The sequence below is a fragment of the Pseudobutyrivibrio sp. JW11 genome, from assembly GCF_900115355.1.
Lineage (GTDB): Bacteria > Bacillota > Clostridia > Lachnospirales > Lachnospiraceae > Pseudobutyrivibrio > Pseudobutyrivibrio ruminis.
The window spans coordinates 1-57,671 of record NZ_FOWB01000013.1; the positions used below are offsets into that span (position 1 = coordinate 1).

Annotated in this window: 59 protein-coding genes and 4 tRNA genes (1 of these 63 running past the window's edge); 26 read left to right on the forward strand and 37 right to left on the reverse strand. The window is 36.9% G+C overall.

Annotated elements, in window-relative coordinates; translation table 11 throughout:
- Positions 1-306 precede the first annotated feature (306 nt).
- From BM102_RS10805 to BM102_RS10880, 16 genes are all read right to left on the reverse strand, one after another.
- Positions 307-1,041: an amidohydrolase family protein gene (locus tag BM102_RS10805; protein ID WP_090481929.1), complete on the reverse strand. Its 735-nt coding sequence runs from the start codon at positions 1,039-1,041 to the stop codon at positions 307-309.
- Between the two features lie 160 nt (positions 1,042-1,201).
- A complete protein-coding gene (locus BM102_RS10810; RefSeq protein WP_090481932.1) occupies positions 1,202-2,338 on the reverse strand; it encodes a PDDEXK nuclease domain-containing protein in 1,137 nt (378 codons plus the stop codon).
- A 141-nt stretch (positions 2,339-2,479) separates the two neighbouring features.
- Complete coding sequence (locus BM102_RS10815) at positions 2,480-3,646, reverse strand: relaxase/mobilization nuclease domain-containing protein (protein WP_090481936.1); 1,167 nt, start codon at positions 3,644-3,646, stop codon at positions 2,480-2,482.
- Between the two features lie 17 nt (positions 3,647-3,663).
- On the reverse strand, positions 3,664-4,533 hold the full coding sequence (locus BM102_RS10820) for a DUF6017 domain-containing protein (RefSeq protein WP_090481939.1): 870 nt from the start codon (positions 4,531-4,533) through the stop codon (positions 3,664-3,666).
- A 241-nt stretch (positions 4,534-4,774) separates the two neighbouring features.
- On the reverse strand, positions 4,775-5,029 hold the full coding sequence (rpsR, locus tag BM102_RS10825; protein ID WP_028234190.1) for a 30S ribosomal protein S18: 255 nt from the start codon (positions 5,027-5,029) through the stop codon (positions 4,775-4,777).
- Positions 5,030-5,075: 46 nt separating this feature from the next.
- Entirely contained in the window at positions 5,076-5,516 is a 441-nt protein-coding gene (locus BM102_RS10830; protein ID WP_033152471.1) for a single-stranded DNA-binding protein, read from the reverse strand.
- Positions 5,517-5,540: 24 nt separating this feature from the next.
- Entirely contained in the window at positions 5,541-5,831 is a 291-nt protein-coding gene (gene rpsF, locus BM102_RS10835; protein ID WP_044939204.1) for a 30S ribosomal protein S6, read from the reverse strand.
- 158 nt (positions 5,832-5,989) lie between these two features.
- Positions 5,990-6,748, reverse strand: coding sequence for an NAD-dependent protein deacylase (locus BM102_RS10840; protein ID WP_090481942.1), 759 nt, complete (start codon positions 6,746-6,748; stop codon positions 5,990-5,992).
- 23 nt (positions 6,749-6,771) lie between these two features.
- Positions 6,772-7,230, reverse strand: coding sequence for a divergent PAP2 family protein (locus tag BM102_RS10845; protein WP_044939208.1), 459 nt, complete (start codon positions 7,228-7,230; stop codon positions 6,772-6,774).
- 16 nt (positions 7,231-7,246) lie between these two features.
- Complete coding sequence (rsmI, locus tag BM102_RS10850; RefSeq protein WP_044939209.1) at positions 7,247-8,092, reverse strand: 16S rRNA (cytidine(1402)-2'-O)-methyltransferase; 846 nt, start codon at positions 8,090-8,092, stop codon at positions 7,247-7,249.
- 24 nt (positions 8,093-8,116) lie between these two features.
- Positions 8,117-8,860, reverse strand: coding sequence for a tRNA1(Val) (adenine(37)-N6)-methyltransferase (locus BM102_RS10855; RefSeq protein ID WP_044939211.1), 744 nt, complete (start codon positions 8,858-8,860; stop codon positions 8,117-8,119).
- On the reverse strand, positions 8,860-9,735 hold the full coding sequence (locus BM102_RS10860) for a PSP1 domain-containing protein (RefSeq protein ID WP_044939214.1): 876 nt from the start codon (positions 9,733-9,735) through the stop codon (positions 8,860-8,862). Before BM102_RS10860 ends, BM102_RS10855 begins: the two co-directional genes overlap by 1 nt.
- A 12-nt stretch (positions 9,736-9,747) precedes the next feature.
- Positions 9,748-10,788 carry a DNA polymerase III subunit delta' gene (gene holB, locus BM102_RS10865; protein WP_090481945.1) on the reverse strand — a complete coding sequence of 347 codons (1,041 nt, stop codon included), beginning with the start codon at positions 10,786-10,788 and terminating at the stop codon, positions 9,748-9,750.
- Positions 10,789-10,807: 19 nt separating this feature from the next.
- Positions 10,808-11,248: a YaaR family protein gene (locus BM102_RS10870; RefSeq protein WP_033152486.1), complete on the reverse strand. Its 441-nt coding sequence runs from the start codon at positions 11,246-11,248 to the stop codon at positions 10,808-10,810.
- Between the two features lies 1 nt (position 11,249).
- The gene (locus BM102_RS10875; RefSeq protein ID WP_044939221.1) at positions 11,250-11,843 is read right to left on the reverse strand and encodes a nucleoside/nucleotide kinase family protein; all 594 of its coding nucleotides are present in this window, start codon (positions 11,841-11,843) and stop codon (positions 11,250-11,252) included.
- Positions 11,844-11,889: 46 nt separating this feature from the next.
- Complete coding sequence (locus BM102_RS10880; protein WP_090481948.1) at positions 11,890-13,248, reverse strand: aminotransferase class I/II-fold pyridoxal phosphate-dependent enzyme; 1,359 nt, start codon at positions 13,246-13,248, stop codon at positions 11,890-11,892.
- 64 nt (positions 13,249-13,312) lie between these two features.
- Between BM102_RS10880 and mobA the strand changes: the two genes are divergently transcribed.
- Positions 13,313-13,930, forward strand: a complete 618-nt coding sequence (gene mobA / locus BM102_RS10885; protein ID WP_090481950.1) for a molybdenum cofactor guanylyltransferase — start codon at positions 13,313-13,315, stop codon at positions 13,928-13,930.
- 3 nt (positions 13,931-13,933) lie between these two features.
- Here the strand turns inward: mobA and BM102_RS10890 are convergent, their stop codons facing one another.
- Together BM102_RS10890 and BM102_RS10895 are read right to left on the reverse strand one after the other, a co-directional pair.
- Positions 13,934-14,788, reverse strand: coding sequence for a hypothetical protein (locus BM102_RS10890; RefSeq protein WP_090481953.1), 855 nt, complete (start codon positions 14,786-14,788; stop codon positions 13,934-13,936).
- Complete coding sequence (locus tag BM102_RS10895; protein ID WP_052169752.1) at positions 14,788-15,420, reverse strand: type IV toxin-antitoxin system AbiEi family antitoxin domain-containing protein; 633 nt, start codon at positions 15,418-15,420, stop codon at positions 14,788-14,790. Before BM102_RS10895 ends, BM102_RS10890 begins: the two co-directional genes overlap by 1 nt.
- 171 nt (positions 15,421-15,591) lie before the next feature.
- Here BM102_RS10895 and BM102_RS10900 point away from each other — a divergent pair, with 171 nt between their 5' ends.
- Complete coding sequence (locus tag BM102_RS10900; protein WP_074791094.1) at positions 15,592-16,104, forward strand: hypothetical protein; 513 nt, start codon at positions 15,592-15,594, stop codon at positions 16,102-16,104.
- A gap of 128 nt (positions 16,105-16,232) precedes the next feature.
- Here BM102_RS10900 and BM102_RS10905 read toward each other — a convergent pair whose 3' ends face one another.
- Complete coding sequence (locus tag BM102_RS10905) at positions 16,233-17,627, reverse strand: D-alanyl-D-alanine carboxypeptidase family protein (RefSeq protein WP_090395206.1); 1,395 nt, start codon at positions 17,625-17,627, stop codon at positions 16,233-16,235.
- A 112-nt stretch (positions 17,628-17,739) separates the two neighbouring features.
- Between BM102_RS10905 and trmB the strand changes: the two genes are divergently transcribed.
- Positions 17,740-18,384 (forward strand): tRNA (guanosine(46)-N7)-methyltransferase TrmB, encoded by a 645-nt coding sequence (gene trmB / locus BM102_RS10910; RefSeq protein ID WP_033152503.1) that lies wholly within the window; start codon positions 17,740-17,742, stop codon positions 18,382-18,384.
- Positions 18,385-18,471: 87 nt separating this feature from the next.
- Here the strand turns inward: trmB and BM102_RS10915 are convergent.
- From BM102_RS10915 to rpmH, 17 genes are all read right to left on the reverse strand, one after another.
- Positions 18,472-18,544 (reverse strand) — tRNA-Lys (locus BM102_RS10915).
- Positions 18,545-18,747: 203 nt separating this feature from the next.
- The gene (locus tag BM102_RS10920) at positions 18,748-20,268 is read right to left on the reverse strand and encodes a hypothetical protein (protein ID WP_090481956.1); all 1,521 of its coding nucleotides are present in this window, start codon (positions 20,266-20,268) and stop codon (positions 18,748-18,750) included.
- A 12-nt stretch (positions 20,269-20,280) separates the two neighbouring features.
- Positions 20,281-20,886, reverse strand: coding sequence for a flagellar motor switch phosphatase FliY (gene fliY / locus BM102_RS10925; RefSeq protein WP_090481957.1), 606 nt, complete (start codon positions 20,884-20,886; stop codon positions 20,281-20,283).
- Between the two features lie 184 nt (positions 20,887-21,070).
- Positions 21,071-21,144, reverse strand: a tRNA-Arg gene (locus BM102_RS10930).
- Between the two features lie 29 nt (positions 21,145-21,173).
- Positions 21,174-22,049, reverse strand: a complete 876-nt coding sequence (locus tag BM102_RS10935; RefSeq protein ID WP_177194958.1) for a DUF3881 family protein — start codon at positions 22,047-22,049, stop codon at positions 21,174-21,176.
- A gap of 10 nt (positions 22,050-22,059) precedes the next feature.
- On the reverse strand, positions 22,060-22,551 hold the full coding sequence (locus BM102_RS10940) for a DUF4446 family protein (RefSeq protein WP_033152513.1): 492 nt from the start codon (positions 22,549-22,551) through the stop codon (positions 22,060-22,062).
- A 26-nt stretch (positions 22,552-22,577) separates the two neighbouring features.
- The gene (locus BM102_RS10945; protein ID WP_033152514.1) at positions 22,578-23,468 is read right to left on the reverse strand and encodes a ParB/RepB/Spo0J family partition protein; all 891 of its coding nucleotides are present in this window, start codon (positions 23,466-23,468) and stop codon (positions 22,578-22,580) included.
- Between the two features lie 2 nt (positions 23,469-23,470).
- Entirely contained in the window at positions 23,471-24,241 is a 771-nt protein-coding gene (locus BM102_RS10950) for a ParA family protein (protein ID WP_033152516.1), read from the reverse strand.
- 301 nt (positions 24,242-24,542) lie between these two features.
- Positions 24,543-25,013 (reverse strand): hypothetical protein, encoded by a 471-nt coding sequence (locus BM102_RS10955; protein WP_090481962.1) that lies wholly within the window; start codon positions 25,011-25,013, stop codon positions 24,543-24,545.
- Between the two features lie 36 nt (positions 25,014-25,049).
- Positions 25,050-25,769, reverse strand: coding sequence for a 16S rRNA (guanine(527)-N(7))-methyltransferase RsmG (rsmG, locus tag BM102_RS10960; protein WP_090481965.1), 720 nt, complete (start codon positions 25,767-25,769; stop codon positions 25,050-25,052).
- Positions 25,770-25,835: 66 nt separating this feature from the next.
- Positions 25,836-27,722 carry a tRNA uridine-5-carboxymethylaminomethyl(34) synthesis enzyme MnmG gene (gene mnmG / locus BM102_RS10965; protein ID WP_090481968.1) on the reverse strand — a complete coding sequence of 629 codons (1,887 nt, stop codon included), beginning with the start codon at positions 27,720-27,722 and terminating at the stop codon, positions 25,836-25,838.
- A gap of 79 nt (positions 27,723-27,801) precedes the next feature.
- Positions 27,802-29,172: a tRNA uridine-5-carboxymethylaminomethyl(34) synthesis GTPase MnmE gene (gene mnmE / locus BM102_RS10970; RefSeq protein WP_090481971.1), complete on the reverse strand. Its 1,371-nt coding sequence runs from the start codon at positions 29,170-29,172 to the stop codon at positions 27,802-27,804.
- Between the two features lie 144 nt (positions 29,173-29,316).
- Positions 29,317-29,946, reverse strand: coding sequence for an RNA-binding cell elongation regulator Jag/EloR (jag, locus tag BM102_RS10975; RefSeq protein WP_090481974.1), 630 nt, complete (start codon positions 29,944-29,946; stop codon positions 29,317-29,319).
- A 13-nt stretch (positions 29,947-29,959) separates the two neighbouring features.
- Positions 29,960-31,231: a YidC/Oxa1 family membrane protein insertase gene (locus BM102_RS10980; protein ID WP_242942933.1), complete on the reverse strand. Its 1,272-nt coding sequence runs from the start codon at positions 31,229-31,231 to the stop codon at positions 29,960-29,962.
- 17 nt (positions 31,232-31,248) lie between these two features.
- Positions 31,249-31,461 carry a membrane protein insertion efficiency factor YidD gene (yidD, locus tag BM102_RS10985; protein WP_090395199.1) on the reverse strand — a complete coding sequence of 71 codons (213 nt, stop codon included), beginning with the start codon at positions 31,459-31,461 and terminating at the stop codon, positions 31,249-31,251.
- A gap of 20 nt (positions 31,462-31,481) precedes the next feature.
- Complete coding sequence (gene rnpA / locus BM102_RS10990) at positions 31,482-31,820, reverse strand: ribonuclease P protein component (RefSeq protein ID WP_044939259.1); 339 nt, start codon at positions 31,818-31,820, stop codon at positions 31,482-31,484.
- Positions 31,821-31,868: 48 nt separating this feature from the next.
- Positions 31,869-32,003, reverse strand: coding sequence for a 50S ribosomal protein L34 (gene rpmH, locus BM102_RS10995; protein WP_044939261.1), 135 nt, complete (start codon positions 32,001-32,003; stop codon positions 31,869-31,871).
- A 471-nt stretch (positions 32,004-32,474) separates the two neighbouring features.
- Between rpmH and dnaA the strand changes: the two genes are divergently transcribed.
- From dnaA to BM102_RS11080, 17 genes are all read left to right on the forward strand, one after another.
- A complete protein-coding gene (gene dnaA / locus BM102_RS11000) occupies positions 32,475-33,860 on the forward strand; it encodes a chromosomal replication initiator protein DnaA (protein WP_033152525.1) in 1,386 nt (461 codons plus the stop codon).
- 272 nt (positions 33,861-34,132) lie between these two features.
- Entirely contained in the window at positions 34,133-35,248 is a 1,116-nt protein-coding gene (gene dnaN / locus BM102_RS11005; protein WP_033152526.1) for a DNA polymerase III subunit beta, read from the forward strand.
- The gene (gene yaaA / locus BM102_RS11010; RefSeq protein ID WP_033152527.1) at positions 35,248-35,463 is read left to right on the forward strand and encodes a S4 domain-containing protein YaaA; all 216 of its coding nucleotides are present in this window, start codon (positions 35,248-35,250) and stop codon (positions 35,461-35,463) included. The genes dnaN and yaaA overlap by 1 nt, the downstream gene beginning before the upstream one ends.
- Complete coding sequence (gene recF, locus BM102_RS11015; protein WP_090395198.1) at positions 35,453-36,550, forward strand: DNA replication/repair protein RecF; 1,098 nt, start codon at positions 35,453-35,455, stop codon at positions 36,548-36,550. Before yaaA ends, recF begins: the two co-directional genes overlap by 11 nt.
- Positions 36,547-38,475, forward strand: a complete 1,929-nt coding sequence (gyrB, locus tag BM102_RS11020) for a DNA topoisomerase (ATP-hydrolyzing) subunit B (RefSeq protein ID WP_090481978.1) — start codon at positions 36,547-36,549, stop codon at positions 38,473-38,475. The genes recF and gyrB overlap by 4 nt, the downstream gene beginning before the upstream one ends.
- A gap of 50 nt (positions 38,476-38,525) precedes the next feature.
- Positions 38,526-41,060 (forward strand): DNA gyrase subunit A, encoded by a 2,535-nt coding sequence (gyrA, locus tag BM102_RS11025; RefSeq protein ID WP_044939267.1) that lies wholly within the window; start codon positions 38,526-38,528, stop codon positions 41,058-41,060.
- Between the two features lie 115 nt (positions 41,061-41,175).
- Positions 41,176-42,018, forward strand: coding sequence for a fumarate hydratase (locus BM102_RS11030; RefSeq protein ID WP_090481981.1), 843 nt, complete (start codon positions 41,176-41,178; stop codon positions 42,016-42,018).
- On the forward strand, positions 42,018-42,572 hold the full coding sequence (locus BM102_RS11035; RefSeq protein ID WP_090481984.1) for a Fe-S-containing hydro-lyase: 555 nt from the start codon (positions 42,018-42,020) through the stop codon (positions 42,570-42,572). Before BM102_RS11030 ends, BM102_RS11035 begins: the two co-directional genes overlap by 1 nt.
- 58 nt (positions 42,573-42,630) lie before the next feature.
- Positions 42,631-43,542, forward strand: a complete 912-nt coding sequence (locus tag BM102_RS11040; protein WP_044939277.1) for an ABC transporter permease — start codon at positions 42,631-42,633, stop codon at positions 43,540-43,542.
- Positions 43,543-43,569: 27 nt separating this feature from the next.
- Positions 43,570-44,628 carry an ABC transporter permease gene (locus BM102_RS11045; RefSeq protein ID WP_090481986.1) on the forward strand — a complete coding sequence of 353 codons (1,059 nt, stop codon included), beginning with the start codon at positions 43,570-43,572 and terminating at the stop codon, positions 44,626-44,628.
- 12 nt (positions 44,629-44,640) lie between these two features.
- A complete protein-coding gene (locus tag BM102_RS11050) occupies positions 44,641-45,645 on the forward strand; it encodes an ABC transporter ATP-binding protein (RefSeq protein WP_044939283.1) in 1,005 nt (334 codons plus the stop codon).
- Positions 45,638-46,615: an ABC transporter ATP-binding protein gene (locus BM102_RS11055; protein ID WP_033152540.1), complete on the forward strand. Its 978-nt coding sequence runs from the start codon at positions 45,638-45,640 to the stop codon at positions 46,613-46,615. The genes BM102_RS11050 and BM102_RS11055 overlap by 8 nt, the downstream gene beginning before the upstream one ends.
- Before the next feature lie 69 nt (positions 46,616-46,684).
- Positions 46,685-48,406 carry a peptide ABC transporter substrate-binding protein gene (locus BM102_RS11060; RefSeq protein ID WP_090481989.1) on the forward strand — a complete coding sequence of 574 codons (1,722 nt, stop codon included), beginning with the start codon at positions 46,685-46,687 and terminating at the stop codon, positions 48,404-48,406.
- Between the two features lie 139 nt (positions 48,407-48,545).
- Positions 48,546-48,633: transfer RNA gene (locus tag BM102_RS11065), tRNA-Ser, on the forward strand.
- Between the two features lie 13 nt (positions 48,634-48,646).
- A tRNA-Cys gene (locus tag BM102_RS11070) sits at positions 48,647-48,717 on the forward strand.
- Positions 48,718-48,812: 95 nt separating this feature from the next.
- Positions 48,813-50,033 carry a tyrosine--tRNA ligase gene (tyrS, locus tag BM102_RS11075; protein WP_074791048.1) on the forward strand — a complete coding sequence of 407 codons (1,221 nt, stop codon included), beginning with the start codon at positions 48,813-48,815 and terminating at the stop codon, positions 50,031-50,033.
- Positions 50,034-50,103: 70 nt separating this feature from the next.
- Positions 50,104-50,670, forward strand: a complete 567-nt coding sequence (locus tag BM102_RS11080; protein WP_090481992.1) for a phosphatase PAP2 family protein — start codon at positions 50,104-50,106, stop codon at positions 50,668-50,670.
- Here the strand turns inward: BM102_RS11080 and BM102_RS11085 are convergent.
- The gene (locus tag BM102_RS11085; protein WP_090481995.1) at positions 50,667-52,328 is read right to left on the reverse strand and encodes an alpha-glucosidase; all 1,662 of its coding nucleotides are present in this window, start codon (positions 52,326-52,328) and stop codon (positions 50,667-50,669) included. The genes BM102_RS11080 and BM102_RS11085 overlap by 4 nt on opposite strands.
- A 100-nt stretch (positions 52,329-52,428) precedes the next feature.
- Here BM102_RS11085 and BM102_RS11090 point away from each other — a divergent pair, with 100 nt between their 5' ends.
- The 6 genes from BM102_RS11090 to metG all read left to right on the forward strand — a co-directional run.
- Positions 52,429-53,436, forward strand: a complete 1,008-nt coding sequence (locus BM102_RS11090) for a LacI family DNA-binding transcriptional regulator (protein WP_177194959.1) — start codon at positions 52,429-52,431, stop codon at positions 53,434-53,436.
- Between the two features lie 127 nt (positions 53,437-53,563).
- The gene (locus BM102_RS11095; protein ID WP_090482001.1) at positions 53,564-55,228 is read left to right on the forward strand and encodes a glycoside hydrolase family 13 protein; all 1,665 of its coding nucleotides are present in this window, start codon (positions 53,564-53,566) and stop codon (positions 55,226-55,228) included.
- A gap of 210 nt (positions 55,229-55,438) precedes the next feature.
- Positions 55,439-56,029 (forward strand): manganese efflux pump MntP, encoded by a 591-nt coding sequence (locus tag BM102_RS11100; protein ID WP_074791024.1) that lies wholly within the window; start codon positions 55,439-55,441, stop codon positions 56,027-56,029.
- Between the two features lie 13 nt (positions 56,030-56,042).
- Entirely contained in the window at positions 56,043-57,029 is a 987-nt protein-coding gene (locus BM102_RS11105) for a calcium/sodium antiporter (protein WP_090482004.1), read from the forward strand.
- 73 nt (positions 57,030-57,102) lie between these two features.
- Positions 57,103-57,459 carry a zinc ribbon domain-containing protein gene (locus BM102_RS11110; protein WP_090482007.1) on the forward strand — a complete coding sequence of 119 codons (357 nt, stop codon included), beginning with the start codon at positions 57,103-57,105 and terminating at the stop codon, positions 57,457-57,459.
- A gap of 9 nt (positions 57,460-57,468) precedes the next feature.
- On the forward strand, positions 57,469-57,671 hold the beginning of the coding sequence (gene metG / locus BM102_RS11115) for a methionine--tRNA ligase (protein ID WP_044939313.1). The gene runs 1,771 nt beyond the window's last position; the window shows 203 of its 1,974 coding nt (coding positions 1-203); the start codon lies at positions 57,469-57,471; its stop codon lies beyond the right edge, outside the window.

Genomic DNA, 57,671 nt, shown 5'->3' on the forward strand with positions numbered 1-57,671 from the left:
TTCTCCATCGGTGTTAGTGATAAAGCAATCATGCTTATCTTTAGCGACATCAATTCCTACAAAAATCATATAGGACCTCCTTAAAATAGATTGATACTGTTTTAAGATCCACAGGGCTCCTTGCAATCGTAACCTACTTCTTGATAAACCGTCATGCGGTAACTAACTGATTAACAAATAAACAAAGAGACTGTGGTTGGAGCCTCTACTAAACCGTCTATGCGGTAGGAGTAATAAACCAATCCACAGCATCTTAAACAGCATAGTCGAACCTATAGAAAAGGTAAAGAAAGACTATGACTAATACTAATAGTAGGGAGTAATATTTAATCGAATGTGATTATCTACTAAGAAACGCACTACAGCTTTATCTTCTACTGCCGCAATTCCATGTTGCACTTCATCAAGTTCCAAACACTCCACTGCTTTTCTTACATCCTCTGCCGTTCCCCATTCACCAACATGTGCTTTTAGCTTAAGTCCTTCAGATTTTGCTCTACGATAAATAGACTTGAAGTTTTCTATTGGCTGTGCCAGCTCATCACCATACAAATCAATTGAATAAAAAGCCTCATTCCCCCAGAAATGAGACAAACAATCTTCTAGATATCCAATATCACAGTGTCTAGATAAACCGATTTGTAATCGCAATTCAATTTCTGGCGCTATCTCTTGATTAGCTGTTTCAAATGCTGCTACTAGCTCATCAATATCACCATGAAAAAATTCGTTTAGCCCCCATACATCCTCCCCAATTTCTAAGATAGTGACTCCATCTTCCTTTGCTTGAGCAAACGTGGCATCTATTAAAAGCCTTCGTCCTTCTGACGAATTAAAAATCTGTCCTATATTCTGTTCATTCCAAGCATGCATATCATTCATAGAATGAAGCGGTTTCTTAATTGCTTGAATATTTTCTCCTATGTGTTCACGCAAGTATTTTCGACTTCCACCTAACACAAAATGATTATGCAAGTCAGCCTTAGGAAACTTACGAATCCCCTCAATATTTTCTTGCTTCAATTCATCTATAAATCCCATCTATGCTCCTAACGATTCATGTTTTGCTTTACATCTGAAAAATATTCTAGCAAACGACCACCATCTAAACAACAAAAACAAGAAAACTGTCGTGTATATTTTACTTTGATATAAAATAACGGAAGCGTGACACGCTCCCGTTAAACATAATCAAAAAAGCTTATTCATTTTCTGTATCAAGTAATCTCTTTAATTCTTCTATATCAGGAAGGGCTTTTCTAAGGTCCTCTGACATATCTCTAGATGTTTTATATGTTGCAACACCCATTGGCTTTGAATAATCTTGGATTACATAATCAACAAATGACTTATTCATATCCTTACACAAAATCAGTCCAATAGCAGGATTCTCATGTGGCTTTTTTTCATATCCATCTAGTACACTTAAATAGCCTTGTAACTGTCCTAGATAAGATGGTTTAAACTTTCCTCGCTTGAGTTCGACCGCAACCAGACAATTTAATTCCCTGTTAAAGAAGAGTAAATCGATGTATTGATCTTCTCCAAATGCATCTAAGTGATATTGGTTACCTATAAACGCAAAATCTCTTCCAAATGTTAAAATGAAATTCTTAACATTATTTACTATTGCATTTTCTACAACTTTTTCGTCTATATCAGCTGAATCACGGATATCAATTTCTTCAACATTTATGTAATCAAGTAGATATTCGTCTTTAAATGTATTAATTGCTTTAAACGCTTTTACTGCTGGACTTAATGTACTTGAAAAATTGTTAGACAAATTTCCTTGATGCTCAAAATCATTAGCTGCTATACTCTGCTTTAATTGTTCAAGTGAATACTTTTCGCTAGCGCTTCTTTTAATATAAAATATTCGTTCATCATAACTTTTTACTTTTGAAATTATTAGCAAATGATTACTAAAACTAATTCCTAAAAAAGCTTCTACTGAAAATGATTCTAAATTTGGCAGACGGTTCTGCCAAATTTGAACATCAAAACCATAACTACTTTTGGCAGAAGCTTCTGCCAAATTATAGTTTTCGTTATTCGATGTATCTAGAGTTGACCATTCCTCATAGAAAACACGCATATTTCTAAGGTTTCGAGAAGAAAATCCTCGTAGTCCTGGTAATTTTCTTGTTAATTGTTCACTAATTGTATCAATAGCTCCCTGACCCCAAAATCCATTTCTTGAATTATGTGATATATATTTTCCAATGCCAAAATAAAGCATTAACTGTTTTTCATTTGCAGATTTCGCAGCTTCATACTGACTTTGAAGTATTGCCGTCTTAATAAGCTGTACCGCATCTCTATATTTCTGATCCATATCAGACCTCCGATTCCTTATTTCATTATTAAGAAAAATGATACTACATACTTTTAAATAAATTCAAATATATATTATGACATCTCGAGATTTTAATCGAGTGGCAAGCAATGATTTGGTCGGACAAATCTCCTATTCGGCCTACAACACATTTTCCAAATGTGAGTTTTCTCGCTTACGCTCGCTTGAACCTCTACCCTTTTCCTCTCCATAAAGCATTTCAAGATTCTTACGTGCTACATAATAATCATATATGTCTTTTCTCAATTCCTTATATTCCTGATACTCTGTTTTTTTTATTTCAAGTACAGTTCCATATTCTTCACGCAGTTTTTTGAGATTAAATAAATTCTTGTTACCCACCTCTTTATAGATTTCCCTTGCAGCTTTAAATCTAATAATCTCTTCTTCATGCTGCGAATAATATTTTTTGCTATAACCACTGGCTTTATACTCATCAAAGTATTTTTTGTTCTTGGAATAATCAATAATGGCATTTTGCATCCTCTTGTTTTTTTCCAGATAAGCCTCATGTTCTTTTATTGATTCCTTTAATCTATCAATTTTTTGGGTTCGTTCATCTGTTATTTTGCAGAGTTCTTCATATGATGCAATTTTCTTTTCTTCTAAAAATAAAATAGTCTTTGCCATTTGTTTGGCATTGAATCGCTTCGCCCAGGTAATATATCCTTTACCCTTTCCTTCTAAAGCTTTATTCTGAACATCTTTAAGAAACTCTATGCGTTTATCCTTAAAATTAGCCTTTCTAGTGTAACTTCCCTTTGCCTTTCGTTCAGAATAACTCATTGGAGTTTTAATTACTGAAAGACCATTTTCAAGACAAAGACAATCTGATATTTTTCGTACCACCATTGATGATAAGTAATAATTATTAAACTTTCGCTTACCATCAGTTGACACGGAATTAAAAATTATATGATTATGAATATGCTTTTTATCTGTATGCGTTGAAACAATAAAAGCATATTTCCCCTTAGTAAAACGCATTGCCAATTCATAACCTATCTCATTCGCCTTCTCTGGAGTGATTTCCCCTGGTTTGAACGACTGTCGAATTTGATAAGCAATTACTTCATTACTACGGACTCCCGCAACCTGATTATGATACATCTGCTTATGTAACAAGAACTCGACATCAGCTGTACGTATATCACATTCATAACTAGATACATATTTCCCTTTTTCATTTTTTTCTTCATTTAGGGCATATGTCAATCTTTCTTCAAGGCATTGCGACATTGTTTTACCCTTATTTAGATGTAAAGGTATTATTCTTGTAGTAGCCATAGTTCCCCCTTTCGTAATTACTTCCTCATAACCATATTGTGGTTTACCTCTGCTTGATAATAGCTTTTTATCGTTGTTGGAGCATTAAACAGACTGGCCAACATATATTTCTTAATGTTCCTCACTTTGGTACAGTTCTTCGACATACATTCAACAACATACTGAACATGAAACATATTTAACTTATTCAGTTTTCTTTTTACTAATTCACTTGAATATCTACAGCTTGCTATAACTATGCTTTTATCCTTTCTTAGCATAGTCTCCAATACCAACTCTAAGATTTCTTCATATAACTCACTATTATCAGGATCATCATTCATCAATACGTCTATACCCAGCTGGTCTCGTATTCTTTTTCCCATCTCCATCACATCTATATCGATAGGATTAGATTTTATATCTACATTAGTATTAATCTCTTTATTATTATTAGAGTTTGTATTTGATACTTCTTGAAGTTTTGTTTCTAAACTCTTAGCAGTTTGTTTTTCAAACTCCTTAGAATATAATTTGTCATCCTCAATAACAAAACTCTTTACATAAATTATCGCAGGCTTTCCTTGTCCCTGCTGTTTCTTTTCAATTAAGCCTATTCCTGATTCATCATCCAATTCTTTAAAAAGTTTAATTGCCTTATTTCTCCCAATATTTAGTTGTTCCATTACATCCACTACCGAGAAATATATGTAGACACGATTATATTTATCAAACCATTTATTCTTTGCTGATAATGCCATTCTATCTAGCATTAATCCATAGAGAAGCTTTGCATCATTACTTAAACTCTTAAAGCGTGGATTTGTTATTAATTCTTTTGGAATTCTATAAAATGTAAATAACTCTGATTCTTTTCCATAAAAATACTTGAACTGAATATCGCTCATATCTGCTATCTCCCTTTCATGCTCTGCTGGTATAACTGCGACAAAGGTTTAGTAGAATCTTTAAATGACAAATAAAAAAGACACCATTCGGATTCGAATCCAAATAGTGTCTTAATTTGTTCAAGTATTTCTCCTGACCTATGTATTATTACGTATTATTCTGTATCTAACCATTTGATTTTGGAGTCAAATTGGTGTCAAAACTGAATCACAATCGTTCTAATACCTATAAATTCAAGAATTAATCCTGTACGTATGGCATAAGTGCAACGTGACGAGCACGCTTGATAGCTACTGTAAGAGCTCTCTGGTGCTTAGCACATGTGCCTGTGATACGACGTGGAAGAATCTTTCCACGCTCAGAAATGTACTTCTTAAGCTTTGCTGTATCCTTGTAGTCGATAACGTTATCTTTACCACAGAAAACACAGACTTTCTTTCTTCTATGCATTGGTCTTCTTCTCTGCTGACCATCGCCTGTCTTATTAAAAGCCATGATTTAACCTCCTATAGATGTTAGTCAAAGCTTTCGTTGCCTTGACTTAGTTGAACGGTAATTCCTCGTCAATTCCATCAGGGATATTCATGAAGCCGTCGCCTGCATCTGAGCTTGGTGCGAAACCTGCGCCACCGTCGAAGCTGCTGTTTCCGCCGCCCTGAGAATTCTTGCTCTCTGCGAACTCAACATTCTCACATACAACATCGGTAGTGTAAACCTTCTGGCCGTCCTTGTTTGTGTAGCTGCCTGTCTGAATACGACCTTCAACTACGAACTTTGTGCCCTTGCGAGCATACTTCTCAAGGAACTCACCTGTCTTGCCAAATGCAACACAGTTAATGAAATCAGCTGTCTGCTCATCTCCATCACGCTTAAATCTACGATCAACTGCTAATGAAAATCTTGCAACAGCGCTGTTGTTTGCTCCACCGTAACGAACTTCTGGGTCTCTTGTGAGACGTCCCATAAGAATAACTTTATTCATAATTAATCTCCTTATCTTATACTATTAAGCCTCGTCAGCTCTAACGCATAAGAATCGAAGTACGTTGTCCATGATGCGAACATTCTCCTCGATCTGAGCAGGTACGCCTGGCTCAGCATCGAAGTGGATGAAGTAATAGTATCCTTCATTCATCTTCTGAATGTCATAAGCAAGTCTCTTCTTGCCCCAATCATCGACGTCTGAGATCTGTCCACCAAAGCGAGTGATATACTCCTTTGCCTTTTCAACTGTGGCAGTTCTTGCATCGTCTTCGATCTTCGCATTAACAACGAGTGCTAATTCATACTTGTTCATGCTTTCTACCTCCTTTTGGTCTATTGGCCAAACTAGCAATGCTAGCCTAGCAAGGATATAAATGTTTTATACCACGAATTAAGATAATAGCATGAAGCTGTGCGTTTTTCAAGGCTTAACTGAATTTTTATTGTATTTTTTGTATTATTTTCAGTGAATTACAATTCTATTCCCTGAAGCTTTGCCAATTCTGTAAACACCTGTCCGATTCTGTCGGTAATCACCAGTGTGTTCTCCGCTCTGCGAACGGATAAATCGGTTTGGTTGATTATTACCAGGTATTTTCCTCTGAAATAATTAACAAATGATGCTGCCGGATACACTGTAAGTGATGTTCCGCCAATTATCATCATATCTGCTTCTGAAATGGCTCTGATTGCGCCTTCCACTGCATCCTCAGGCAATCCCTCTTCGTAAAGAGTGATATCAGCCCTGACTGTGCCACCGCAATAATCGCACTTTGGGATCTCATCCTCTGAATCGAAAATGAAATCTACTGGATAGCTGGTTCCACAGTTCATACAGTAATTACGAAGTGCACTGCCGTGGATTTCATAGACTTTCTTACTGCCAGCCTTCTGGTGTAGGCCGTCGATATTTTGAGTAACCACGCCTGTGAGCTTACCCATTTCTTCCAGCTTAGCCAGATATTTATGAGCATTGTTTGGCTCGATGTTTCGCGTATCCATCTTTTGACGATGAAATTCGAAATAAACCTTTGGCTCCCTAATCAGACAACTGTGACTAAGTAGATACTCTGGCTGGTACATATCGAATCTGACATCATGCTGATTGTACAAACCGTCCTTGCTTCTGAAGTCTGGAATTCCACTTTCTGTGGATACTCCTGCTCCGCCAAAAAATACGATTTTCGACGAATCTTCTATCATATTTTTCAGTTCTTCAATTTTATCCAAAACATTTCCCCCCTTCTTAAATTCTAAATGTTAAGGTGTAAAACAACTGCAGCACAGATGATTCCGATGAGTATTCCAACAGCGATTTCTGGAATGGTGTGACCCATCTTTTCCTTAAATCTGTTGATATCAAGTGGCTGCTTGCCTTCTTCCTTACGCTCTTCGTTAAGATTGTTCAGTGCCTTGCCCTGGCGCTGTGTTTCAAATCGAACTCCTCTTGCATCATAAATGACAACGATTCCAAAGAATAATGCCATTACGAATTCAAATGAGGAAGCCCCGTAAATTGCGCCAGTCACAACCATAAGCGCTGTAACTGTGGCTGAGTGAGAGCTTGGCATTCCCCCTCCGCCGTATAGTCTCTCCTTGCAAAAACCTGATTTTACAGTATCAATAATGATTTTAATAATCTGCGCAATAAACCATCCTGCTGCAGGTGCTAAAAAAATCTTATTTGTAAACAAATCCACGATGAAATGCATTATATTCTCCTATCTCCTATAGCAAAGCGTTGTAAATATCTCGCTTGCTGACTCCTCTATCTTTTGCCACTGCCTTCATGGCTTCCTTTTTATCCATTCCCTTGCTTAAGTACATATCCATGTGCTCTTCAATAGTCATGTCCTCATATGCCGCTCTTGCTTCTTCTAAAACCTCTGCTTTAGATTTGCCAGCTATAACAAGAACGTACTCTCCTCTAGGCTCTTTGGTCTCGTAGGATTTTAAAGCTCCACCGATTGTGGTCTTCTCTTTTTCTTCGTGTTTCTTTGTAAGCTCCCTACAAAGAGTGATGCCTCTATCCTCACCAAGGACCTCTGCAAGCTCTTTTAATGTGCCTATCAAATGATGTGGTGCTTCGTAAATAATGACAGTTCTTGTCTCGTTTTTGGTCTCCTCTAAGACTCTACGACGTTCTTTCTTGTCTTTTGGAAGAAATGCCTCAAAAGCGAATCGTCTACATGCCTGGCCAGACATGGTAACGGCTGTGATACATGCTGCTGGTCCTGGCACTGATGTGACCTCGATTCCCTCGTCGTAACACATCCTAACAAGCTCTTCCCCTGGGTCTGATATTCCAGGTGTGCCTGCGTCCGTGATTACCGCAATGTTCTGACCTTCTTTTAATTTTTCTATTAAAGTGATGGCCTTCTCCACTTTATTAAACTCGTGGTAGCTGGTCATCGGTGTGTCTATTTCAAAATGATTTAATAGCTTTATTGAATTTCTTGTATCTTCTGCTGCAATTAAATCCACCTCTTTGAGGATTCTTACTGCTCTAAAAGTCATATCCTCAAGGTTTCCTATTGGAGTTGCAACTAAATATACTGTTCCTGTCTGTGACATTTATAATCTCCTATCGGAAGATAATTATTTATCTAATCCGTATATCTCGTAGATTTCATCTGTGTACTGGCCTGGCTCCTTGTAAACAATCAATGGCGCCTCCACTGTAAGCTGGGCTCCGCCGCCACGCACACCTTCTATCAAAACCATGTTTGGTTCCTTATCCACGTATGGGTAAACCAGACGCATCCTTTTGGGCTCAAGCTTGTACTTTCTCATGGCTTCAAAGATTTCTACTATGCGTGATGGTCTATGTACAAAGTAACATCTGCCTCGCTGTCTTAAAACAGCTGCAGTTTCTCGCACCACATCATCTAGGGTGCAAAGCAGCTCGTGTCGAGCTATAGCTTTTGCGTCGTTTGGATTCTTTAATCCATGATGATTTGTCATGTATGGTGGATTGCTGGTGACAACATCCATGGAAGCTTTTCCAAAGATTTCACTAGCACTTTTGATGTCACCCTCTATTATATCAATTTTCTCTTCCAGATGATTAAACAAAACAGAGCGCCTTGCCATATCTGCACTTTCAGGCTGAATCTCTAATCCTGTGAAATGCTTTCCTTCGGTCTTGGCTTCAAGAAGAATAGGCAGAATCCCTGTGCCTGTTCCCAAATCCAGAACCCTTTCTCCTTCCTTGACGCTAGCAAAGCCCGATAGCAAGACAGCATCCATGCCAAAACAGAATTTGTCAGGATGCTGAATTATTTGATATCCATTTATTTGTAAATCATCTAGTCGCTCGTCTTCCTGCAACAGATTATTCATTAATTATCCTCCAGGTCGGCAAGTTCCTTTGCCTCTTCCTTAGAAACCTGAACCTTTTTCTTGCGAGGCTTGAACTTAAGAACTGATGTAGGATAATCCTTTACCTCTTTTAAATCGCCATCTTCAAAAAGAACGCGGACAGTCTGGCGAAGAACGTTTACCGACTGAACTGTACCCTTGATTCCCTCAGGAGTTGTAACTGAGTCATTGATTCCTGGAAGGCGGCTATTAAGGTATTCGTATGTTTCCTGCTCGTTCTTTAGGCAGCACATAAGTCTACCGCAAAGTCCTGAGATTTTTGTAGGGTTAAGTGAAAGATTCTGCTCCTTTGCCATCTTGATTGATACTGGAACAAAATCTCCAAGCCAGCTTTTACAGCAGAGCTCTCTACCGCAGATTCCGATGCCACCCATAAGCTTTGTCTCGTCACGGACACCAATCTGGCGAAGCTCGATACGTGTGTGGAACACTGCTGCAAGATCCTTTACAAGCTCTCTGAAGTCGATACGTCCATCTGCTGTGAAATAGAAAATAAGCTTGTTGTTGTCGAATGTGTACTCGGCACCAACTAACTTCATTTCAAGCTCACGCTTTGCGATTTTCTCCTCGCAAATTCGCATGGCCTCTTTTTCTTTTTCAATGTTCTTGATTGCTTTTTTAGCATCTTCTTCTGTAGCCTTGCGGATGATTTTCTTGATAGGTCCTGGAACCTCATCATCTGAAATCTCCTTGTCTACAAGTAAAACTGTTCCGATTTCTACACCGCGAACTGTTTCAACAATAACCTGATCCTCACGCTTAAGCTCTATGCCGTTTGGATCAAAATAATATACTTTTCCGCCTCCTCTGAAGCGTACTCCAATAACCTTTATCATCTAGTGTCTCCTTTAGTTTTCAGGATTTCTCATCCTCTGTATAAGAAGCATAATGGTCAATTCAAAATTGACATTTGCATTTAGTCTGGCTCTAGTTTCTGAGATTGCATCGAAAATCTCGTTTAGGCCATGATATGACAGGCTCTGTGCCTGGTCGTGAATATCGAAGGCATCCTCTGAAAATAGCAGTAAATCATCCCTCGATGTCGATTTATATAATAGCACATCTCGATACCAAAGAGTTATTAAATCTAGCAATTGCTCGATAAATGGCTGAAATTTCTCACTATCGGAATCTTCTTTTTTATCTCTATCGTTATCCTCTTTGATGGATTTCACTTCGTCAGCTATCTGCTGCTCATCCATTTTGTTTGCTTTTTTGCATAAGGCAACAACACGATTTTTAACATCATTGAAAGTTACATCTGTAGCAAGTGCAATGGCCTTTCCCACATTTCCCTGGGCAAAGCTAGCCACCATTTGTGCCTGATAATCAACAGTCTCATACTGTGTCTGCAATATCCGCTTTATGCTTTCTGTATCTACGGATTTCATTTGGATAAGAACGCATCTAGACAGGATTGTCTGAAGAAATGCATTATGATTTGCTGTAAGCAGAATGATAATCGCGTATTCTGGTGGTTCCTCAATAGTCTTAAGAATGGCATTCTGTGCCTGAGGATTCATTCGCTCTGCTTCATCTACGATATAGATTTTGTATTTGCTACTGTATGGCTTGATATCAACATCATTTACAATCTGCTCACGTACTACATCTACGCTGATGTTATTCTTGCCATCTTCTCTTCTAACGTAAATAATATCAGGATTATTTCTCGATAGAGCTTGTTTGCAAGAATGGCACTCCAGGCAGGCGTCATCTTCAGATGGATTTTCACACTGAAGCATTGCTGCAAATGCCTCTGCAAGCATCATCTTTCCTGAGCCTTTTTCACCGCTGAAAATATAGGCATGGCTATGATTTCCTGTTTTAACTGCATTTCTTAATAGGCTCTTTGCCTCTTCCTGCCCTACTATCTGCGCAAAGCTCATCTAACAAAATTCTCCTAATCTAGGTGATTATATCAAGGAGCAATCCCCTGATTTCATCTACTCTATTTAATATATCAATGTGGTCTTTTTCATCTTGAACAAGGGCTGTTGCCAGCTCATCCATATGCTCATCTACAAGCTTTATCATACCATAAACTCTATGACGCCCACGTCTGTCTAAAAAGTTTTCTCTAGAAAACTTGTGACTTCGATTTACAACCTCGTTAAGGAAATCCTTGACCAATCCGCGGTAGCGCTTCATGTCACGAATATCCATATGCTCAGACAAAAGCTTTCCCTGAGTGGTTATGTCGTTTAAAAGATTTGTGAGCTTTTCCTGAAGCTCAGCATCATCTACGGCTGCTGCAAGTGTAAATTTGAATGTGTCATCTACAGGTGCTGTGGATTTTGCCTGATCTGTAGGTTGAACTTGGCTCACATCATTTACTCTAATATCCATGCTAACCCCTTCTATCTTTTATAAAGGTGGCGATTCTATCGCAAGTGATTCTGCTATCATCATCGTTTTTGAAAACATTAGAAACCTGCGCTGCATCCAGATTCTCCTGTGAGAAATCCTGCTGGTCAGCTAAGAATCGTCTGCACATCTCTTCGTACTTTGGGTGTTCCTGACTGCGTTCTCTTTCAAGTGCTCTCGAAAGACGAACACCATCATCTACCTCTATATATATCGGCAAAACAGCGTCTTTTCCGTAATAATCACGAATCTTTACAAAGCTTTCAACTGTTCCAATGATAAGATAATCATTTTTCGATAAATCAATCTGGCCATCGTCTACAGTAAAATAAAACCATGGACCGTGAACAGTATCGTATTTACGAATTTCGATTACCTTGCCTGCCTCTACTAATTTATCCTTTTCCTCGATAGAAACGAAGTTGTATTCATCACCAGGCTTTTCATTACTTCTGATTGGTCTGGTTGTGTATGATACGATTCGCTTTAAATCTAAATCCCCTTTGTCTAGCAAAAGCTTAAATATAGTGTCTTTTCCCGATGAGCTTTTGCCCATTATGCAATAAATACTTCCCATTTTGTCCTCTTTTTTCTTTTGTATCTAAAGTATAATTCAGCCAAGGCTAATTGACAACGTAGATACAGTCATTATTTATTCCTGTTACGTGTATTCCACTTTCTTTCGCCTGGCGGATTAGTTTGATTGCTTTCTCTGAAATGACTTCCCCTGGTACTACAACAGGTGCCCCCGGCGGATAAAGACAAATCTCATCCTGACATACAAGTCCCGTGGCCTTTGAAAGGTTGACCTGGCGGCCTTCTCCTTTCTTGGCTTCCCAAGGCTCCATTAATTTTTCGCTATCAATCCAGACCATTGGCACATCTACGTTGCCATTCTCTAGTCCTTCGTCTATTTCAATTAATGCCTTTGTTAATCTCTCAAAACCTTCCCTGGAATCCATAATGCTTGTCATGGCAAGCAGATATGAAAAGCTTGAAAGCTCTGTTTCTATTTCGTATTTTTCCCTAAGGATTCTAGCCAGTTCCACCCCGGAGATATTTGTGTTTTTTGATATTACTACAAGCTTTCCTGGATCCTTTGTTTCTTCGTCTTCTACGACTAATTTAAGGTGTTTTAATTGTCCACTAATCTTGTAGAAATCCTGTAAGTTATCCACATAATCCATAAACATATCCTCGGATTGTTCAAGAATGGTCATACAGTGACTAATGGAATTCATCAGCACATAGCTTGGTGAACTTGTCTCGAAAATATCCAAAGCTGCTGCAATCTTTCGGCTATCTACTCTATTTCCATTCACGTGAACTACTGCCGTCTGGGTAAGCGCTGGCAGAGTTTTATGAAGACTTTGGATAGTGATATCTGCTTTACCAACTGCAGATTCTTTAAATGCTTCGTTAAATCCGAGATGAGCACCATGAGCCTGATCAACTATCAGTATTATGCCTTTTGCGTGACAGTATTTTGAAATATCTTCCAACTTACAGTGATATCCTTCGTAAGTAGGGCTCGTCAGAAGAATTGCTTTGGGCATACCGTATTTTTCTACTGCAGCTTTAATCTCTTCTAAAGTTGCTGCCCTGTATATTCCATTTTCATCTGCCTTGGAATTAATATATCCAACCTTCAAGTGTCTTAGGATTGCACCATTATAAACACTTTTATGGGAATTCCTCTGAATTAATATCAAATCATTTTCACTACAGCTGCTGTATATTGCAGCAAGGTTTCCAACAGTAGAGCCGCCTACTAAAATAAAGCTTTTATCTGCTCCATAAATTTTGGCTAACCTTTCTTGCTCCTCCGCTATAACCTCCTCCGGGTCATGCAAATCGTCCACTCCATCAACTTCTGTCATGTCTATTTTATATGGCCCATCAAGCATTCTCTTATGGCCTGGCATGTGGAATGGATACATATTCGATTTTGAATAATCTTCTAATATTTTTTCTAAACTCATTTTCTAGCTTTTATTTTCTACAAAGAATCAATATAATGGATTTTATCAAAGCAAGGAGGATGTTATGAATAGGACTTTAGTTATCCTTTGCGGTGGCGATAGTTCCCGCATGGGTACAAAGAAAGCACTTTTACCCTTTGAAGATAAAACTATGGTTGAATATATCTACGATAAATTCAGTCCATTTTTTGATAAGATTTACCTTTCAGTAAATGAGCGTGGTGACCTTACTCATTTGGGCCTTGATGCTCAGGAAATCCCTGATATCTATCGAAACGCCGGCCCTGTCGGCGCCATTCTTTCCTGCCTTACAATGATTTCAGGAGATAGAGCTTTTTTCATGTCAGTGGACACTCCATTTATGGATCCACGCATTGCAGCTTATCTCTATGACCATTCATATAATTACGACATCACATCTTTTAAGTTTGATGATGAATTTTTAGATACCATCTGTGGTGTTTATCACAAGCGTTGCATCGGCCCTCTTTTCAAAAGTATCTTTTTCAAAAAAACTACCAAGAGTTACATTCAGGCTAGATGCTATACCAATCTTGTGGATACGGAAATTATTAAGAGCATTTCCTCTATTTCCATGGAGCAACAGTTTTACAAAGTAAACGACAGAAAGTCTTATTACTATGCTGTTTTCTCCATTTTAAAACACAACTTTGTTTGCTAATCCTTAATCCAGGAATCGCTTAAGCTGTGGCATCCAATCTCCAAGGAAGACCATGTTCTTTTCCATGGCATCCCAGATTGGGCTTAAAAAATTCATTAGGCAATTATTAACGTCCGACCACTGTGGCTCGGACTTCTTTTTTTGCCTCAATTCGACCTTCCACTTTCTTTTCATGTAGGTGTAATCACTGTAGCTTTTTAGCATATTAAGTCTTGAATCATCAATGGTTATACCTTTTTCTTTTACAAGCTCAGTTAATCTATCCTTCACCTTTCGTCCATTTACTGGATTTGATGTAAGGATTTCATATGCATCATAATAATGATCCATGTTGTTAATAAGCTCTAGTTTATCTATTATTTCAAGCAAATGCTTTGATAGCTCTTCCTCTTTTGGATTGATAAGTACATCTACTTTTCTATTTCCATATGCAATAAGCTCCAAACTAATCTTTTCCGGTTCATGGCTTGCACCGTGCTTTTTGAAATATAGATTAATTGGAATATACATATCATCGACGGTTATCTTTAAACTAATTCCTGTTTCTCCAACAGAACCATTTACCGCCATGCCCTCGAGGGCTCCTTTGGCCATTATCTCCTTCAATATATCTCGCATATAAAGGATTGCCATTTTGTCATCAAGGTCTCTTACATACTCGTAGTAGATATTACTGATGCAAAGATCTTTGTAGACATCAGATTTGAATTCTGCTGAATTGCAAAGATATAACTCATTGCAATATTTTCCATTGGCAAGCAGTTCTATTACAATTTCACATACTGCTGCAGAAAGCAAATTCTTGAAAGGAATATTAAGTTGTTCCGACTTTTCCTTTATGTTTCCTTTGTTAATCATTACAACCACACACCTATCATATTCTGGACTTTTTTAAGAACCTTACGCTCCTTGGCATATTCCATAAGCTTCGCTACATCTTTTTTCTCATCCATGATGTAGGCTAATACTCCTGTTTTGAATATTTCTCTATCTATCTTTTCTTGATATTTCAGTACATCGCAGATGAGTCTTTCTTTGGTGTAGATTTTCATGCGACCACCTGCAAAATCCGTCTCTGTTACTCCAAGTTCAAGCACTTCTGGCTCAGTATAATATGGTTCCACTATCGGATAATCAATGTGGAATCTGGATTTACTTGTGTTTTTATTAATTGCAATACTCCACTTGTATGGTCTGTCCTTCAGATAACCATATACCCAAAGCGCAGATTCGATTGTGAGGATGCCGTCTTCCCCAAACAATTTATAAATCCACTGCTCTTCACTGCATTCAAAATACTTTGTAGTGTAGTATCCACTTTTTACTCTGATTAAATATCCCTCTTCTACGAACTTAAGCACGCGACGATAGTCTACTCCCAGGGCTTCAATTTCACTTGTTTTAATTAATCCGCCGTTAGCCTCTACTAAATCATTAATCTGCTCCAGCTGATACTGCTTCTTTTCATCTCTTGAAAATAAGTTTTCCATTTTTTCCACTCCTGCTTGCTTTACGAGGTTATTTTCTTCATTATCACATTCTATTATTGAGGTGTCAACTAATCCTTAGTTCTATTATGTTTTATGATTTGTCTTCTATTTGTCGTAAATTTGTCCTATAATACAAATATAGCAATTAATATTGTCTTTTTGGAGGAATATATGTCTGAAGAAAAAATCACTCTTAGAAAAAATCCTTCTCGTAAAGAATGTGAGAAGGTAATTAAGAAGATACTAATGACCGAGGTCCTTGAGCGAGGTACAAATGAACATTTCAAAAGCGCTTCTGATTTCATGAGCTACTTCCAGTCTCTATATCCTGCCAGTGACAGCTTAACAAAGCAGGTCCAGCGTGCAGTGAAAGCTCTTGGTATGCCAAAAGATGATCGAGGCTATTTCATAATAAACAAAACTGAAGAACAGCTTGGCCAGGATAAAGAAATTGCGTTTCTAATGACAAAGTCTCATTGCGAGCTTGCTCCTTTTGAGAATTACGAAACATTATTCTTAAAAGCTGATGGAAAATATAAGGATTATCTATTCCAGCTTCTTTCTGAATCAGATACATTTGCAGACAAAGTAATTACCATGATTAACTCTTCAAATGGAATCATATTGTTTACAAACAACAAGCATCAGTTGGAAATTTTGATAAATAGTCTGATAAATAGATAAATATTTTCTATAAACGTGAAAATAATTTTGATGTCTGTGAAAATGCAAAACGACAGTCTAACAAATATAGGCTGTCGTTTTTATTATACTATGTCGTTATTATGAATAATTAGGACATTTCTTGTCGTTTATCTACGTCTTTTTCTTCTCTTACCATTATCTCTAATGATAGTCATGTTTGTCTTTTGTGGTCTTTGGTGTCTGCTCATGAATCGATGTCTGAATAAAAGTATCTCACTTGATTTACTTCTTATAAACATAATCAAACAAATAACCGCAAGAACTATAAGGATTACTAACCCAATTTTTGGATAATCAACTTGTATATATTCTTTACCGCTTCCACCATTTTCTACAGGAATATTATCGAATGGATAACTTCCGGCTGTTTCTGCGTTTGTAAATATCAGATTTGCATATCCTACAGACTTATCTGCATATGAGTATTGTAGCTGGCCTATAACTGACGAATCTTCTGAATCAGAATAAGGAACTACTGTTGAGGTTACATCTAATATGCTGGCTGTCTTTGGAATAACGATTATTCCATCTTCATCTACTTTTATTAATTCACTGTTTTCACTGAGGATTCCTGTTACATTAACATCATCCTCTGATATTGAAGCAAAATCCGCTACTGCGTACTTGCTAAAGTTGTCAAAACAGTACTCAAACAGGTTTGTTGTATCAGTATACTCATCTGTGGTTGTATCTTTCATTACAACACACACAAGTGTCATTCCATCTTTCTTTGCATATGTAACAAGTGTAGCGCCTGCCACTACAGTGTATCCTGTTTTACCACCTAGACAATACTCATACAAATACTGATTTGTCTTGTAGTAATGAAGCATTTGATGGTGGTTATTAAGTGGCGTTGGATCTGAATGCTTATTTGTAGCTGGGATCGTGTAGTTCTTTGTTCCAACTATTTCTGCAAACTTTGGAATCTTGTATGCAGCTCTTGAAATCAACGCCATGTCATAAGCACTTGTATAATGCTCTTCATCAGGAAGACCATTGGAATTGTTGAAGTGAGTGTTCTTGCAGCCTAGCTCCTTGGCTTTGGCGTTCATCATATCAACGAAGCTATCCATATCACCAGCAACATGCTCACCTAATGCGTATGCACACTCATTTGCTGATTCTAGCATCATTCCATAGAGCGTCTGCTCAACAGTCATTTCCTCTCCAACATCTCTGGCGATACTGGAAGAACCAAGCTCCGTACCGTATACCGCTTCTGCAGAAAATGTGACTGTCTCATCCAAATCGCAGTTTTCCAATACGATAAGGGCAGTCATTATTTTTGTGATACTGGCAGGATAATGTACATCATCCATATTCTTAGAATATAGGATTGTTCCTGTTTCCTCTTCCATTACAATGGCTGATTCCGCCACCACATCAACTCCACTAGGCCAATAATCTGCAGCCTCAGCCTGGATTGATTTCATTGTAAATATACTATTAGCAATAAAAATAAAGGCTAATGCCTTTGCAAGTTTTCTTTTTATATTCATACTCTTTTTCCTTTACGACTATTTAGTATAACTTCTCTATTTAGTCTGTTGCAATACTAATCTTACGATTTTTATGTTATAATCCATTTTGATTTTATTTTTGGAGGTTATTATGAGATTAAGAAATATCCCAGGAGCTGATGAGGTTGTTGCAAATAGTCCTTATTGCATTCAGAATCCTACAAAGCTCAAGGGCTCATATAAAAAAGAAGTATTTGGCAATGACAATCCTATTCATATTGAAATCGGAATGGGTAAAGGACAGTTTATCACTACTCTTGCAAAAGAGAACCCTGATATCAACTATATAGGTATCGAAAGATACACTTCTGTTTTACTTAGAGCCGTTCAGAAGGTGCAGGATGAAGAAATTCCTAATCTTCGCTTTATCTGTTTTGATGCTGCTGAGATACTTGATATCTTTGCTTGCCATGAAGTAGATAGAATCTATCTTAACTTCAGCGATCCATGGCCAAAGGACAGACATGCAAAGCGTCGCCTTACATCTTCTACTTTCTTAAACAGATATAATTCGATTCTTTCTAAGGAAGGACATATTGAATTCAAAACTGACAACAGAGATTTATTTGATTTTTCTGTAGAAGAAATTGACAATCATCCTTTATGGAAACTTGATGCCGTAACTTACGATTTACATAATGATGAGACTATGAACGCCGGCAATATTATGACTGAATACGAAGAGAAATTTTCTAGTAAAGGAAATCCAATTTGTAAGCTCATTACAAGTAGATAATAGTAAAGCCTTGATTATTACAATCAAGGCTTTTTTTTGATTATTTTTAGATATAAAAAAACCACCGAAGTAACTTCGATGGTCAAATGCGCGATCAGGGGTTCGAACCCTGGACACCCTGATTAAGAGTCAGGTGCTCTGCCAGCTGAGCTAATCGCGCTTATTCATTTGTTATTGCCTCAGCAACGAATATAAGTATATAGCCTGATTAACATTTTTGCAAGTCTTTTTTTCATTTTTTTACGTTTTTTAACAACTTTTTTTACTATAGTTATCTGAAAATTCCAACATGCTCATTCTTTATCGTTTATTGATTATATAAATAACAATACCTGCCTCTGATTTGAGACAGGTATCTTAATTTTATATATTTGCAAATAGCTTTTCTATTTCTTCAGGACTCATTACCCTATTAGGATCTGTTAAATCTATTCCTACATCTGGGATAACTATTGAATCATCTTCTGGTTCTGGCTCAGGCTCTGGCTCCGGTTCAGGTTCTGGCTCTGGTTCCTCTTCTGGAATATCTCCAACCTCTTCTAACAGAGCATCCAAGTTTGCACCTATGTCTTCTACTGGAGCTTCTTCAGCTGCAGGTTCTTCTACAACTGGCTCCTCGGCTGGGATTTCTTCTGCTATTGGCTCCTCTGGAATTACTTCTTCCACTGGGGCTTCTTCTGCTACTGGAGTTTCCTCTGCTATTGGCTCCTCTGGAATTTCCTCTTCCACCGGAGCTTCTTCTACAACAGCGTCTAAATCAAGTCCTAAGTCATCTACCGGCTCTTCTACTTCTGGGAGTTCCTCTATCGGTGCTTCTTCCTCTACCACTGCATCCAAATCCAGGCCTATATCATCAACTGGTTCTTCAGCTTCTGGCAATTCCTCTACTGGAATTTCCTCTTCTACTGAAGGTTCTTCTACTATAGCATCTAAATCAAGGCCAAGGTCTTCAACTGGTTCTTCTGTAGATTCTTCTTCAATTACAGCTTCTAAGTCAAGTCCTACGTCCTCAATTGGTTCTTCTGTAGGTATTTCTTCAACAGGAGTTTCTTCCATTGCAGGTTCTACTTCTTCTGGAATCTGAATGTCTTCTACATTAGTTATCTCCTCTGCAGGAGCTTCCTCAGCTACTGGCTCTTCCATTACTGGAATATCCTCTAAATCAGGGATATCTTCAATTACTGGCTCTGGTTCAGCTGCAACTGCAGGTTCAGGCATTACTGGCATCACTGGAGGTGGTGTCATCTGCATCTGCATTGGCTGTGCCATAACAGGAATTCCATTTTGAATTTTACCTTCGATATTTGATATCTGTGATGTAAGTGCTGCTATCTTTTGCTGTATATCAAGGTTTGTTTCTTTTAATAAAGTTTGCTGTTTTTCAAGAATCTGACTGTTACTGTTTTCAAGCTTTTCCTGGATATTTACCAGCTGATTGATTAACTCATCATTTGAGTTCATCAGCGCATCTGTGTTTTCCTTGCTTCGTGAAATAGTAACCTTTGCTACTGCTTTCTGTGCATTTATGATATCTTCTGCAGGTAAAGCACTGTTTTCCTCAATTGCTCGAAGTCTTTGATCCATTTCATCAAAGCTTTTCTTTATGACGAGATACGATGCCTTTTGTGCATTGTAGATTTCCTCATACTTTTCCTGCTCCATGTTCTTTTGTTTAAGAGATATATCTAACATGGCACTTATAAGGAAAAACAAAGCAACTATCATCAGAAGTATTCCTACCGCCATAGCCATAAAATTGCTTTTGAAATTTATCATGATATAAAACTCCATGATAATTAACACAGCAAGTGCTATGCTGGATAGAATAATCTGAATCTTATCCTTGGCTATTTCTGTTTGAGTTTTCTTTGTGTTCTCGTCCATTGTGCCCCCTAGTTAATCCTTTTTTTCAAATAGAGATACCATATCCTTCGCAAACGAAATAGGATACAGCTGTACCATAACTGAATCTATTATCGTTCCTATTTTTAAATCAAATGTTATTTTGACAAAATCTATTTCAGGTGATTCAAATAATCTCTCGAATATTTTTACGCTTTCTACGTCGATATTATCTGTTTTTGGTGGTGAAATATCTACTACTCTATTAAGTAGCTGTGACATTGAGCTTGCTGCATTTCCCATCATCTGGTTCATAGCTTCTGAAACGGCTGAAAGCTGAAGCTCGCCAATCTCACCACTTGTATTTGTTCCATCGCCACCCATCATAAGGTCAGCGATTATTTTTACATCATTTTCTTTTAGGATTAATACGTTACTTCCTGATAATCCCTTAATATAATTTATATGTACCAACACACAAACATTGTGATAGTCATCAAGCGATTCGCTTTTACGAATTAACTCGATTTTGGGTGTTGTGATATCTACCTTTAAATTATTTAATAATGCACTTAGAGATGTTGCAGATGAACCCATGCTGATGTTCGCAATTTCTCCAAGAGTATCTTGTTGCTCTTTAGTTAAACTTAAATCTGCCATACACTACCGTCCTCCTCTAATTTATTTTCCCCCTTTTCCTAGAATTGTGTTATTCCTTTTTATTATACAATATACAATTCTCCATACAAAGGTATTTTACCCCAAAGTTGCGAATTTTGTGTGGACAAAATGTTATATTTCCTAATTAAAAAAAGGAGCCTATTTCATAGACTCCTTCCAATCATGTTCGAGATGGGATTCGAACCCACGGCCTTCCGCTTAGGAGGCGGACGCTCTATCCAGCTGAGCTACTCAAACTCGACAACTATTTGATTTTAATCTAAAGCTTAAGAAAAATCAACAGTTCCCTGTAGCCAAATAGTACCTTTAAAACGGCGTCCTATTGTAGGTTCTCCATATAAATTATTCTTGTTTATGCACACTTCAAGAACTACATCATTGCTTTCCACTACAAGCAGATATAATTCCTCCATTGTGAGATGATTTACAACAGTTTTAACATCAAGAATATCACCCATAATCTCGTATTTATCATTCTCTATTCCGTAAGGCATAAAGAAACTTGTCACGACACTCAAGATATCTTCTCGAGAAACTCTTCTTGTAATACGCTGATATAAATCAATTTCATCCATTGTAAGGCTTTCAAGAGCTTCTTCATTTCCCTCTCTAGCCTGCTCTACAAGATCAATGCGTTTCTTGTTATTCATTTTCTCCTTTATACGACTTTTTTCATTGTCGTAAAGAGGAAGAATAACTTTTCCATCCAAAGATAAGGCTGCCAATCTAATATCACGCTTAACACCTTTACCGTTGGTGGTATTTCTTCTGAGATACTCTCCCATGTTTTGGAGATGAAAAATAAGATTAACACCTAATCTTAATTCATCAACCATAACATGATAGCATTCCTTATCAGACTGCTTTATTACATCTACCTCGTTATTAGATGATATACTCTCACCAAGATAAGTTGGATAATAGTAATCTAAAATAAATTCATCTTTATCGTTATAGATTCCACGCAAAACAAGTCCAACATTGTCTGCCACCATATATCTAAGCTCAACAAACTGATTACCTTCGAAATCTATTGCAGACTCCTGGTAATCAGGTCGAAGAATTATTTCTTGAATAAGATTTTCTAGTGTTTCTTTATTAAGTTTACTAAATCCAATTGCTGGTAAAAATTTATGCATCATATACCGTCCATTAAACATTTAAAGCCTGATTGAGAGCCTGCTCCTCTTCCTCTGCAAGTTGGATTATAGAATTACCATCTATAATCTCCTTAACATATGTATAGCAACCCTCTCTTGAGTGCATTGCATTAATGATATAACCAGAGTTCTTCTCATTAAGCATGCAAAGTGAAAAGCTAAGCTTTCCACCCATCTCGTTAAATGCATCGTATTTAACAAGACCAATTTTTTGGAAGCAATCCTTCATGTTCTTGAAGATTGCATCAATATTTCTTTCATTGCTAGCATTTGCTTCGATAAGCTCATCTACCTGCTCTAATCTGTAAACAAGTGTATCCTCTAATGATTTTGCATCGCTGCCCTGCATAAAGATTTTATATCTCTTCTTAAGCTTATGCATTTGCACGATAAATACAATTAAAAGTATTGTCATTATCAGAACTAGTGCTGCAAGTCCTATTACAATGTAGTCTGTACTAATTCCAAGATATTGTTCTATCATTATTATTTCTCCAATCGAACATATGTTTATTTTATAGATTCAAGCAAATCTACGATTCTGTTAAGCTCATCCTGAGAATAATACTCGATTTCAAGCTTTCCTGATTTATTATCTTTTGCATTGATAAATACTTTTGTGCCAAGTACACCCTTAAGCTTTTCCTGTGTCTGCTGATATACTGCAGCAAGCTGAGGATCAAGTCCAGCAGCTTTTGATTTTTTGTCAGCTTTGTCGTTTAAGAGCTTCTTTACCTCGCGCTCTACATCACGAACTGACATCTTTTCGTCGAATGCTCTCTCTGCGAATTCATACTGCTTATCTAAATCAGTAATTGCAAGCATTGCTCTAGCATGACCTGTAGTAAGCTTATCATCTACAATCATATCCTGAACACGCTTATCAAGCTTTAATAATCTAAGAGCATTTGTAATAGTAGTACGACTCTTTGAAACTCGCTCTGCTACTTCATCCTGCTTAAGCTTAAACTCATCAATAAGTCTTGCAAAAGCCATAGCTTCTTCGATTGGGTTTAACTGCTCACGCTGAATATTATCAATGAGAGAAATCTCTACGAACTCCTGCTCACTAAGATTCATAATGATTACTGGTACTTTCTTAAGGCCAGCAATTCTAGCAGCTCTCCATCTACGCTCGCCACCGATTAACTCATAATATGAACCTCTATCCTGAACAAGAAGTGGATTGATGATTCCGTGTATTTTAATATTTTCTGCTAAATCTTGAAGCTTATCTTCATCAAAGTTTTTTCTAGGCTGTAGTTTATTTGGCTCAACCTTATCAATTTCTACTTCAACAGGTGCACCGTGCTGCTCTGGGTTAGCTACTACTACACCCTCGTTCTTATTAACAATAAGGGAATCAAGTCCCTTACCTAATCCTCCCTTTTTAGCTGCCATAATTATAAATCCTTTCTTCCAATGATTTCTTTTGCAAGATTACGATAGCTTTCTGCACCAGCAGACTTCTCATCATATAAATTAATTGGAAGTCCATGAGATGGAGCTTCAGCAAGTCTTACATTTCTAGGAATGATTGTCTGATATACTGTTGCATTAAGATTATTCTTAACTGTATCAACAACATCAGAAGAAAGATTTGTTCTCTTATCGTACATTGTAAATACAACGCCATCAATCTTAAGCTTTGAATTAAGTCTCTGCTGTACAAGATCGATTGTGTGAATCAACTGGCTAATACCTTCAAGTGCGTAATACTCACACTGAATTGGTACAAGTACTGAGTCAGCTGTTGTCATAGCATTAATAGTTAACATATTCAAAGATGGTGGACAATCAATGATTACATAATCGAAGTCATCCTTTACATAGTCAACTGCATTTCTAAGAATATATTCCTTTTCATTAATACCAAGAAGCTCAATCTCCGCTCCGGCCAAGTCTACATTTGAAGGAATAATAGTAAGGTTTGGAATATTTTCCACCTTATACATACATTCTTTAATACTACATTGATCAAGAACTAAATCATAAACAGTATTCTCACATTCATCCTTATCAAGACCAAGTCCACTTGTTGCATTTCCCTGTGGATCAGTGTCTATAACAAGAACCTTTTTTCCTGCTTCAGCTAAACATGCTGAAAGGTTAATACTTGTAGTAGTTTTACCAACTCCACCCTTTTGGTTGGCTATTGCAATTACTCTCTTCATTTATTGTCTCCCTCTTTTATAGTTTAGTATTTAAATTTGTGAACAGTAAAATTATATCATTCCAATATATTCAATTCTACCAAGAATTTCTGTTTTGGTTTGCAATATATGGATGTTTATTTACTAGATATTGATTAATTATATCCGCTTTAGAAATGTTTCACGTGAAACATTATTATTAAAAATAGCAATATATAGAAGTTGATTCAAAAATCCTTATACTATATTTTGTGTTTGTAATGCTAATAAATAGAAAATGTTTCACGTGAAACATTTTCTATATTTAGTTTTGGTAACTATTTTATAGTGTAGAAATTAATTTTTCTAATTCAATTTTTGCTCTATAAGGGTCCAAAACTATAATATCTTTAATCGATTCAAGCTGATTTTTAAAACTATCATCAATACTATCATTAATAGTAGTTTGATTGTTATTAGTATCAGATGGTCTATTTATAACAGCAGTATTGTTTATCAAAGCATTAAGTTCTACTAATCTGCTATCATAAAACTTCATTTGTTTAGTTTTATTACTCATTTGAGATTCTAACTCAGAAAGAATTTGACGTATTTCTGCTGCCTTTTCATTATTTTTGGCATTAATATCTCTTGGAGTAAACTCGACAAAATAAGATTCATTAGACTCTTCTAATACATTAAGAAACTTTTTTTCTTCTTTTATCTTAGTTTCTAATAAATCCATATCTTCTTTTAGTTGTATTTTTTCAGAAATAAGTTCTTCCTGATATTTTTTTAGGAAGTCATTTACCATAAACCATCCCCCATATTAATGTTTCATGTGAAAATATTACTTTAAAGGCTCCTTACTTGGAGTACCAGCTTTTCTAGGATAAGCCTTAGGTGTAGATTTTTTCTTACCAATAATAATAAATGATCTACTAATATCAGTATCAGGTAGAGAAAAATAAACTGGTTCTTCCATAGAGCCACCTAATTTTTGAATAGCATTTCCAGATAAAGATACCTCTTCTTTTATATCACCTGATTTGAAACTAATAAAATAACCATTGAGTTTTACCAAAGGTAAACAATACTCAGATAAAGTACTAATATTAGCAACGGCTCTAGAAACAACCAAATCAAACTTTTCTCTGTATAGTTTATTTCTACCAGCCTCTTCTGCTCTTGCATGAATAAGAGTAACATTCTTTAAACCTAATGCATCTACTACTTCCTGAAGAAATTTAATTCTTTTATTTAGAGAATCAATCAATGTAAATTGAATATTAGGATAAGCTATAGCCATAGGTATACCTGGAAAACCTGCTCCTGTTCCAAGGTCACATACAGTATTTATGTTTGATGGCATAACTTTACCTATAGATAAACTATCTGCAAAATGCTTTACAATAACTTCATCAAACTCTGTAATAGCAGTAAGATTCATTACCTTATTTTTTTCAACTAACATTTCATAGAATAAATCTAGTTGATTTATTTGCTTGTCATCTAAAGTAAGATTCCAATCAATAATTGTATTCTTCAAATATGAATAATCTCTACTCATAAATCTCCTATAATAAAAAATTGTATTGTTTTGAGGGTATATAGAAGTACCCTTAAAACAGACCGATTATTTTTCTTTACTCTTATAAGTTTCCAAATAAACTAAAAGTACTGAGATATCTGCCGGACTAACTCCAGAGATTCTTGATGCTTGTCCAATGTTAGCTGGTCTAAGTTTTGTAAGTTTTTGACGAGCTTCAATTCGTAAACTAGAAACATCATCATAATCTATATCAGTAGGAATCATCTTTGACTCAAGCTTTTTAAATTGAGCAACTTGCTTAGCCTGTCTTGTAAGATATCCTTCATACTTAATATAAATATTAACTTCCTCTCTTACCTCATCAGATAGCTCTGGTCTATCTGGATCAATAGGAGCAAGCTTGTCATAATCAAGCTCTGGACGTCTAATCAAATCTACTAGCTTAATACCATTTGAAAGAGGAATACTTCCATATGATTCAAGTAGAGCTTGAACTTCTTTTCTAGCACCAATATTGATTTCTTTAACTCGAGCAACCTCTTCTTCAATTTGACGCTCTTTTTCGACCACATGATCATAGCGATTTTTAGGTAATAAACCTACCTCGTAACCAATTTTAGAGAGGCGTAAATCTGCATTATCTTGCCTAAGTAGAAGTCTATACTCTGCTCTTGATGTCATCATACGATATGGCTCTTTAGTTTCCTTAGTAACAAGGTCGTCTATAAGAACGCCAATATACGAATTTGATCTATCAAGAATCATTGGCTCTTTTCCAAGTAATTTTAACGCTGCATTGATACCTGCAACTAATCCCTGAGCTGCAGCCTCCTCGTATCCGCTACTTCCATTAAACTGACCAGCAGCAAAAAGACCATCAATATCCTTAAACTCAAGTGATGCTTTTAGCTGAGTAGCTTTAATACAATCATACTCTATCGCATATGCGTTACGAACAATTTTACAATTTTCAAGACCAGGAACTGTATGGTACATTGCATACTGAACATCCTCTGGCATTGATGAACTCATACCACCAATATACATCTCATTTGTATTAAGTCCCTCTGGCTCAACAAATAATTGATGTCTATTCTTATCAGCAAAACGAACTACTTTATCTTCGATACTTGGACAGTATCTTGGACCAGTTCCTTCAATTACACCAGAATACATTGGCGATCTATCAAGATTAGCTCTAATAATTTCATGAGTCTTTTCGTTAGTATAAGTAAGATAACATGGAACCTGTTCAATCTGAACATCTTCTCGATTGGTACTAAATGAAAATGGAACTACAGGATTATCACCAAGCTGGATTTCCATCTTAGAATAATCAATAGAACGACTATCAACTCTTGCCGGAGTGCCAGTTTTAAAGCGATTCATTTCTACATTATTATCCAATAATGACTGAGTTAGATGGTTAGCTGCCTTTAAACCGTTAGGACCAGTATGTTCAATTACATCTCCGTATAAACATCTAGCTCTAAGATATGTACCTGTACATATTACTACTGCTCTCGCATGATAAATTGCTCCAGATAAAGTCTTAACACCTGCAACCTTTTTGCCATCCATAATTAATTCAGTGACTTCAGCTTGTCTAAGTGTAAGATTATCTGTATCTTGCATTGTCTTTCTCATTCGAAGTGAATAAGCACTTTTATCAGCCTGAGCTCTAAGAGAATGAACAGCAGGTCCCTTAGAAGAATTGAGCATCTTTGATTGAATAAAAGTATGATCAATATTGATACCCATCTGACCCCCAAGTGCGTCCAACTCTCTGACAAGATGACCTTTTGAACTACCACCAATATTAGGGTTGCATGGCATTAAAGCAACTGAATCCATGCTTACAGTAAAACAAATTGTATTTAATCCCATTCGAGCAGATGCAAGAGCTGCTTCACAACCAGCATGACCTGCACCTATAACAACTACATCATAGGATTCTTCAACTACAGACATAAATAACTCCTTTTATTTCTTATAATCGGGCAAAGGCCCTCCTGATATTCCAAATCTTCACTTTGTTCGATTTGAAATATCATTTTCCCATACAAAATTCTGAGAAAATTTTATTAGCTAAATCATCATCTATTGTTTCACCAGTAATTTCACCTAAATAACTATAGGCATCCATCAAATCAATAGAAAAGAAATCTTCTGGCATCATATTATCGATACTAGAAAGTACATTTTCCAAACTACTCTTTGCATTAGAAAGACAAGCAGCCTGACGAGAGTTTGTAATGTATAAAGTATCATCACTGCGAACCTCACCACTAAAGAACATATCAGTAATAGTAGATTCAAGTGTCTTAAGACCATCAAGGCTTACTGACGAGAATGAAATAACGCATTTATTGTATTTATTGTATATTTCTTCCTCGCTGATTACCGTAGATAGGTCAGATTTATTTAGTAATATAATAACTTTTTTATCCAAAATCTTATTTATAATGAACTCATCATTTTCATCAAGAGGTCTTGAAGAGTCCAATACAAATAAAATTAAATCTGCATCATCAATAGAATCGATAGCTTTATCAACACCAATTTTCTCTACGACATCATCTGTCTCACGAATACCAGCTGTATCAATAATATTTAAACTAACACCATTGATAGTAATCTGCTCTTCCAAAGTATCACGAGTGGTGCCAGGAATATCTGTAACAATTGCTCTCTCTCTTCTTGATAAAGTATTTAGCAAAGAAGATTTTCCTGCATTTGGTTTTCCAAGAATAAGAGTATTGATACCTTCTTTTAAAATATGACCAGAATTAAATGAATCTATTAAGCCATCGACAGTATCAATAATCCCTTCAACCTTACCTTTAAGTTCTTCCGGATATCCTGTTAAATCATAATGTTCTGGGTCATCTAATGCTGATTCAATATAAGCAGTTTCATATAAAATCTTATCGCGTAAATCAACAATGATTTTATTTAATGATCCAGATAACTGCTTAATGGAATTTTTCATAGCAAGCTCTGAATTTGAAGAAATCAAATCCATAATAGATTCTGCTTCTGATAAATCTATACGTCCGTTCAAAAAAGCTCTTTTTGTAAACTCACCTGGTTCAGCAATACGAGCTCCAGCTTTAACCAAAAGAGATAAAACTTTTTTAAGAACTAAAATGCCACCATGACAATCTATTTCAACAACATCCTCAGTAGTATAACTACGAGGAGCTTTCATGATAAGTACTAGTACTTCATCTACTATCTCATCACCGGCATAAATATGACCATATTGAATTGTATGACTATCGCAATCTTTTAATTTATTCTTACCACGAAAAATAGTATCTACTATAAAAATAGAATCTTCTCCACTAACACGGATTATTCCTATTCCAGAACTATTCATAGATGTAGCGATTGCAGCAATAGTATCTGACTGGTACAAATCAAACCTCCATAAAAGTTATAAATATGATTTTAAATAACACTTAATTATAAAATACTATTTAAAATGATATTTATCTACATTATTTAAAAACAAAGAGAAGGGTTAGTCCAATTTAAAAGACTAACCCTAAAAAATCAAAAATTATTTCTTAAGAGTAATAACTACATAACGATATGGCTCTTCGCCCTCTGAATGAGTTGTAACATTATTATCGTTCTGAAGTGCAGAATGAATAATGCGTCTCTCATAAGGATTCATAGCTTCAAGAGTAATTGACTTCTTTGTTCTCTTAACTTTGCTTGCCATATTTCTTGCAAGATTTTCAAGAGTTTCTTTTCTACGACGTCTGTAATCTTCTGTATCGATTTTTACTCTAGTATAATTTTCTGATGAACGATTAACTGCAAGGTTTGTAAGATACTGAAGTGAATCAAGTGTCTGTCCACGCTTACCAATTAAAACACCCATCTCTGGACCAGCTAAATCAATTGAAAGAGTTTTATCTTCTTCATCAAATGACATTGAAATATTAACTTCAAGCTGCATTGCTTCGAAAACTCCATCAAGGAATTCCTTAGCAACTTCCTTTGGATCTTCATCTGCAGAAATTACAACTTTAATAATTGCATCCTTTGAACCGATTCCAAGGAAACCTGTACTTCCCTCTTCAACAACTTCGTATTTAATCTGATCAGATGTAACACCTAAACTAACAGTAGCATTAGTAAGTGCATCATCAACAGTTTTACCTGTAAATTCTTTGAATTCCAAGATTATTGCCCCCTTACTTATTATTTTGTTCATTGAAATCTTTTACAAGATTTGCTTTTGCAGCAAGAGAATTAGCATTAGCTTTTGATCTTAACTCGTTAGCTGCATTAAGAGCTTCTTCATTATTTTTTACAAGGTTTGCTTTGTCAGCCATAGAAGAAGACTTTGTAGACATGCGAGCTGCTTCGTAAATCTGAGCCTGGCGAATACCACGCTTTTCAGCCTTTGCAGCTGCTTTATCTTTATTCTTTTCAATAATACTTTCAAGATCAATCTTCTCAAAATGCTTATTTAAGAAGTACTGCTGTGTAATACGAACTACACCACCAACGATCCAGTAGAATACAAGACCAACAGGAACAGTGAAACCAATGAAAAGTGACATTAAAGGCATCATAAGATTCATTGTCTTCATCTGCTGTGCCATCTGATCTGACTGACCCTCAGTGTTTGTAGGCATAAGCTTAATTGTAGCAAGCTGTGAAAGATATGAAAGAAGTGGAATCATTAAAGCTGCAATGATTAATCCAAAATCTTTTCCAGCCCAACCAGTCTTAACAAGGTTAAGTGGTGTATCAGAAATATTTAAAATGAATAAATAGTTGATTTGCTCAAGCTTTGCAACAACAGAATCGATTGATGAAGATAAGCTTGGGAACTTGTCAGTAACCTCAGCCCATCCTGAAGCAGGAAGCTTATACAAAACATCAACGATAAAGTTAGAAACAGCATCAGAATCTGCAGATGCAAATTCAGGTGTCTGCTGTAATCTAATTCCAGATTCATCGTAAATAGTCTGCATTGTAGTAGCAAAACCATCAGTAGCAACAATACCGTTAACTAATTCTGTAAAAATATTCTTAACAGAACCAATATAAGCAGGTACATTATAGAAAACTCTATAAAGTGCAAAAAGAATAGGCATCTGAATTAACATATAAACACAGCTACCAGTAGGTGAAATGCCGTACTTATCATATAAAGCCTGTGTCTCTTCCTGCTGCTTTTGCATAGTTGCCTGGTCTCTAGAACCTTTGTACTTATCCTGAATAGCCTTCATCTCAGGCTGCATCTTACGAGTAAGTACTGCAAACTTTTGCTGCTTGTATGTAATAGGAAACATACAAACATAAATAAGAATAGTAAAAACAAGGATTGTAAGAGCTATGTTTTCAACACCTAAACCAGCGAGAAAAACATAAATCTTATCCATAATCCATCCTAAAACCTTAGCAATAGGTCCAAGGATAGATCCACCGTAAGCGGTAAGAAATAAATCGCTCAATGTAAAACCTCCAGTTACTATGGAACCGGATCAAATCCACCATGAGAAAAAGGATTACATCTGATAATTCTCCAAAGAGCTAATCCACCGCCTTTTATAGCTCCATACTTTTGAACTGCCTCAAGGCCGTAGCAAGAGCATGTTGGATAATAAGGACATTTGGTGGTTTTCATTGGAGAAATATATTTTTGATAAAACTTAATTAAATATATAAATATCTTCTTCAACATAATAGAAACGACGATTCCATTTATTTTCGAGTTACCCTATGAAGATTTGCAAGATGAAGTAAAGATTTTTGTATTTCATCAAAAGTTGCAGATGCACTGGCTTCTCTTGCAACGACTACAATGTCCAAACCACTATTGAACATCTCTTCATTAAGTCTATAACTTTCTCTTATCAGTCTCGTCAAATGATGTCGTACTACTGAATTTCCAACCTTTTTACTAACAGAAATTCCAATTCGATTTCGATCTGTATTATTATGGTAGATATACATTACAAGCTGTCGATTAGCTTTAGACACACCTCTTCTGTATACAGTTGTGAAGTCTTTATTCTTTTTTAGAGATTCACTAAATTCCATAACAAAAATTTTCCTTAAAATAGAAAGAAAGACCACATGGTCTGTGGCCTAAGCTGATAATTTCTTTCTTCCTTTTGCACGTCTTGAAGCAAGAACCTTACGTCCGCCTGCTGTGCTCATTCTAGATCTAAATCCATGAACTTTGGATCTCTGTCTCTTTTTTGGTTGATATGTCATCTTCATAATATATCCACCTCCTCTTTATGAGAAAACATCAGTTGAAATTATATAGGGAAAAGCCCATAAAGTCAATAATAAAAAGCATTAATATAATAATGAAAGAATGTGGATAACTAAAAAACACAAGATATAAATGAAATTTAAAATAAACAATACTAAATATAGTGGAAAATCGTAAAAAAAAATATTTTATTTATCTACAAGCTGTGGATAACCATGTGGATAAAATAGTAATAATTAACATTTTTCCACAAAAAACAGAAAAATATATGAATTTTAAAGGTTAAAATTGTGGAAAACTCTCTACTATGACTGTGGATAACTCACAATATCAACTTTAAACGCTCAAATTCAAAAAATAAGCCATTTTAGCCTTTAAACTACCCCCTACACGTTTTTACACTAATTATTGAATAAAAGCCGTATTTAGGGTAGAATATAAAATAGTTTAAATGTGGATAAAAGGGAAATTATATGGAAGAACTTGTAAAAAAATGGGATGAAATCCTAGACTACTTAAAAAATGAGTATAAAGTCACTGATGTTTCTTATGATTCTTGGCTTAAACCTCTAGAATTATTTCAAATAGAAGATAACAAATTATACATCATCTATAACGGTGATCAAAACAGTATGACACTTGGTTATGTAACCAGAAAGTTTACAACTCCACTTCGTATCACAATCGCAGAACTTACTGGAATTCAATATGATGACATCTTAGTTATATCTCAAGACAATGCAAACCAAATCAAAAAAGAAAAAAATATTGAACACATTAAAATAGAAGAAACACCTTCTTTTGAAGAAAAAAGAATGGGAAATTCGACTATTAATCCTAAGTTTACTTTTGATAATTTTGTTGTTGGTAGAAATAATAGATTTGCTCAAACTGCAGCTCTTGCAGTTGCTGAATCACCAGGAGAATTTTACAACCCACTATATATCTACGGTGGACCAGGTCTTGGTAAAACTCACTTAATGCAAGCTATTGGTAATTACATCGAAAATCAAAATCCAAACACTCACATATTATATGTAACATCAGAAGAATTTACTAACGAGGTTATTGAAAACCTTAGAACAAACAATAATGCTACTGCTATGCAACGCTTCCGCGATAAATATCGTACAGTAGATGTATTAATGGTCGATGATATTCAGTTTATTATAGGAAAAGAATCTACACAGGAAGAATTTTTCCATACATTCAATGCTTTACATGCAATGGGTAAACAAATTGTTATTTCATCTGATAAACCTCCAAAGGATATGGAGACATTAGATGATCGTTTCAAATCAAGATTCGATATGGGTCTTATGGCAGATATTGGATATCCAGATTATGAAACACGTATGGCCATTCTTAATAAAAAGATTGAAGAAAAGAACTTTAATCTTGATGAATCAATCAGAAAATATATTGCAGAAAATATTCAATCAAACATTAGAGAAATCGAAGGAGCTCTTAATAAGCTTATTGCTTTCTCAAGACTTGAAAAGATTGATATTACAATGGATATAGCAGAGAGAGAATTACAAAACTTCATCTCTCCTAATGTTTCAAGAGAAATTACTCCGCAGCTTATAATAGAAGTTGTTGCTGAGCATTTTAATATTACAGTTGATCAAATGGCATCTAAAAACCGCTCTAGTTCAGTAGTTAGACCTAGACAAATTGCCATGTACTTATGTAACACAATGACAGATTCATCTTTACAAGCAATTGGTCTTCTTCTTGGAGGAAGAGATCATTCAACAATCATTCACGGTGCTAATAAAATCGAGGATGAAATTGATAAAGATGAAAATACAAGAAACCTTGTAGAAACAATTAAGAAAAAGATTAATCCTAATTAATGTTAATAACTTGTTGATAACCCTTTGGATAAATTGTTAAAACCATGTTTATTACATCACATAACGGTTAATATTTGAAAATTTAGACACTTTTTATTCACAATTTATCCATAAATTATCAATACTTAATTCACAGTTTTTCATGAGTTATTAATTCATGTTTTACGTATAAATACTGGTGTTTCACAGTTATATACAAATCAACAACCTATAAGAATAATACTTAGAATAAAATTATTTATTTTTTATGTTTAAGAAAGGGAGCGTATCAAATGAAAATTACTTGTCAAAAAGCTGACCTTGTTAAAGGAGTAAATATTGTATCAAAGGCAGTGCCAACCAGAACTACAATGGCAATACTTGAATGTATTCTTATTGATGCTTCATCTGGTGAAATCAAACTCACTGCTAATGATATGGAAATAGGAATTGAAACTATTGTTAATGGAAACATTTTAGAAAGAGGTATCATTGCTCTTGATGCTAAAAAGTTTTCTGAGATTGTAAGAAAGCTTCCTGAAAATGAAGTTACTATAGAAACAGATTCTTCATTTAAAACATCTATCACATGTGAAAAAGCTAAATTTGATATTGTAGGAAAATCTGGAGAAGACTTTTCTTATATTCCTGTAATTCCTAGAAATCAGCCAATCGTTTTATCACAGCTTACATTAAGAGATATCATCAGACAGACAATCTTCTCTGTTGCTGATAATGATAATAATAAAATGATGACTGGTGAGCTTATTGAAATTAAAGATAATAAGCTTAAAGTAGTAGCACTTGATGGTCATAGAGTTTCTATTAGAAACGTAGAATTAAAGAACGATGCACCTGATGTAAAGGTTGTAGTTCCAAAGAAGACACTTAATGAAATCGTTAAAATCATTGATGGTGGTATTGATGATGAAGTAAATATTTTTGTTACTGATAACCACATCATTTTTGAATTTGATCAGACTACTGTTGTATCTCGTATCATTGAAGGTGAGTACTTCAAAATTGAGCAGATGCTTTCAGCTGATTATGAAACAAAAATCAAAATCAATAAAAGAGAATTCTTTGATTGTATTGATAGAGCAACTATTCTTGTTAACGAAGGTGACAAGAAGCCAATTATTGTAAATGCAACAAACAACACAATGTCACTTTCTATTTCATCATTCATTGGATCAATGAACGAAGATATTGATATTGTAAAAGAGGGAAAAGATATCATGATTGGATTTAATCCAAAGTTTGTTATCGATGCCCTTAAGGTAATAGACGATGAAGAAATAAATCTTTACATGTTAAATGCAAAGAGCCCATGTTTCATCAAGGATGACAATGGTTCATTTATTTACATCGTTCTTCCTGTAAACTTTAATAATCCAGGAGCAAACTAATGGAAACTATTCAAATTAGAGATGAATTTATAAAACTTGGCCAACTTCTTAAGCTTGCAAATCTTGTTGAATCAGGTGCAATGGCAAAGGAAGTTATTGAGGAAGGTCTTGTTAAATATAATGGTGAAGTAGAAACTCGTCGAGGTAAAAAAATTTATCCTGGCGATGTTGTTGAATTTAATGGAGAAAGCGTAACAGTTACTAATGATAATTAAATCCATTGAACTTAAGAATTTTAGAAATTATGAATCACTTAATATAAATTTTGATGATCATACTACTATTCTTTATGGAGATAATGCTCAAGGTAAAACAAATATATTAGAGGCTGCTTATTTAAGTGGCACAACAAAATCCCATAAGGGAAGTCGTGACAAAGAAATAATTAAGTTTGATACTGATGAAAGTCATATCAAAACAATTGTTGTAAAAAACGAAAGGGAATATCAAATTGATATTCACCTTAAGAAAAATAAATCAAAAGGAATTGCTATTAATAGAGTTCCAATAAAAAAAGCAGCCGAATTATTTGGACTTATAAATATTATTTTCTTCTCTCCTGAGGACTTAAACATCATAAAAAATGGTCCTTCAGAAAGAAGAAAATTTATGGATGCTGAGCTTTGCCAAATTGATAAAATCTACCTTTCAGATTTAACAAATTATAACAAAGCTCTAAATCAAAGAAATGCTCTTCTTAAAGAGATGATTTATAAGCCTGAATTAAAAGAAACTTTAAGCTTATGGGATGAACAACTTATATCCTATGGCAAAAAGATAATCACAAGACGTCAGCAATTTATTAATGATATCAACATTATTGTCAAAGATATCCACTCAAAGATTACTTCTGGCAAGGAAAACATAGAAGTAACCTATGATCCAAATATTGAGGACATATTTTTTCTTGATGAATTAGTAAAAAATAAAGAAAAAGATATGAGGTTTTGCCAAACTTCTGTTGGTCCTCATAGGGACGATATCAAAATTACTGTTGATGGAATTGATATTAGAAAATATGGAAGCCAAGGCCAGCAGCGTACCTGCGCTCTCTCGCTGAAGCTTTCAGAAATAAAATTAGTTGAAAATACAATAAACGATAAACCAATATTACTTTTAGATGATGTATTATCAGAGCTTGATAAAAATCGTCAAAGTGATTTGCTTGATAATTTAATTGATACACAAACTATCATTACCTGTACAGGTCTTGATGAATTTGTAAAAAATAGATTTATGCTAAACACAGTTTATAAAGTAACAAATGGTTCTATAGAATTAATAACGGAGGAACACAGGTGAGTAAGGAAGTAAATCAGGAGTACGGTGCAGACCAAATACAGATTTTGGAAGGACTTGAAGCAGTTCGTAAGCGTCCTGGTATGTATATTGGATCTACATCAGAAAGAGGTCTTCATCATTTAGTATATGAGATAGTTGATAATGCTGTAGATGAAGCACTTGCTGGATTTTGTACTCATATTCAAGTAACAATTAATCCTGACAATTCGATTACAGTAGTCGATGATGGCCGAGGAATTCCTACAGGAATTAACAGTAAGGCAGGTATTCCTGCGGTAGAGGTTGTATTTACTGTGCTTCATGCCGGAGGAAAGTTCGGCGGTGGCGGATACAAGGTATCAGGTGGACTTCACGGTGTAGGTGCTTCAGTTGTTAATGCCCTTTCAAATTGGGTTGAAGTAGAAATCAAGCGTGAAGGAAAAATCTTTAAGCAGAGATATGAGCGTGGAAAGACAATGTATCCTCTTAAAGAAATTGGAACATGTCCTGTTGAAGAGACTGGAACAAAAGTAACATTCCTTCCAGATGATACAATTTTTGAAACAACAATTTTTGATTATAAAACACTTAAAGTTAGACTTCGTGAGACAGCATTCCTTACAAAGGGACTTCGCATCACTCTTACAGATAAAAGAGGTGATGAGCCACACGAAGAGAGCTTCCATTACGAAGGTGGTATCAAGGAATTTGTTCAGTATATCAACCGTGGAAATGAAGCACTTTACGATGAGGTTATTTATTGCGAAGGTACAAAGGACAATATCTATGTTGAGGTTGCTATGCAGCACAACGATGGATATCAGGATCAGGCCTACAGTTATGTAAATAACATCGTAACTCCAGAAGGTGGTACACATCTTACTGGTTTCAGAGGTGCTCTTACAAAAGTATTTAATAAATATGCTAGAGATTACAAGATTTTAAAGGATTCTGATCCACAGCTTGATGGTGATGATATTCGAGAAGGTCTTACAGCTATTATTTCTATCAAGATTGAAGAGCCTCAGTTTGAAGGTCAGACAAAGCAAAAGCTTGGAAACTCAGAAGCTCGTGGAGCTGTTGATGCAATCGTATCTGAACAGCTTACATGGTTCCTTGAGCAGAATCCTACAATTGCTAAAAATATCTGCGAAAAATCGCTGCTTGCGCAGCGAGCAAGAGAAGCAGCTAGAAAGGCTCGTGATCTTACTCGTAGAAAGACAGCTCTTGAAGGGATGTCACTTCCTGGAAAGCTTGCAGATTGTTCAGACAAGGATCCAAAGAACTGCGAAATCTTTATCGTAGAGGGTGATTCCGCTGGTGGTTCAGCAAAGACAGCCCGTAGCCGTGCAACACAGGCTATTTTGCCACTTCGTGGAAAAATTCTTAACGTAGAAAAAGCTCGTGAAGATAGAATTTACAGCAATGCCGAAATCAAGGCAATGATTACAGCATTCGGTACTGGTATTCATGAAGACTTTGATATTTCAAAGCTTCGTTACCACAAAATCATTATCATGACTGATGCCGATGTTGATGGTGCTCATATTGCAACACTTATGCTTACATTCCTTTACAGATTTATGCCAGAGCTTATTAAACAGGGCTATGTATATCTTGCTACTCCTCCACTTTACAAGTTGGAGAAAAACAAAAAGGTTTGGTATGCATATTCTGATGAAGAATTAAATCAGATTCTTACAGAAGTTGGCCGTGACAGCTCAAACAAAATCCAGCGATACAAAGGACTTGGTGAGATGGATGCTGAGCAGCTTTGGGAAACAACAATGGATCCTGAAAAGAGAATTCTTAAGCGTGTAGTTATTGATGATGAAGATGCTTCTGAAATCAATGTTACATTCTCAACTCTTATGGGTGACAAGGTTGAGCCAAGACGTGAATTCATCGAGGCTAACGCTAAATACGTACAGAACTTAGATATCTAATCGTAAAAAATTTTCGGGGCAAGCCCCGATAGCAAAGACGAAGGAAAAATATGGACGACAAAATTTTTGATAATATTCATGATGTTGATCTGAAACAAACAATGGAAACCTCATACATCGATTATGCCATGAGTGTAATTGCCTCACGTGCACTTCCAGATGTAAGAGATGGTCTTAAGCCAGTACAGCGAAGAGTACTCTTCTCTATGATTGAGCTTAATAATGGTCCCGACAAGCCACACAGAAAATGTGCTCGTATTGTCGGTGATACAATGGGTAAGTATCACCCTCATGGTGATAGTTCTATTTATGGTGCACTTGTCAACATGGCACAGGAATGGAACACACGTTATCCACTGGTAGATGGCCATGGTAACTTCGGTTCTGTGGATGGCGATGGCGCCGCTGCCATGCGATACACTGAGGCCCGTCTCTCAAAGATTTCCATGACAATGTTTGGTATCAACTACAAGGATGAAAAGTTCACCCTTGGTAAAGATATTGACATGGATGGCGTAGACTTCATGCCAAACTTTGATGAGACTGAAAAAGAGCCAACAGTTCTTCCAGCCCGCTACCCTAACCTACTTGTTAATGGTACAACTGGTATCGCCGTTGGTATGGCTACAAACATTCCACCACACAATCTTCGTGAAGTAATTGGTGCTGTTAATAAAATCATCGACAATCAAATCGAGGAAGATAGAGATACAGAAATCGATGAGCTTCTTGATATTGTAAAGGGCCCAGATTTCCCAACAGGTGGTGTAATTCTTGGAAAGGCCGGAATCGAAGAAGCATATCGTACAGGTCGTGCTAAAATCAGAGTTCGTGCTGTTTCAGAAATCGAGCCAATGGACAATGGTAAAAACAGAATTGTTGTTACTGAGCTTCCATACATGGTAAACAAAGCTCGTCTTATTGAAAAGATTGCAGAGCTTCACAAGGATAAGAGAATCGACGGAATTACAGATCTTCGTGATGAGTCATCTCGTGAAGGTATGAGAATCTGTATCGAGCTTAGACGTGATGTAAATCCTAACATCATTTTAAATCAGCTTTATAAGCACACTCAGCTTCAGGATACTTTCGGTGTTATCATGCTTGCACTTGTTGATAATCAGCCAAAGATTCTTAGCCTTAAGGAAATGCTTGTTCATTACCTTAATCATCAGAAGGACGTTGTTACTCGTCGTACAAAGTACGAGCTCAACAAAGCTGAGGAACGTGCTCACATATTAGAGGGATTACTTATTGCCCTTGATAATATCGATGAAGTAATTCAGATTATCCGTAGTTCAGCTGATGTAGCAACAGCAAAGGCTACATTGATGGAGCGCTTTGGTCTTTCAGATGCTCAGGCTCAGGCCATTGTTGATATGCGTCTTCGTGCTCTTACAGGTTTGGAGCGAGACAAGATTCAGCAGGAATACAATGAATTACAGGTATTAATCGGAAAATTGAAAGCTATTCTTTCAGATGAAAAGGTACTTCTTTCAGTAATCAAAACTGAAATTACAGAAATCGCTGATAAGTACGGCGATGATAGACGTACATCAATCGGATTTGATGAGTACGATATCAATATGGAGGATATGATTCCTGTTACTAACACAGTTGTTACATTCACAAAGCTTGGATATATCAAGCGTATGAATGAGGATAACTTCAAGACTCAGCATAGAGGTGGTAAGGGAATCAAGGGAATGGATACAATTGATGATGATTACGTTGTTGAAATGCTTATGATGTCATCCCATGACTATCTCCTCTTCTTCACAAATAAGGGTCGAGTATACAGAATCAAAGCATACGAGATTCCAGAAAGCAGCAGAACAAGCCGAGGTATTGCAGTAGTAAATATCCTTCAGCTTCAGCCAGATGAAAAGGTAACTGCTATGATTCCTGTTGAGGATTACAGCGAAGATAAATACTTATTCATGGCAACTGCAGATGGATTTGTTAAGAAGACAAAGATAACTGAATACGAGAATATTCGAAAGAATGGTCTTACAGCAATTACACTTCGTGATGATGATATGCTTATTGAGGTTAAGCTTACAGATGGCGATGAAGATGTAATTATGGTTACAAAATATGGCCAGGCAATACGCTTTAGCGAGACAGAGGTTCGTCCAACAGGTCGTGCAACAATGGGTGTTATCGGTATGAACCTTGCAGCCGATGATATGATTATTGGAATGCAGCTTATATCTCAGGGCGAAAGTCTTATGACTGTATCAGAAAATGGTCTTGGTAAATGTACTCTTATGACTGAGTTCAACACAATCCACCGTGGTGGTAAGGGTGTTAAGTGTTACAAGATTACAGAAAAGACTGGTAACCTTATCGGAGCAAAGGCAGTAGAAAAGGATGATGAAGTAATGCTCATCAATGATGCTGGTACAATTATCAGAATCAATGTTGCTGGTACTGCTCTTCTTAGCAGAATTACATCAGGTGTAAAATTAATCGACTTAAAAGAAAATACTAAGTTAATTAGTATTGCAAAAGTTAGAAAAAGTGATACAATACTTGCGGAAGAGGTTGAAGAATTAAATGAAGGTTCAACAACCGAATCATAAAAGTGTGTAATAGCAATGGGGCTGTTATTTTAAAAATAGCAGCCCTTTTTATTTAAAACTTATTGCTTTACTCATTTAAAGTGACGATAAATTAAAGCATTAACAGGATATAGTGATGAAGGACATTAAAACAGCAGATATTGTTAACATCGTTAGTGAAATGTGTATTCAAGCAAATCATTATCTATCTGATGATATGAATTCACGATTAAAAAATTCTGTTAACACTGAAAAATCTGAGCTTGGAAAGAAAATTTTAAACCAGCTTCAAGAAAATCTGGATATAGCAGATAAGGAACAGATTCCTATTTGTCAGGATACTGGAATGGCAGTATTTTTTGTGGAGATTGGTCAGGAAGTTCATATCGACGGTGGACTTTTAACAGATGCTATAAACGAAGGCGTTAGAAAAGGTTACACAGAGGGATACCTTAGAAAGTCAGTAGTTTCAGATCCAATTGAAAGAGTCAACACAAAAGATAATACACCTGCAGTAATCCATTACGATTATGTAGCTGGGGACAAATTAAAGATTACATTGGCACCAAAAGGATTTGGTTCTGAAAACATGAGTAGAGTTTTCATGCTAAAGCCGGCTGATGGAATCGAGGGAGTTAAAGAAGCTATTCTTACGGCGGTAAAAGATGCTGGGCCAAATGCCTGTCCACCAATGGTTGTTGGTGTTGGCATAGGCGGAACTTTTGAAAAGTCAGCCCTGATGGCCAAACAAGCACTTACAAGAAGCTTCGACGATAGACCATCAACCCCATGGGTGAAAGACCTAGAGGATGAAATGCTTGAAAAGATTAATAATCTTGGCATTGGACCAGGCGGTCTCGGTGGTACTACTACTGCTCTAGCAGTAAACATTAATACATATGCAACTCACATTGCAGGACTACCAGTGGCAATCAATATTTGTTGCCACGTAAATAGGCATATTACAAGGGAGATTTAATGGAGCATAAAATTCAAACTCCAATAACTTCAGAAATAGCAACATCACTTCATTCAGGAGATTATGTCTACATCACAGGAGAGATATATGTTGCTAGAGATGCCGCTCACAAGCGGATGAAAGAAGCTCTTGATAAGGGAGAAGAACTTCCAATACCTATTGAAAATTCTACAATCTACTATATGGGACCATCCCCAGCTAGGGAAGGAAGACCAATTGGGTCGGCAGGTCCTACTACAGCAAGCCGTATGGATAAATACGCCCCACAGCTTCTTGACCTTGGAATGAAGGCAATGATTGGCAAGGGCAAAAGAAATCCAGATGTTGTAGATGCCATAGTTAGAAACAAAGCTGTTTATTTTGCAGCTGTTGGAGGAGCTGGTGCTCTTCTATCAAAATGTATCAAATCTTCAGAAGTGATTTGTTACGACGACCTTGGAGCTGAAGCTATTAGAAAGCTTTATGTAGAGGATTTTCCAGTAATCGTGGTTATTGATTCTGATGGAAACAACCTATACGAAACAGCTATCAAGGAATTTCAAGTTTTAAATTAGATTTAAAAACTGTGCGGGGTTTTTAAATAAAGTAGTACAAGAAAAGGAGTATAAAAAATTGGCAAAATATGTTGTTAAAAGAGTTTTGCTGGCATTCGTTACAGTAATCATTATTAGTTTGATTACATTCTTCGCAATGAATGCTATTCCAGGCGGTCCTTTCAATAAAGAAAAGGCAGTCAATGAAGCTGTTATTAGACAGCTTGAGGCTAGATATAATTTGGATAAGCCTCTGTGGGAGCAGTACATAATTTATATGAAAAATATGGCACACGGTGATTTCGGTGTATCTCTTAAAAACGGTCGTGAGATTAAAGATATTTTCGCGGAGAGTTTTCCTATCTCTGCAAAGATTGGTTTAATTGCAGCATTCTTCGCAATCATCTTTGGAATTATCCTTGGATCAATTGCAGCACTTAAGAGAAATAAATGGCAGGATAGATTGATTATCTTCTTCATTACGATAATTACCTCCATGCCATCGTTCGTAGTAGCAACTATTTTGCTTTACGTATTTAGTGTAAAGCTTGGTGTAATACAAGCCTTCTCTGCTGGAGAAAACTTAGTATTCTTACCAGTGCTTGCTCTTTGTTTATCTCCACTTGCATATATTACTCGACTTACAAAGACATCAATGCTTGATGCGCTTGGACAGGATTACATCCGTACAGCAAAGGCAAAGGGTGTTTCATCGAGAAAAGTTATCTTCGTTCATGGTCTTAGAAATGCGTTGATTCCAGTTATTACTTATGTAGGACCTATGGTTGCTGGAATCCTTACAGGTTCAATGGTAGTAGAAGCAATCTTCAACCTTGGTGGCCTTGGATCAAAGTTCGTAAGTGCCATCACAAACCGTGATTACACACTTATCATGGCAACTACCATTTTCCTTGCAACAGTTATGGTAATTGCAAACCTTATAACAGATATTGTTTATAAGATTGTTGACCCTCGTATTAAGCTTGACTAAGAATCAATTGAAAAGGAGTTATATTCGATGAAGGACAATTTTAAAAAGGCGCCTTTTTCTGCACAGATTGACCTTAGCAAGTTTTCTATGCAGGATTTTGAAAAGGCAACAGACGAAGAAAAAAGACAGCAGGATGTTATGGGCGAATCTACAACATTCTTTAAGGATGGTATGAGACGTCTTAGAAAGAATCCTTTAGCAATGCTTGCTATCGGAATTCTTATAGCACTTATCATAGTTATTATTTTTGCACCACTTGTTATTCCTTATGGTTATGCAGATATCATGAAGGGTTCTGCAAACTTACATCCATTTGAATACAGTGCATCAGAGCTTAAGCAGATAGCAAAAGGGGAAAGCGTATTCCCTCATATCTTCGGTACTGATTCTCTTGGAAGAGATTATTTTATCCGTGTAATTTATGGAGCTAGAGTTTCACTTGTAGTTGGTATCTTTGCATCAATCCTTGTTTTATTGATTGGTATGCTTTACGGTTCAATCTCAGGTTATCTTGGTGGACGAGTTGACCTTGTTATGATGAGAATTGTTGATATCATCTATTCTTTACCAGACATGTTGTTGATAATTCTTCTTGCCGTAGTTTTAAACGAAACACTTGGAAGTATTATCAAAGGAACTATTTTTGCTAAACTTGGAACAAATATGATTGCTTTGTTTATCGTATTTGGACTTTTATATTGGGTAGGTATGGCTCGTCTTATCAGAGGTCAGATTCTTACTATCAAGCAGAATGAATATGTTCTTGCTGCAAAATGTATCGGTACATCTACATCACGTACAATTTTGAAGCACATTTTACCAAACTGCTTATCAGTAATTATCATTACTACTGCCCTTCAGATTCCATCAGCTATCTTTACAGAGAGCTACCTTTCATTCGTAGGACTTGGTGTTTCTGCTCCAATGCCATCACTTGGTTCACTTGCTAACGAAGCAAGAAGCGGTATGATGACATATCCAGAAAGACTTTTGTTTCCAGCATTTGCAATCTGCTTGATTGTACTTGCATTAAACTTACTTGGCGATGGTCTTCGTGACGCATTCGATCCAAAGTTATCTAGATAAGAGGTGATAGTGATGGAAGATTATAAGTACATATTAGAGTTACAGGATCTACATACTACCTTTACTACAGATAACGGTGATGTAAGTGCTGTAAACGGAGTTAATTTTACACTTGAGCCAGGAAAGACTCTTGGTATTGTAGGTGAGTCTGGTTCTGGTAAATCAGTTACTGCATATTCTATAATGCAGATTCTTGCTGACAACGGAAGCATTTCCGGGGGCAAGGTTTTATACAAAGGCGAAAACATTGTAGATTGGGATGCTAAGCAGATGGCAGGTTTCCGTGGTAGATGCGTTTCTATCATTTTCCAGGATCCAATGACATCTCTTAACCCAGTATTCTCAATCGGTTATCAGTTAAAAGAAGCAATTCTTTTACATACAGACAAAACAAAAGAACAGGCAAACGAAAGAGCTAAGGAATTACTTAGCCTTGTAGGAATCAATGAGCCAGAAAAGCGTCTCAAGCAGTATCCACATGAGCTTTCAGGTGGTATGAGACAGCGTGTTATGATTGCCATGGCACTTGCTTGCGAGCCAGATATCCTTATTGCCGATGAGCCTACTACTGCCCTTGATGTTACAATCCAGGCACAGATTCTTGAGCTTATGCAGGATCTTCAGAAAAAGCTTGGTATGGCAATCATCATGGTAACTCATGACCTTGGTGTAATCGCATCTATGTGTGATGAAATCATCGTTATGTATGGTGGTCGTGTTTGTGAAAGAGGTACAGCAGATGATATCTTCTACTCTCCTTCACATGAATATACAAAGGGCTTACTCCGCTCTATTCCAACAAAATCAAACAGCAAAGAGAGATTAGTACCAATCGGTGGTACACCAATCAATCTTTTAAACATGCCAGAAGGATGTGCATTCTGTCCTCGTTGCGATGAAGCAATGAAGATTTGCTTAAAGGAAAAGCCAGAAGAAATCAGAGTTGGCGAGACACACATGGCATCATGTTGGATGAATATTAAGAATATGAAGCAGGAGGAAGTAGTAAATGAGTAGCGAGAATATTTTAGAAGTAAGCCACTTAAAGCAGTACTTCCCAGTAAAAAATGGATTTAGAACAGTTCCTCTTAAGGCTGTTGATGATATTTCTTTTACAATCAAGCCAGGTGAGACACTTGGTCTTGTAGGTGAGTCAGGTTGTGGTAAGACAACAGTTGGACGTACTCTTCTACGTCTTTACCAGCCAACAAGCGGACGTATTGTATTTGATGGCGATGTTCTTTATGATAGCGAGAAAAAAATTGATGTAAAAATGCAGCCATATCGTAAGCAGATGCAGATGGTATTCCAGGATCCATACTCTTCTCTTAACCCACGTATGACTGTAGAAGATATTATCGGTGAGCCTCTTGATGTGCACAAGCTTTACACATCAAAGGGAGAGCGCCATGACAAAATCATGGAGCTTATGGAAACAGTAGGACTTAACGCAGAGCATGCTACACGTTATGCTCACGAGTTCTCAGGCGGACAGCGTCAGAGAATCGGTATTGCAAGAGCCCTTGCTGTAGATCCAAAATTCATCGTTTGTGATGAGCCTGTATCAGCTCTTGATGTTTCAATTCAAGCACAGGTTGTAAATATGTTTGAGGACCTTCAAAAGCAAAGAGGTTTATCATACTTATTCATCGCTCACGATTTATTAGTAGTTCAGCATATCTCTGACAGAATTGCTGTTATGTACTTAGGTCACATGATGGAAATTGCAGATGCAGATGAGCTTATGGACAACCCAATTCATCCATATACTCAGTCACTTCTTTCAGCAGTACCAATTCCAGATCCTGAGACAGCTAGAAAGAGCCAGAGAATTATCCTTGAGGGCGATGTTCCAAGTCCTCTTAAAATGCCTAGCGGATGTCCTTTCAGAACAAGATGTCGCTATGCTACAGAGCAGTGTGCATGTGAGATGCCTCCATTTACAGATAGAGGAAATGGTCACATGGTTGCATGTTGGAACAAATAAGAGAAGGTATTGGTTTTAATTCCTATAGGGATTGAAATATAAAGAGATTAAAATTATAGGAGGGATAGTATGAAGAAGAAATTAGTCTCATTAGTACTTGTTGCTGCTATGGCACTTTCAATGGTTGCATGTGGCAATAAGGCAGCGTCTACTGAGAGCTCATCTACAGGTGAAGCACCAGCAGTTGCAACAACAAAGGAAGATAAGACAACACTTAACATTTGGATGTCTAGTGAGCCAGCTCACATTGATCCAGCTCTTAACTCATCAGTAGATGGTGGATGTCTTGCAGTTAACTCATTTGAAGGTTTGATGCGTTACAACGAAGCAGGCGAGCTTGAGCCAGCTTGTGCAGAGAGCTATGAGGTATCAGATGATGGACTTACATACACATTCACAATGCGTGATGGTTTAAAGTGGTCTAACGGTGATGATCTTGATGCAACAGATTTCGTTTACTCTTGGAAGCGTGCAGCTTCTCCAGAGGTTGCAGCTGATTACAGCTACCTTTGTGAAATCTTCCCAAGCTTCACATATGAAGAAGGTCTTGGTGATGGTGATGTAGTTGCTTCTGAAGATGGTAAGACTCTTACAGTAACACTTGGAGCAGTTTGCCCATATTTCCTTGATTTATGTGCATTCCCATTCTTCTTCCCAGTTAACCAGGAAGCTGTAGAAGCTTCTATGTCTGATGGTGATCCAGTTGGTACATGGGCTAACGATGCAGGCGAAAACTTCGTATGTAACGGTGCTTATGTTCTTAAATCATGGAACCATGATTCAGATATGACATATGTAAAGAACGACAATTACTGGGATGCTGATTCAGTAACAGTTACAACACTTAACGTAATGCTTACAGCTGAAACAACAGCTGCTTACACAGCTTACACAACAGGAGATCTTGATTTCATCGATGATATTCCTGTAGAGGAAATGGAAACAGCTAAGACAAGCTCAGAGTATGTAGTACTTGATAACCTTGGTACATACTATGCATCATTCAACTACAACACAGATCTTTATGATGAACTTGGTCTTGATGAGGAGCAGGCAAAGGTATTCCGTCATGCTATCACTCTTTTAATTGACCGTCAGTACATCATTGATACAGTTGGTCAGAACAACCAGGAAGTTGCTACATCATTCGTTCCAGCTGGATGCTCAGATGGTAACGGTGGTGAGTTCAAGAACAAGGATTACTACTCAACAGATTATGAAGCAAACGTAGAAGAGGCTAAATCACTTCTTGAGTCTATCGGTTTATATGATACAGCTTCAGATGCTCTTACACAGGATATTTCTTTAACATACCTTACAAACAACTCAGAAGGTAACGTAAAGATTGGTGAGTGTATCCAGGCTGACCTTGCAACAGTAGGAATCAACCTTTCTATCGATCAGGAAGAGTGGAACGTATTCCAGGAGACACGTAAGGCTGGTAAGTACGACTTCGCTCGTGAAGGTTGGATCATGGATTACAACGATCCTATCAACATGCTTGAAATGTACACAACAGCATCAGGAAACAACAACCCACAGTTCGGTAAGGATTCTAGCAAGGATCTTGATTGGGATAAGTATGATCAGATGATTTCTGATATCCGTTCAGAGGCAGATCTTGCTGCACGTGCAGAGCTTATGCATGAGGCAGAGGATTACCTTATGGATACATGGTGCATCATCCCTATCTACTACTACAACGATCCATACATGATCAAGGATTATGTAGATGGTGTATATGGTACTGTAGAGGGAATGAAGTACTTCTATCATGCTACAATCAACTAGTCTTTTTACTAGATTTTAAAGTGTGAAAAATTTTTGGGGAAATCGTGAAGATTTCCCCAAAATATTGTTGACAATGGTGCATTACTCTAGTAGAATAACACTTGCGTCGAAACAAAATAAGTAATTTACCTACAACTTTGGAGAAGTACTCAAGAGGCCGAAGAGGCGCCCCTGCTAAGGGTGTAGGTCGGGCAACCGGCGCGAGGGTTCAAATCCCTCCTTCTCCGTTTTACTTAATAAGGTGCCATAGCCAAGTGGTAAGGCAAAGGTCTGCAACACCTCTATCACCAGTTCAAATCTGGTTGGCACCTCTAATTTAAATCCCTCGACCCTAAGTAATGGGGGCGAGGGATTTTTGTTTATACAAAACTAACTATTCAAAAATGTGAGAAAGGAGAATTTTGCAATGACAATTTATGACGAGTTAGTTGCTCGTGGCCTGATTGCTCAGGTAACAAACGAAGAAGAAATTAAAAAATTAATAAATGAGGGCAAGGCAACTTTCTATATCGGTTTTGATTGTACTGCAGATAGCCTTACAGCCGGTCACTTTATGGCTCTCACACTTATGAAGAGATTACAGATGGCTGGCAACAAGCCAATCGCCCTTATCGGTGGCGGTACTACTATGATCGGTGATCCTTCAGGTCGTACAGACATGAGAAAGATGCTTACACGTGAGGATATCGATCACAACGCTGAGTGCTTCAAGCGTCAGATGGAGCGTTTCATTGATTTCTCTGATGGCAAAGCTCTTATGCTTAACAATGCAGATTGGTTACTTGACCTCAACTATGTTGAGCTTCTTAGAGAAGTTGGAGCATGTTTCTCAGTTAACAACATGCTTCGTGCTGAGTGCTACAAGCAGCGTATGGAAAAGGGACTTTCATTCCTTGAGTTCAACTACATGATTATGCAGTCATACGACTTCTATCACATGTTCCAGCACTATGATTGTAACCTTGAGTTCGGTGGTGATGATCAGTGGTCAAACATGCTTGGTGGTACAGAGCTTATCAGACGTAAGCTTGGTAAGGATGCTCACGCTATGACTATTACTCTTCTCACTGATTCACAGGGTAAGAAAATGGGTAAGACAGCTGGTAACGCAGTATGGCTTGATCCTAATAAGACTTCACCATTCGAGTTCTACCAGTACTGGAGAAATGTTGGTGATGCAGATGTTCTTAAGTGCATCCGTATGCTTACATTCCTTCCAATCGAGGAGATTGAAAAGATGGACAGCTGGGAAGGTGCACAGCTTAACGAAGCAAAGGATATCCTTGCTTATGAGCTTACTCAGATGGTTCACGGTACAGAGGAGGCTGATAAGGCTCGCGAGGCTTCTAAGGCACTTTTCGCAGGCGGAGCAAACTCAGAAAACGTACCATGCCACAAGCTTTCAGATGATGACTTCAAGGACGGTAAGGTAGATATCCTTCAGATTCTTGTTTCTGCTGGTCTTACTGCTAGCCGTGCAGAGGCTCGTCGTGCTGTTCAGCAGGGTGGTGTTTCAGTTAACGGAGATAAGGTTGCTGATCCATTTACATCATACGAAAAGGATGCATTTGCAGAGGAATTCCTTCTCAAGAAGGGCAAGAAATCGTTCTGCAAGATTGAAGCATAAAATCTAAAAATGATATAATAAAAGTGCCAAGAGACCTTGGCACTTTTTTGTATAAAGGAGAATATAAATAATGGGTAACATTTTTTATTTTCAATGGGAGCTCGATTTACTCCACTGGTTTCAGAGCATACATAATAGCTTTTTAGACTGGATAGTTCCGAAGATTACTTCCTTAGGAAATGGCGGATGGTTTTGGATAGTTGTTACTCTCCTACTCTTGATTTTGCCATTCAATAGAAAGATGGGTGTGCAGGCAGCAATATCACTTATCATGACAGTTATTATTTGCAATGTGATTTTAAAGCCAAGTATTATGAGATGTCGTCCATGTTGGCTTGAGCCAGATGTGCAGATGCTTGTTAATATTCCAATGGATTATTCATTCCCATCAGGACATTCAAACGCTAGCTTTGCTGTGGCAACTGCTATATTTACAAGAAATAAAAAGCTTGGAATCCCAGCACTTGTACTAGCTGCTTTAATCGCCATAAGCCGTTTGTATGTGTTTGTACACTGGCCTACAGATGTGCTAGCAGGTTCCTTGATAGGAATATGTGGTGGAATCACAAGCTTTTTCATTGTGAATTTCATTTATAAAAAATTCAATAGAAATGGTCTAGATGATGCCCGTGTCTAAACCATTTCAACAACTAACAATTCATAAGGAGAGAGCACAATTTCTGTGTTGTTAAATGAAGAATTGTCTAAGGTTTTGCTTGTATTGGAAAGTAAAACCTTTTTTATTTTGGAAGGAAGACTAAGTGTCTGGGCATCCTTCTGATAATTAGCAATAACCATTACACTCTTCTCTCCTACCCTACTGTAGGCAAGAAGGTTTTTCTGCTCTGGTTTGTATGGAGCAAATTCGCCATATACTAAAGTTGATTCATATTCAGGATTCTTTCTAAGTGAAATGAGCTCCTTATAAAAATTAAATACTGAATCTGAATTATTAATCTGTTCAGCAAGATTAATATGTTTATATTTTGGATTAATCAAAAGCCAAGGATTTCCAGAGGTAAAACCGGCATTCTCAGAATCATCCCACTGGAAAGGTGTGCGGGCATTATCTCTTGTCACATTTATAAGATGTGCAAGAGCCTCAGCATGTGTTTTGCCTTCATGTAATGCTGTTTCGTAGATGTTGGCATTTGCACAGTCATCCAAATCACTAATATCGTTTACTTTATCCAGATTTTCCATACCTATCTCCTGCCCCTGGTAAATAAATGGAAGTCCAGGAAGAAGGAAATATATACCTGCAAGCATCTTTTTGCTGGTGTCATTTAAATCTTCTTTTGGTATGAACCTTGAAACTCCTCTAGGTTCGTCATGGTTTTCGATGATGTTAGAGAGAAAACCCATGCCATCAACTCTCTCATGAGCCTTAAAAATCGCATTTTTATAGTTCTCAGGAGAAATATCTTCTTTTGTAGATTCAGCAGAAAAATCAAACATGGTAGAAAAGTATCCATGTGAGCCGATGAATAAAGGCAATTCATCATCCTTCTCATTAAATACTTCACCTACGGTGAAGGCATCATGCTTTCTGAATGTCTCATCAGCTAATTCATTAAGGAACTCTCCTACCCCAGTTGCTTCTTTTAGCATATTGTCGATTGAAGAAAGTCCGTCATCACCATCTACAGGATAATCTGAAAATGGGAGTTTCTTTTTAATGTTGATGATGGCGTCGATTCTAAATCCAGCAATACCCTTATCTAGCCACCAGTTAATCATCTTGTAAACTTCCTTGCGAAGCTTAGGATTTTCCCAGTTCAAATCTGGCTGTTTCTTGTGGAACACATGAAGATAGATTTTGTCGTCATGTCCTGGCAATTTTTCCCATACACTGCCTCCAAAGTAGCTACGCCAATTGCAAGGCAAAGAATCACCATCCTTGTAATCTTCAATGTAAAAAAATTTGCCGTATTCTCCGTCAGGGTCTTCGCAGGCCTTTTTAAACCATTCATGTTCATCGGAACAATGATTTACAACCAAATCCATTACTATGCCTATACCCCTCTTCTTCCCTTCTTCAATTAGACGGTCCAAATCAGCAATAGTGCCAAAGCGAGGGTCGATATCGTAGTAATTAGAAATATCATATCCCTGGTCAGCTAAAGGCGAACAATAAATTGGTGAAAGCCAAATAATATCAATTCCAAGATCCTGCAAATAATCTAGTTTTTCAATAACTCCGTTTATATCTCCAATACCATCCCCATTGGTATCGTAAAAACTCTTTGGGTAGATTTGATAAGCTACCTTGTTGTGCCACCATTTTTTTTCCATGTAAAAGCCACTCCTTAGATTAATCTAAGTAAACGCTAACATAAAAATATTGACAGGTAAATAGGTTATGCGTATAACTAAAAACAAGGAGGAGAATGCTATGGTAAGAATCAAAGACATTGCAAAAACATGCGGGGTAAGTACAGCAACTGTGTCGTATGTACTTCATGGTAAATATGAAAAGGTCTCAAAGGAAGTAAGAGAACGAATTGAAGCAGAAATAGCGGAAAGCGGATATATTACAAATCAATCTGCCATCAATCTGGTTAGCAGATGCTCAGGCTTAATTGGCGTAGCGGTAATGGATTCCAGCGATAAAAAGGATATTATGGGTGATCCATATTTTAGTATCCTCTTCTCATATCTTGAAAAGGAATTTAGAAAAAGAGATAAATATATTTTGATTATCCTGGACCAGTCACCAGAACGAGTTGTTAAGGATGCCTTAAGATGGAATTTGGATGGACTGATTCTAAGTAACTACACCAAGGAAGCCATGATTGCAATCAGCCAGGAGTTTGTAAAACCAATTGTTACCATAGATGCGGCCTTTGTTTATGAGTACGATAAACTGGTGCAGGTGTTTATAGACGATTACGATGGTGGATACAAAATCGGCAGTTATTTGGCATCGATAGGTCATACAAATGTGGCAATGCTAGATGATAATGATGAGGAAGACACAAGGCATAGATGGCGCGGATTCCGCCAAAGCTTTATCGATAATGGTATTGAAATCGATGAAAGCTCTCACTTTATTATCGATATGAAAAGGGAAGAACTGCAGGAAGGTTTGGACAGAATCTATCCAGCCTTAATAGAAAAATCAGCTGTTTTTTGTATTTCAGATTTCTACGCATTAAGAGTAATAAAGTATTTAAACGAGCATGGGAAAAAAGTGCCTGAGGACATATCAGTAACGGGATTCGATGATATATTATTCTCAAAATTATCTACACCGGAGCTTACTACAATACGCCAAAACGTGCAGCAAAAAGCAGAATCTGCAGTGGAAAGCATGATGAAAATGATTAAGAATAAGCCAGTGGAACATAACATAAAACTGCCGGTAGAGCTGGTTATCAGGGAGTCATGTAGGCAGTTGTAAAATATTAATAAAAATAAAAAACTAAATATGTCACATAGTAATAGTTATGTGCATAACCTTTGACCCAAGATTATTCTTGGGTTAATTTTTAGTTACAAGGTTATTCGTATAACTAAAGGAGGACAGAATGGAAAAGGCATGGTGGAAAGAAAGTGTCATATACCAGATTTATCCAAGATCTTTTTGTGATTCAAATGGTGATGGCATTGGTGATTTAAATGGTATACGAAGTAAATTAGATTACTTACAAAAGCTTGGAATAAACGTAATTTGGCTAAGTCCAATATATAAATCTCCTAATGATGATAATGGATATGACATCTCAGATTATAAGGACATAATGGATGATTTCGGTAATATGGACGATTTCGACGCCCTATTAAAAGAGGCTCACGAGCATGGAATCAAAATTGTAATGGATTTGGTAGTTAATCATACATCGGATGAGCATAAATGGTTTATCGAAAGCAGATCTTCAAAGGATAATCCTAAGAGAGATTATTACATCTGGCGAGAGCCAAAGGACGGCAAAGAGCCAAATAACTGGGGGTCATGTTTTTCGGGATCGGCATGGGAATTTGATGAAAAGACTGGTATGTATTATCTACATTGCTTTTCAAAAAAGCAGCCGGACTTGAATTGGGATAACGAAAAAGTCAGAGATGAAGTTTTCAACATGATGACTTGGTGGTGCGAAAAGGGCATTGATGGATTTAGAATGGATGTTATTTCCATGATTTCAAAAGTACCTGGATTGCCAGATGGAAACAAGGGCGAGGGTGCTTTGTATGGGGATTTATCCAATACAACAAACGGCCCAAGAGTTCACGAATATTTACAGGAAATGAGAAAGCGAGTGCTTTCAAAATACGACTTGATCACAGTTGGGGAGTGCGCAGGCGTAACTATAGAGGAAGCAAAGAAATATGCAAGCCTTGATAACTCTGAGCTGAATATGGTTTTCGAGTTTGAGCACACAGGGCTAGATTATGATGAAAGAGGAAAATGGACCACCAAAAGATTCTACTTGCCAGATCTTAAGGCAAACTTAAGTAAATGGCAGAATGAACTTGAGGGACAGGCATGGAATTCGTTGTATTGGGACAATCACGATCAGCCTAGAATCGTATCAAGACTTGGAGATGACTCACCACTATCAGCAAAGTGCATCGCCACAGTTCTTCACATGATGAAGGGGACACCTTATATCTATCAAGGTGAAGAGCTTGGAATGACAAACTATCCTTTCAAATCAATTGATGAATGTAGAGACATTGAAATACTAAATGCTCACAAGGAATTGGTTGGCGGAGGCCGAATGTCAGAGGAGGATTTAATGGACGGCATTCGAGCAAAAGGCCGTGATAATGCAAGAACTCCAATGCAGTGGGATGACAGCAGCGAAGCTGGATTTACATCAGGAAAGCCTTGGATAGGGGTAAATCCAAATTACAAGACAATAAATGCTAAGGCTGAACTGGAAGATAAGAACTCAGTTTTTTATTACTATCAAAAGCTGATTGAGCTTAGAAGAAAAAGCCAGTGGTCAGACATTATCGTTTATGGCACTTATGAGCTTTTGGATAAGGAAGATGAAAATATATTTGCATACAGAAGACAATTGGGGGACAGAAAAATTCTTGTTGTATGTAATGTAAGTGCCAATGAGGTGCAATACAAGCTGGATTTTGACGTGGAAAGAAAGGCTTGCTTGATTCGTAATTACGATAATGTGGATTTGGAAAAAGAGATGAGAGTCCCAGCATGGTTTGCTGGTGTTTGGGAAATCTAAATCCTGGTGTTGACATCATGCGAGAATGTTTAGTATATTGTATACATCTCGTGAGGGAGTAGCTAGCGCTATTAAACGAATGCGTTGTTTGTCAACAGACTCGGGATTTACCCTGGCAAACATTAAATAGTGAGACTCACGTGTAGCCATAGATTTGGTTACACGTGGGTCTTTTTTGTTATATTAGCCCTCACAAAAAAGGAGTTTAATATGAGTGTAGTAGACATATTTTTATTTGGAGTAGGTCTATCAATGGATGCATTTGCTGTTGCAATCTGCAAAGGACTGGCAATGAAGCAGGTAAACAAAAAGCAAATGTTTATGATAGCACTATTCTTTGGCGGTTTTCAGGCGTTGATGCCACTGATTGGCTTCATCTTGGGAAGTGCTTTTGCTGATATGATTTCAGCCTATGACCATTGGATAGCCTTCGTACTTCTGTTGTATATAGGTGGCAAAATGGCTATTGAGGCAATCAAAGAATGGAAGGATGAGGATAAGGTTGAGATAATGGACCCACCACTTGATTACAAGGAGCTTACACTTCTTGCAATTGCAACAAGTATTGATGCATTAGCCTGTGGTGTTACTTTTTCATTCTATAAAGGATTTAACATACTTCGTGCAATCTTAATTATTGGTTTAACAACATTTGCTATTTCAGCAGGTGGTGTTTATGTGGGAAATATTTTTGGTAATAAGTTCAAGGCAAAGGCTCAGTTATTAGGCGGATTTATCCTGATTTTCCTGGGCGTGAAGATCTTGCTTGAGCATTTATTTGGAATATCATTTGGGTTTTAAAGGAGGAGAATAAATGACATTTTTTAGCACAATACCAGGAGCTTTGATTCTCTTGGTAGTAGGATTTGTATTTTTGATTAAGGGGGCAGATTTCTTCGTTGAAGGTGCATCTGCAGTAGCAAAAAAGCTTCATGTTCCAGCACTTGTAATTGGTATGACAATCGTTGCAATGGGAACATCGCTTCCAGAGCTTTCAGTTTCTGTTACAGCTTCTTTAGCAAACAGTAATCAGCTTGCAATTGGAAACGTAATTGGCTCAAACATCTTTAATTTGATGGTAGTTTTAGGAAGCTGCGCGTTGTTTTCAGCCCTTGAAGTAGCTGATGACACAATCAAAAAGGATTTTCCATTTTCAGTAGCATGTGCAATTGCTCTCATGATTATGGGATTAATCGGAAGCTCAGTTGGACACATTGATGGAGCAATTCTTCTTATAGCTTTTGTTATTTTCCTTGGTTCAATGCTAATGACCGCAAAAAATCACAGAGCACATGAAGCAGAGCTTGCTGAAGAGGATGTAGAAAAAGAAATTGTAGATATTCCAACATGGCTTTGCATTATCTATATCGTTGGTGGTGCAGTGGCAATTAAGTTTGGTGGTGATTGGGTTGTCGCTTCATGTACAACCTTAGCTCTTAAGTTTGGTATGTCAGAAACTCTTGTTGGTCTTACAATTGTTGCCCTTGGAACATCACTTCCAGAGCTTGTTACATCAATTGTTGCAGCCAAGAAAAACGAGCTTGATATGGCAATCGGAAATGTAGTAGGTTCGAACGTTTTCAATATTCTTTTGATTTTAGGTACAGCAGGTGCTATTTCACCTATGACATACCTTACAGTAAACGCTATTGATACATTGATTCTTGTAGCTTTTTCAGCTGTTGTGTGGCTCATGTGTTTAAAGAAAAAGAACCTCAATAGAGCTAATGGAATCATCATGTTGCTACTTTATGTGGCATATCTTGCTTATATCATCGTAAGAGATGGCGGTGTAGCATAGATTAAATGTGGTAAAAAGAACGGTGTTATGGTAAAATCATAAAGTTTAAAGGGTTGAATAAGGAGGTAATTTTATGGGTCTTTTAGACAATCTTTCAGATAGCATTAGAAGTACCACCCAAGACCTTGGAAAAAAAGCTCAAAACGCCACAGATATGACCAAATTGCAGTATGACAAAAAGGTCAAAGAAGGCGAACTTATCAAGCTTTATGAAAAGCTTGGCAAGAAATACTATCAAGAGCACAAAGATGAGGACAGCGAAGAAATCAAACGAATTACCGCTGTGACTCTTCGAATCAAAGAGATATCAGATGATATCATGGCACTTAAAGGCGGTGTAGCCTGCCCTAAGTGTGGCGCATTAGTCAAAAATGGCTCCATGTACTGTAGTGCATGTGGAGAAAAAATAGAGGATATTTTTGAAGAGTAGGAGTTAAGAATGGGTAACAAAGGCAATTATTACATCACCACAGCAATTGCTTACACATCAGGTAAGCCACATATTGGAAACACATACGAAATCGTGCTTGCAGATTCAATCGCTCGTTTCCGTCGCCAGGAAGGATACGATGTTTTCTTCCAGACAGGAACAGATGAGCACGGTCAGAAAATCGAGTTAAAGGCCGCTGAAGCAGGCATCAC

Excerpts from the sequence above, each read along its gene's own strand:
- BM102_RS10805 (WP_090481929.1), bottom strand. The coding sequence starts at position 1,041 with ATGGGATTTATAGATGAATTGAAGCAAGAAAATATTGAGGGGATTCGT.
- BM102_RS10810 (WP_090481932.1), bottom strand. The coding sequence starts at position 2,338 with ATGGATCAGAAATATAGAGATGCGGTACAGCTTATTAAGACGGCAATA.
- BM102_RS10815 (WP_090481936.1), bottom strand. The coding sequence starts at position 3,646 with ATGGCTACTACAAGAATAATACCTTTACATCTAAATAAGGGTAAAACA.
- BM102_RS10820 (WP_090481939.1), bottom strand. The coding sequence starts at position 4,533 with ATGAGCGATATTCAGTTCAAGTATTTTTATGGAAAAGAATCAGAGTTA.
- rpsR (WP_028234190.1), bottom strand. The coding sequence starts at position 5,029 with ATGGCTTTTAATAAGACAGGCGATGGTCAGCAGAGAAGAAGACCAATG.
- BM102_RS10830 (WP_033152471.1), bottom strand. The coding sequence starts at position 5,516 with ATGAATAAAGTTATTCTTATGGGACGTCTCACAAGAGACCCAGAAGTT.
- rpsF (WP_044939204.1), bottom strand. The coding sequence starts at position 5,831 with ATGAACAAGTATGAATTAGCACTCGTTGTTAATGCGAAGATCGAAGAC.
- BM102_RS10845 (WP_044939208.1), bottom strand. The coding sequence starts at position 7,230 with ATGCATTTCATCGTGGATTTGTTTACAAATAAGATTTTTTTAGCACCT.
- rsmI (WP_044939209.1), bottom strand. The coding sequence starts at position 8,092 with ATGTCACAGACAGGAACAGTATATTTAGTTGCAACTCCAATAGGAAAC.
- BM102_RS10855 (WP_044939211.1), bottom strand. The coding sequence starts at position 8,860 with ATGAATAATCTGTTGCAGGAAGACGAGCGACTAGATGATTTACAAATA.
- BM102_RS10860 (WP_044939214.1), bottom strand. The coding sequence starts at position 9,735 with ATGATAAAGGTTATTGGAGTACGCTTCAGAGGAGGCGGAAAAGTATAT.
- holB (WP_090481945.1), bottom strand. The coding sequence starts at position 10,788 with ATGAGCTTTGCGCAGATAGTAGGGCAGGAAGAGGCAAAGAGCCTATTA.
- BM102_RS10870 (WP_033152486.1), bottom strand. The coding sequence starts at position 11,248 with ATGGATATTAGAGTAAATGATGTGAGCCAAGTTCAACCTACAGATCAG.
- BM102_RS10875 (WP_044939221.1), bottom strand. The coding sequence starts at position 11,843 with ATGGGAAGTATTTATTGCATAATGGGCAAAAGCTCATCGGGAAAAGAC.
- BM102_RS10880 (WP_090481948.1), bottom strand. The coding sequence starts at position 13,248 with ATGAGTTTAGAAAAAATATTAGAAGATTATTCAAAATCGAATATGTAT.
- mobA (WP_090481950.1), top strand. The coding sequence starts at position 13,313 with ATGAATAGGACTTTAGTTATCCTTTGCGGTGGCGATAGTTCCCGCATG.
- BM102_RS10890 (WP_090481953.1), bottom strand. The coding sequence starts at position 14,788 with ATGATTAACAAAGGAAACATAAAGGAAAAGTCGGAACAACTTAATATT.
- BM102_RS10895 (WP_052169752.1), bottom strand. The coding sequence starts at position 15,420 with ATGGAAAACTTATTTTCAAGAGATGAAAAGAAGCAGTATCAGCTGGAG.
- BM102_RS10900 (WP_074791094.1), top strand. The coding sequence starts at position 15,592 with ATGTCTGAAGAAAAAATCACTCTTAGAAAAAATCCTTCTCGTAAAGAA.
- BM102_RS10905 (WP_090395206.1), bottom strand. The coding sequence starts at position 17,627 with ATGAATATAAAAAGAAAACTTGCAAAGGCATTAGCCTTTATTTTTATT.
- trmB (WP_033152503.1), top strand. The coding sequence starts at position 17,740 with ATGAGATTAAGAAATATCCCAGGAGCTGATGAGGTTGTTGCAAATAGT.
- BM102_RS10920 (WP_090481956.1), bottom strand. The coding sequence starts at position 20,268 with ATGGACGAGAACACAAAGAAAACTCAAACAGAAATAGCCAAGGATAAG.
- fliY (WP_090481957.1), bottom strand. The coding sequence starts at position 20,886 with ATGGCAGATTTAAGTTTAACTAAAGAGCAACAAGATACTCTTGGAGAA.
- BM102_RS10935 (WP_177194958.1), bottom strand. The coding sequence starts at position 22,049 with ATGATGCATAAATTTTTACCAGCAATTGGATTTAGTAAACTTAATAAA.
- BM102_RS10940 (WP_033152513.1), bottom strand. The coding sequence starts at position 22,551 with ATGATAGAACAATATCTTGGAATTAGTACAGACTACATTGTAATAGGA.
- BM102_RS10945 (WP_033152514.1), bottom strand. The coding sequence starts at position 23,468 with ATGGCAGCTAAAAAGGGAGGATTAGGTAAGGGACTTGATTCCCTTATT.
- BM102_RS10950 (WP_033152516.1), bottom strand. The coding sequence starts at position 24,241 with ATGAAGAGAGTAATTGCAATAGCCAACCAAAAGGGTGGAGTTGGTAAA.
- BM102_RS10955 (WP_090481962.1), bottom strand. The coding sequence starts at position 25,013 with ATGGTAAATGACTTCCTAAAAAAATATCAGGAAGAACTTATTTCTGAA.
- rsmG (WP_090481965.1), bottom strand. The coding sequence starts at position 25,769 with ATGAGTAGAGATTATTCATATTTGAAGAATACAATTATTGATTGGAAT.
- mnmG (WP_090481968.1), bottom strand. The coding sequence starts at position 27,722 with ATGTCTGTAGTTGAAGAATCCTATGATGTAGTTGTTATAGGTGCAGGT.
- yidD (WP_090395199.1), bottom strand. The coding sequence starts at position 31,461 with ATGTTGAAGAAGATATTTATATATTTAATTAAGTTTTATCAAAAATAT.
- rnpA (WP_044939259.1), bottom strand. The coding sequence starts at position 31,820 with ATGGAATTTAGTGAATCTCTAAAAAAGAATAAAGACTTCACAACTGTA.
- rpmH (WP_044939261.1), bottom strand. The coding sequence starts at position 32,003 with ATGAAGATGACATATCAACCAAAAAAGAGACAGAGATCCAAAGTTCAT.
- dnaA (WP_033152525.1), top strand. The coding sequence starts at position 32,475 with ATGGAAGAACTTGTAAAAAAATGGGATGAAATCCTAGACTACTTAAAA.
- dnaN (WP_033152526.1), top strand. The coding sequence starts at position 34,133 with ATGAAAATTACTTGTCAAAAAGCTGACCTTGTTAAAGGAGTAAATATT.
- yaaA (WP_033152527.1), top strand. The coding sequence starts at position 35,248 with ATGGAAACTATTCAAATTAGAGATGAATTTATAAAACTTGGCCAACTT.
- recF (WP_090395198.1), top strand. The coding sequence starts at position 35,453 with ATGATAATTAAATCCATTGAACTTAAGAATTTTAGAAATTATGAATCA.
- gyrA (WP_044939267.1), top strand. The coding sequence starts at position 38,526 with ATGGACGACAAAATTTTTGATAATATTCATGATGTTGATCTGAAACAA.
- BM102_RS11030 (WP_090481981.1), top strand. The coding sequence starts at position 41,176 with ATGAAGGACATTAAAACAGCAGATATTGTTAACATCGTTAGTGAAATG.
- BM102_RS11035 (WP_090481984.1), top strand. The coding sequence starts at position 42,018 with ATGGAGCATAAAATTCAAACTCCAATAACTTCAGAAATAGCAACATCA.
- BM102_RS11045 (WP_090481986.1), top strand. The coding sequence starts at position 43,570 with ATGAAGGACAATTTTAAAAAGGCGCCTTTTTCTGCACAGATTGACCTT.
- BM102_RS11050 (WP_044939283.1), top strand. The coding sequence starts at position 44,641 with ATGGAAGATTATAAGTACATATTAGAGTTACAGGATCTACATACTACC.
- BM102_RS11055 (WP_033152540.1), top strand. The coding sequence starts at position 45,638 with ATGAGTAGCGAGAATATTTTAGAAGTAAGCCACTTAAAGCAGTACTTC.
- BM102_RS11060 (WP_090481989.1), top strand. The coding sequence starts at position 46,685 with ATGAAGAAGAAATTAGTCTCATTAGTACTTGTTGCTGCTATGGCACTT.
- tyrS (WP_074791048.1), top strand. The coding sequence starts at position 48,813 with ATGACAATTTATGACGAGTTAGTTGCTCGTGGCCTGATTGCTCAGGTA.
- BM102_RS11080 (WP_090481992.1), top strand. The coding sequence starts at position 50,104 with ATGGGTAACATTTTTTATTTTCAATGGGAGCTCGATTTACTCCACTGG.
- BM102_RS11085 (WP_090481995.1), bottom strand. The coding sequence starts at position 52,328 with ATGGAAAAAAAATGGTGGCACAACAAGGTAGCTTATCAAATCTACCCA.
- BM102_RS11090 (WP_177194959.1), top strand. The coding sequence starts at position 52,429 with ATGGTAAGAATCAAAGACATTGCAAAAACATGCGGGGTAAGTACAGCA.
- BM102_RS11095 (WP_090482001.1), top strand. The coding sequence starts at position 53,564 with ATGGAAAAGGCATGGTGGAAAGAAAGTGTCATATACCAGATTTATCCA.
- BM102_RS11100 (WP_074791024.1), top strand. The coding sequence starts at position 55,439 with ATGAGTGTAGTAGACATATTTTTATTTGGAGTAGGTCTATCAATGGAT.
- BM102_RS11105 (WP_090482004.1), top strand. The coding sequence starts at position 56,043 with ATGACATTTTTTAGCACAATACCAGGAGCTTTGATTCTCTTGGTAGTA.
- BM102_RS11110 (WP_090482007.1), top strand. The coding sequence starts at position 57,103 with ATGGGTCTTTTAGACAATCTTTCAGATAGCATTAGAAGTACCACCCAA.